Origin of the sequence: Winogradskyella bathintestinalis (assembly GCF_030407435.1) — a bacterium.
In the GTDB taxonomy this organism is placed as follows: domain Bacteria; phylum Bacteroidota; class Bacteroidia; order Flavobacteriales; family Flavobacteriaceae; genus Winogradskyella; species Winogradskyella bathintestinalis.
The window spans coordinates 57,672-115,342 of the sequence record NZ_JASDDK010000005.1; the positions used below are offsets into that span (position 1 = coordinate 57,672).

Sequence of the window (57,671 nt, forward strand, 5' to 3'; positions counted from 1 at the left end):
TACCAATTCTAATACAACAGGGCTCTATTTATCCTGAAGGTCGAATGGTTTCTGTGCTTTTAAAAGGTATAGAAACGGACCAAAATGTGCTCAAAATTCCTACAGAAAAATTTAAACATTCAACAGCTAATATTCCAGCAATTATAGGAAAACAAATGGCTGATGCGACTAAATTGGCCATTGGAGATGAAGTAATTTTACGCTGGAGAGATAAAAATGGGGCGTATGATGCGTCAAACATTACCATCATCGACATATTTAACACTACAGTAACATCTGTTGATGCTGGTCAAATCTGGTTGCCGTTAGAAAAACTTTGGAATATGACGAATTTGCATAATCATGCCACCATGTTTGTCAGCAATAATGAATATCAAGTAAAACCTTTGGTTAACTGGGAATTTGTGACCCAAAAAGCATTGCTAAAAGATATAGAAGATATTATTGCTACAGAAAGCATTGGTTCTGCCGTTATGTATTTAGTGTTTCTACTGATAGCATTATTGGCCATATTCGATACCCAAGTTCTTTCTATTTTCAAACGACAAAAAGCAATCGGCACTTATGTCGCCTTGGGTATGACACCATCTAAAGTGGTCTCATTATTTACTATAGAAGGCACCATGCATAGCATTTTCTCTATAGTTGTAGGTTGTATTTATGGAATGCCTATTTTTCTATATCTCAACCAATCTGGAATAAAAATGCCTGAATTTGCAGGAGATATGGCCATTGGATTAGACAAAGCTATTTTTCCAGTTTACGACCCGCTCATAATAGGATTAACTATAATATTTCTCATCTTGGCCTCTGCGATTGTAAGTTATTTACCAGCCCGTAAGATTGCAAAAATGAATCCAGTATTAGCTTTAAAAGGAAAATTACAATGATAAAATTTTTATTAAAAGGTATTTTACGCGATAGGAGCAGAAGTATACTGCCTATTATCATAACAGCTTTAGGTGTTGGACTAACGGTATTGCTAAGCGGTTACTTAAAAGGGGCTTTTGGCGATATCATCGATCAAAACGCACGTTTTGAAACAGGTCATGTTAAAGTGATGACACAGGCTTATGCCGAAAATAAAGACCAGGTTCCAAACGATTTGGCGCTGCTCAACGTTTCGGAATGGATGGATACCTTACGAGCCGATTATCCACAAATGCAATGGATTCAGCGTATTAAATTTGGTGGGCTGATTGATGTGCCAAACGCCGAAGGAAACACAAGGGCACAAGGGCCAGCAACAGGTATGGCCCTCGATTTATTTTCAGGTAAAAGTGGCGAAAATAAACGTATGAATCTTGAAGCGTCTCTAGTCACAGGAACAATTCCAAAAGATTCTGGAAATGCTATAATTGGGCACGATTTTTCAGAGAAATTAAATTTGAATCTTGGAGATGAAATTACACTTTTTGGTTCAACAATGAATGGAAGTATGACCTTTAAGACCTTTATAATTAGCGGCACTATTAGATTTGGAACATCGGCAATGGATAAAGGCGCATTAATAATCGATATATCCGATGCACAGCTCATGTTGGATATGGACAATGCGACAGGAGAAATTTTGGGGTATTTAAAATCTGGTGTTTACGAGGAATCCGAAACCAGTAGCGTAGCAGCTTCATTTAATGATTCCTATAAACAATTTACAGATGAATTTTCACCTGAAATGCTGACGCTTAGAGAGCAAAATAATTTGGCGAGTTTATTGGATTATGCCGATGTGATGTCAGCCCTATTTATTTTTATATTTGTTTTAGCCATGTCAATAGTGCTCTGGAACACGGGTTTATTGGGAGGATTAAGACGTTATCAAGAATTTGGTATTCGGTTGGCATTAGGAGAATCGAAAGCAAACATCTATTGGTCCATGGTGATGGAAGCAGTTCTAATTGGTGTGATTGGTTCAATTTTAGGTACCATTATTGGGTTAGGAATAACCTATTACATGCAGGTAGTCGGCATAGATATTAGCAGTTATTTGGATAATTCGTCTATGATAATGCCTTCGGTTTTACGTGCCAAAATAACACCAAGTCTATTTTATATTGGATTTATTCCCGGTGTTTTAGCGATGGTTTTTGGTACCATGTTGGCAGGAATCGGAATTTATAAAAGAGAAACCGCTAATTTATTTAGCGAGCTTGAAGTGTGATTCATAAGAAGCTAGAACATAGAGATCTAGACAAAAAATTAACTATAATAACCAGATTATAAAAATATAAAACTATTCGAACGTTCAAATTGTCCACTTCACATAAGAATTAGTGAGAAACAAAGAATATTTTGTTTTGAAACTACCGAACGAAGCTCATTAGGGGTGTTTTTAATTTCAAAAGGAAGAACAATGATAAAATTCACACACATTTTTACACTATTACTATGCACCAGTTTTGTGGTACAATTAACTAAAATTAGTCAAAAGCTTACTGCTAAGGAAATCATAGAAAAAGTTGATGACAATATGAGTTCAGATACCCAAATAACAGAATCTGATATGGTCATCCATGGCAAGCGGAATAGTAGAACCATAACCTCAAAAACTTATATTAGAGGAAAGCATGATTCGTATACGGAATATTTAGCACCAGCACGAGAAGAAGGTACTAAAATGTTAAAATTAGATGATAGATTATGGATTTATTCACCATCAACGGATAGAAGTATTCAATTATCAGGACACATGTTGCGGCAATCTGTAATGGGTTCAGATTTGTCTTATGAAGATATGATGGAAGATAGGGAGCTGACCGATATTTATAATGCAGAAATTGTTTCGGAAGAAGAAATTGATGGTCGTAATACCTGGAAATTAGAGCTCATTGCTAAGGTAAATGACGCGTCTTACCACAAGCGTATGATTTGGGTGGATACAGAACGGTTTGTGCCACTAAAGGAAGAGTTATTTGCTAAGAGTGGTCAGTTGCTAAAGGAAACCATTATGAGCAATATCACTAAAATCGATGGACGTTGGTATCCAAAAAAGATGAATTATAAAGACATGCTAAAATCAGGAAAAGGAACAGATTTTATTGTGAAATCCATAGAATTCAATGCTGAGATAGCAGCGCATATTTTTACAAAAGGATCTTTGCGAAAATCTTAAGTTAATTGCGTTCGTATTTATAGGTATTGGGTTAAACCATACTAAGAATTTAAGCTTACTTACGCATTCAATTAAAATCAACATATATGTCAGCTATTCAACAAACCGCAGCAGAAACTGTTACAGAATCTATTCATGATTATTACAACGCTTTTCTTGAAATTTTACCAAGAATAGCCCTTGGGATTCTAGTGATAATTGTCGGAGTGTTGATTGCAACATTGCTTACTAATATTTACAAAAAACGTATTTTAAAGAAAGCTGAAGATCCGTTAATGGCGAAATTTTTAGCGCAATCTATTAAATTGGTATTAACAGTAATTGCTATTTTAATAGCACTACAGGTTGCTGGATTGAGCGGAGTTGCCACGGGTATTTTAACGGCAGCTGGAGGCGCAGCCATCGTATTGGGTTTTGCATTTCAAGATATTGGAAAGAACTTTTTAGCAGGTATTATTTTGGCTTTTAATAGACCATTTAGCATCGATGACACCATTAAAGTATCAGATTTGTTTGGAAAGGTTAAAGCTCTGAATTTTAGATACATGCACTTAAAAACTTTCGATGGAAGGGATATTTATGTTCCCAATAGTGATGTGCTTACTAAGCCTGTTGAAAATTACACTGCCGATGGATTTTTTAGAAATGATTTCGTAGTTGGTATTGGATATGAAGACGATATTGATAGGGCGAAACACATTATTCAAAGTATTCTAAATGAGAATGAATACATCGTACATGACAAAGATCATGAAAATTTTGTCTTTGAAGATGAATTGGCCACAAGTACTGTCAACTTAAAAGTTTATTTTTGGGTCAACACTTTAGACTATAAAAAATCTGCCATTGTTGTAAGAGGTAATTTAATCCGGGAAGTGAAGCAACAGCTTGAAGACGAAGGTATTAATCTGCCTGCTGACATCCAAGAACTCAAATTGTATGGCAATGAAAAAGATATTCCTTTACGTATGATTCAGGATCCTGGTAATATTGATAGAATCGAAAAAGAGGGGTAATGTTTTGTTGCCTTTTGGTTCTATTACAAATCTATTATAAATTGGGCGAGTATACGAATTAATTTATAGTCTCATTCTGCAGAAACTAGATTGTTAACTTCCAAATTGACTAATGTTTTATGAGTTATCGAAACTATTACCGTTGGGAGAAATTGCTTTCCATATCATTGATAAACTTTGAGTTAAACCTTGCAATTGTTTAGTTTAAAGGATTGCTTTAAAAATAATTAATCGCATAACGAGCTTACTCAAAATCCATGAGTTTTTATTTTTTCACCCTTATTGGCTTTAACTTAATAATGCCAAACGTATCTAAAACCTTAATAATAACGTAAGTAACATCAATTTCATACCACTTAACTCCAAAATTTGCTCTGCTGGCGTGTTTATGATGATTATTGTGATAGCCTTCGCCCATCATTAAAAAGTCGAAACGAAATAAATTCTTACTCGTATTTTTCATCTTAAAATTCACATACCCATAAATATGACCAAACCAATTAATAATAACACCGTGAATCGGGGCCATTAAAAAAGTTATAGGTAATAATAGCCATTGCCACCAAGCTGTAGCGAAAAACGCAAAGAATAAAACATATAACGAAATCCATAGCACTCTTGAAAAACGGGAACTTGCAAAACGATCAAAACTTTTCCATTGCGGCACATTTTTAGTAAAACGTTGATCGACTTCAATACGTTGTAGATTAATGTCTTGATAAATAGTTTTTGTTTTCCACATCATAGCAAAAACATTATCATCGTAAGAAGGAGAGTGCGGATCTTTTTCGGTATCTGTGTAAGCATGGTGCATACGATGCATAATTCCGTAGCCATAGGCACTCAAATAACTAGATCCTTGAAAAATCCATGTTAACACAAAAGTAATACGTTCCATTGTCTTAGACATGGTGAAAACTTGATGTGCCGCATAGCGATGCAAAAAAAATGATTGAAAAAATAAGCCTCCATACCAAAGTATCAAGACAAAAATAATTATGGCCATAACTTTTTGTTTGCAAAGTTAAGTGCATAATACGTGCCAAACAATGAACCTAAATCAATTAAATCCGTTTTCTAATTCGGCTTAATGCTTGCGCGGTTACACCAATATAAGAACCAATGTATTTTAAAGGAATATCCTTTAGAACTTCAGGACGATCTTTAAAGAGCTTAATATACCGTTCTTCCGCTGTGAGATTTAATAAATTTTGTTCGCGTTTAGATTTTAAAATAAAAAGGCGTTCTGCAGTTAATCTACCAATAAGATTTCCAATATGAGTATGGTTATAAACCAGTTGCAAATCGTTATATGTGATACTTAAAAGCGTTGTATCGGTGAGCGCTTGTAATTGATAGGCTGATGGTTGCTGTGTTAAGAAGGAATCATAAGCACTTATAAATTCATTTTTAAAACTAAAACCAAATGTAATTTCCTTATCAGGATTGTCTTTAGGTATAAACAAGCGTACTGCGCCAGATTCTATGAAGGAGATATGGTTTTCTATGGCATTGAGCTCTAAAAAAATAGCTTTCTTTTTAATTTCACGCCGCTGCAATTTGGACGTAAAATAATCCCAGTCTTCTTGCGAAATGGTTGCTATCTGATCTAAATAGGCTTTTATTTGTTCCACGAGTTAAGTCTTAAATTTATAGTGAAATCAGTGATTCCAAAGTTTTCCAAACGGTATTAGCCACAATTTTGTGACCTTCAACTGTGGGATGAATTCCATCACCTTGATTCAGTTCGGCAATACCTCCAACATCTTTTAATATAAAGGGTATAAATTCGACGTCATTCTTTTCTGCTAGTTGGGAGTACATGGCTCTGAATTCCGACGTATAATCTTGGCCCATATTGGGAGGTAATTCCATTCCGGCCAGTATAATGGTGGTTTCTGGGCTTTTTCGTTGCACTTTATCAATAATGGCCTGCAAATTATCTCGTGTTTCAGATAAAGGCACTCCTCGCAAACCGTCATTTGCACCAAGTTCTAATAAGAAAATTGAAATTGGTTGGTTTAAAACCCAAGCAATTCGGCTTTTACCCCCAGCTGTGGTTTCACCACTTACGCCCGAGTTGACTACAGTATAATTTAGATCGAGTGAATCAATTTTTTGTTGTATTAGACCTGGAAAAGCATCTTCACTATCGTCCAACCCATAGCCAGCAGTGATACTGTCCCCAAAACATAAAATAGTTTTACTGTCATTGGCTTCATCTACAGACATTTCATTTTGATCCGTAATTGATGTTTCTTGAGTCGATTTTTCAGATGTATTATTGCCACAAGCGCAAAGTAAAACGGCCATAATAAAATAACAAAACTTTAGGAGTTTATGCGTTGATGAGATTGGTAGATTTAACTTGATTTGTTTATTTTGAGCCTTCGACATAAGTTGTATCTAAATTAGAAATTTATATGCCAAAGATATTAAAGATAACTGGGTTGGAAAAGACATATTCCAGCGGTAACAAACAATTAACGGTTTTAGAAAACATTACATTTGATGTAGATAAAGGGCAGACGTTTTCTATCATTGGCCCATCAGGAAGTGGCAAAACAACTTTATTAGGATTGTGCGCTGGACTGGACGAGCCTAATTCAGGAACGATAGAATTATGTGGACAGGACTTATGCAAGTTAAATGAAGATCAACGCGCCCAGTTGCGAAATAAAGAAGTGGGTTTTATTTTTCAGAATTTCCAATTATTACCAACACTTACAGCACTTGAAAATGTTAGTGTCCCTTTGGAATTACAAGCAAATAAGAACGCGGTTAAAACAAGTATGGACTTATTGGAAAAAGTGGGCCTAGCGGATCGTTTTCATCATTATCCGTCGCAGCTTTCAGGTGGAGAACAGCAACGTGTGGCCTTAGCAAGAGCCTTTGCTAATGCGCCTTCTATTTTGTTTGCCGATGAACCAACAGGAAACTTGGATGAGGAAACTGGTGAAAAAGTGATTAAATTATTATTTGACTTAAACAAAGAGGCCGGAACGACTTTGGTTATAATTTCCCACGATCTGGATTTGGCCAATCGCACACAGCAAATTCTTCGACTAAAAGGCGGTAAAATTCTAACCAACGAACGTACGGCAGTACTATAAATTCCATTTAGCTTACCAATATGAATCTAAATACAATCTGGCTATTTAAAATGGCATGGAGAGATGCCAAAGCGAGTAAAGTACGACTATTGTTATTTATGGCTTCAATCATTTTAGGGATTGCGGCCGTGGTTTCCATTCAATTGTTTAGTACCAACCTTAAAGATAACATACAACTGCAATCCAAAGCCCTAATGGGTGCAGATTATATCATTGACTCCAGAAAAGTTCCGACCGAACGCGCCCAAGCAATAATAGATTCTTTAAAACCAGATGCTTCTGAGGTCAATTTTGTATCTATGATTGCGTTTCCTAAAAACGGAGGTACTAAATTAGTTAAGGTGCGTGGTATGGAAGGTGGTTTTCCTTTTTACGGCACTATTGATACCCAACCGGAATCAGCTGCAACGACTTACCAAGAGTTAGGTGGAGCATTGGTTGATGCTACACTTTTACTGCAGTTTAATATAGAGCCCGGCGATTCCATTAAAGTTGGGGAGTTAACCTTGCCAATTGCAGGAGCACTAAAAGCCATTCCTGGAAGTACAGCTATTTCAACTTCTGTGGTACCTACGGTTTTAATTCCCCATGAATTTATTGATGCTACTGAATTGTTACAATTTGGAAGTCGAAAAGAATATCAATATTTTTATAAGGCTCCAGATACCTTAGATTTGGAACGTTTTGAAGCCAAAATGAATCCTATTTTAGAGGCTGAAAGTGCAGACTTAGATACCCACACCAGCACGAGTAGCCGTTTAGGAAGACGTTATGATAATGTTGGAAAGTTCTTAAATTTAGCCGCTTTTATCGCTTTATTGCTGGGTTGTATTGGGATTGCGAGTTCTGTTCATATATATATTAAGGAAAAGTTGAAGGCCATCGCTGTTTTAAAATGCATGGGTGCCTCCAGAATGCAAAGTTTTCTAATTTTTCTGATTCAAATTGCGGGAATTGGAATTGTGGGAGGCTTGATAGGTGCGCTGATAGGTATTGGCGTTCAAGAGTTATTTCCTTATCTGCTGCAAGACTTTTTACCATTTAATGTTATTGTTAGTATCTCAATACAGCCAATTTTAATAGGGGTTTTTCTTGGATTGTTTATGTCGGTATTGTTTGCACTTTTACCGTTACTTAGAACTTGGTATGTCTCTCCTCTGGAAGTCCTTCGGGTCGATGAAAAAGCAGCACAAGAGCCAAGAAAAATACGGTTGATGGTATTCTCGGCTATTTTAGTTTTTCTATTGTTGTTTTCATTTTGGTTGCTTAAAGATATTTTTTATGCCTTCTATTTCGTGGGAGCCACATTTATAACCTTTAGTATTTTAGCAGGTATTGCTTTACTATGTATAAAAGGTATACGGAAATTTTACCCCACAGGCTGGAGTTTTACGTTGCGTCAGAGTTTGTTGAATTTATTCCGTCCAAACAACCAGACCGTAGTATTGATTGTTGCCATTGGTTTAGGAACATTTTTAATCAGTACTTTATATTTTACCAAAGATATTTTATTGTCAAAAACCGAAGTCGGACAAATGACGGGGAATGCCAATATGATTATTTTAGATGTACAAAGCGAGCAACGTCAAGCCCTTAAAGAAACTATTGAAGCTAAAGGCTTGAGCGTTCTCGATAATATTCCGCTGGTGACCATGCGAATGCATCGCTTAAATGATCAGTTGGTAAATGATTTGCGTCAAGATTCTACAAGTCAAGTGCGTCGATGGGTTCTCAATCATGAATTTAGAACCACTTATCGTGATTCATTGATTGGATCAGAAGAGATACAAGATGGCGAATGGGTGCCGCAATTACAGCCAGGTGATCCTGTCGTCATTTCTATTTCAGACAATCTTGCTGATTCTGCTAAATTAGGAGTTGGTGATACAGTGGTTTTTAATGTGCAAGGTGTTCTTATGGAAACTACGGTTGGTAGTATTCGAAAAGTGGATTGGGGAAGGGTTCAACTAAACTTTACAGTAGTCTTTCCTAAAGGGGTTTTAGAAGATGCACCTCAGTTTAGTGTGTTTTCTACTGCGGTTCCAAATGCTCAAAGTTCTGCGGATTTGCAACAAGAATTGGTTGCGAAGTTTCCTAATGTTTCTATTCTCGACTTACGACAAGTTTACACCATTATAGAAGATATTTTAGATAAGGTCTCATGGGTGATTAATTTTATGGCGTTCTTTAGTATTCTCACAGGTATTATAGTGTTAATTGGTTCAGTAAGAACTAGCAAATACCAACGGATTAAAGAAAGTGTTTTACTCAGAACGCTAGGGGCAAAGAACAAACAGATTTTACAGATTACAGCTTTTGAGTATGTGTTATTAGGTTTAATTGGTAGTTTGGTCGGTATTTTACTTGCTTTAGTCAGTAGTTTTTGTTTAGCGCTATTTGTATTTCAAGAGCCATTTGTACCGTCTTTAATTCCGTTTATAATATTTTTACCTGGTATTACATTGCTAGTTTTAGGAATTGGCTTAAGCAACATTCAAAGCGTTCTTCGAAGTTCGCCATTAGAGGTTCTAAGACGAGAAGGCTAATGTATTAGTCAAAAATATTAAGATTCGCCTATTGATTTTATTATATTTGCACAGCAATTAAAAATTTTGACCAAAGTCATTAATACAAAACCAATGTTTAAAAATTTATTAAATAAATTATTCAAGTCCGATAAAGCTAACGGAACTAAAGAAGGAACCGTGAAATTTTTTAATTTCAAAAAAGGATTTGGATTTATAACTCTTAAAGATTCAGACGAAGAAATCTTTGTACATAAATCAAATCTAGTAGATAAAATTAGAGATAAAAATCGTGTTTCATTCAACATAGAGCAAAGTGATAAAGGTCCGATTGCTACCAATGTGCGCGTAATTAAAAAATAGAGCTTTTAAAAAAATTATTGAATTTAAACCATCAGAATTGATGGTTTTTTTGTGGCTTATATTTATGTTATTAAGTATCCTTATGAAGGTTACCTAATTGGAATTAAGTTTATTAGATTCAAGTAATCTAAAACAAAGAATAAAAAAATGGATTAACAACATCAACAATATCTTTAAAAAAAAATAAGTACTTTTAATGATATCTTAAATTTTTTTATATTGGTATTGAAGCACTATTTAGTTATATTTTTTATAAGCATAATAGTTACCAGATTATGTGCTCAAAATAATGCGCATACTAGTGAGGGAGCTTTTACGCAATTTATGCGATTAAGTGACTCTATTTCGGCTTCATTTCCGGAAGATGATATAAAAACCTTTAGACGAGCTTCCTTTTCAGAATCTCAATTACAAACTTATTTATCCCTACATTTTCAGCGTCTAGACTTATTAAAATCATTTAAAGGTCATCATAGTTTTATCTTGGACAGCTACTTACATTCAGGCAACTGGTTTAGGGAAGTAGGGTTTCCGAAAGAATCCATAAATTCTTACCGGGATTTTTTTAATTATTATCAAAAAAACGAAAGCCGTCTTGCACCTGCGGAAATAAAAGGCTATATAGAAATGCAAACCTATGCACGTAGTATGCTAGCAGAAAGTTATGCAAAACTTGGTATTCTAGATAGTGCTGCTAAAGAGCATAAGGAAAACATCAAGTTTACAAAAAATAGAGGCTATATCTATTATCCATCGGCTATTAATAATTATGGTTTGTTCTTATACTGGCACAAAAAAGAGTTAGATTCTGCTTTATATGTTTTCAATAAAGCTTATGCTATTGTTCAGGAACAATTTAGTAAACATACTTTGATAGGTAGTATTAGAGATAATATAGCTGATATAAAGTTTGATCAGCAGAATTATTCAGAGGCACATTTTTTATATAGTGCTAATTTTGAATTCTTTAAGATTGCTGTAAATGAAATATCCTTGGTAAAAGATATTCCACGTTTAATAAGTGCAGGTACACAATTGGTGACTACAAATATAAATTTAAATGATTTAGAGGAAGCACAACGGGTATTCAATGACTTAGAAAAAATTGTCCATTTTCAAAGTCAAATTAATGATTTAGAAACTGGTTCTAAATTAGAGTTTTTAAATGTTAAAGAATCATTATACAAAAAATTAGACCGTATAGAAGAAGCCTACCATACATCTGAAGAAATTAGACACTTATCAGATAGTCTTCAGCAAATAGCCAATAATATCGATAAAAAATGGCAAGAAGAACTTAATGACGTTACTATAGATAGAATTGCACTTAATTTTAAATTAGAGCGTATTCAAAAAGAGAATAAGATTAGAAGTCAGAGAAACAAATTGTGGTTTAGTGGCTTGTTATCTTCAATTTTTATCATTTTATTAGTTGCTCTAATTATTAATCGTCGTCAGCATTTAATTAATGCCAAAAACAAGCAGTTGTTGGCAGAACAAAGGTTGGAGAATTCGGCACTCAAGGTTGAGCAACTTAATTCAGAAATTAAATCTAAAGAGCGAGATTTGTCTGATTTTGCTATAAAATTGACACAAGATCAGGATTGGGCAATGGAATTAGCGGATAAATTAGAGGCTATAAAACAAGCATCGCCTAAAGATCGCGAATCTTTACTACAAGAATTAGATTTGGCTATTGCTAACAAGGTCAACGTAGATAGTGATACGCAAGATTTTTTTAATCGCTTAGATAAACTAAGTGATGCGTTTTATAGTAAGCTTACTAATAGCTATCCTAATTTGAGTAAAAATGAGATTAGACTTTGCTCATTAATTCGTTTAAAAATTGAAAGTCGAAGTATTGCTACTCTTCAAAATATCACTTTAGCTTCACTTAATACGAGTCGATATCGTTTGAGAAAAAAACTAAACTTATCAGAAGATATAGATTTAGATTTTTTTATATACAACATGTAACTAGTTGCAATACAATTAGTTGTATTGTGTTTTAATTGTTTGTCTATCAATTGTCTATGGCTTGTTCATTGACAGTCTATTCCAATTTCATGGTAATAAGAGGCATGTCTTGTACCTTAGTCATGTCCTAATATCCTATTAATTACAACCTGTAAAAATCATAATAAGTATAACTCATAAAATTGTATCACTCATGAAAAAATGTATTCTTGGTTTATGTATATTAGGACTAACCAACCTTATCTGCGCACAAAATGATTTAGCCATGGTAACTGCCAACGTTGACAACTTAACTGCCAAATCGGTAAAAACTTCTGAAATCAATAATGCTAAGTATTTATACAGTAGTAACCTAGACGCTCAGAATTTAGCTTTAAATATTAAGAAATTACAAAAAATTGCAGCGGATTACGACATTAAAAATGATGTTGTGTATAGTAAAAACAAAACGATTACTTATGATGTTGTATTTAAAGATAACGCAAATATCATTAATGCAGTTTACGATTATAATGGAATAATTATTAGTTCTGAGGAATATTATGAGAACGTGAGACTTCCTTATAGTCTTACAAAAGCATTGGCTAACGAATATCCGGGATGGTCCTTTGCCAAGAGTAATTGTACCATTATGTACTCGAAGAATGGTGAAGTAAAATCTACATATAATATAAAACTGAAAAAAGGAAATAAAATGAAGCTGATTACACGTTAATCCTAACATTTAAATTAACCAACATTAAAGCAACATCTATTACAGATGTTGCTTTTATTTTGAGATATGCATTAATACATGTCGTTGTTTTTTTTGAATTGCTAAGAATGGTATTCCTACATTTGCAATAAGTTGAAAAAGAAAAGAAATTGTAATGGCAAATAATATTAAGGAACAACAAGAAATTCTCGAAAAATTAAATATTTATGCTCTCAATGCTATGCAAGTTCAGGCATTGGAGGTGATTGATAATAATGAAAAAACAATTCTTTTATCTCCAACAGGAACAGGAAAAACGTTAGCGTTTCTATTGCCATTACTAGAAAGATTAGATCCAGAATGTGAAGAGGTTCAGGCTTTAATAATTGTACCATCAAGAGAATTAGCGATTCAAATAGAAACTGTGGTTAGGGAAATGGGGTCTGGTTATAAAGCTAATGCTATTTATGGAGGCAGAGCTATTTCTAAAGATAAAATAGAATTGAAACACACTCCAGCTATTTTAATCGGAACCCCGGGACGATTAGCAGATCATTTTGAACAAGCGCGTTTTACTACTAAATTTATAAAAACCTTAGTAATTGATGAGTTCGATATTTCGATTGAAGTTGGTGCCAGTGGTGAAATGAAATTTATAATGAGCTATTTAGCTAACGTAAACAAACGAATTTTAACATCAGCTACGGAAGGTACATCGATTCCTGCCTATTTAAAAATGAATGGTGCTAAAACCTTAAATTTTCTAAACGATAAGAATAGTACGAAATTGGCGATTAAAACGGTAATATCTCCATCGGCAAAAAAGCATAATACCTTAGTGGATTTGTTATATTATTTAGGTAATGAGTCTGGTATAATATTTTGTAATAAAAAGGAGCGTTTAGAAGATTTAAGTCGGTTTTTGGACAAACGAAAAATTGCACATGCTTGTTTTCATGGAGACATGGAACAACGAGATCGAGAACGTGCATTAATAAAATTAAGAAATGGCAGCGTTTCATTTTTAGTGGCAAGTGATTTAGCGGCTCGAGGTATAGATATTCCAGAGATGAGTTACATTATTCATTACGACATCCCAATAGCCAATCAAGAATACACTCACAGAAATGGTAGAACTGCGAGAGTTGATGCCAAAGGTACCGCCTATCTAATTAAAGATGATAAAGAAATACTTCCTGAGTTTATAGAAAATTCTAAAATCCTAACAGTATCTAAATCTGGTGAAATTAAACCACCATTTTGGACCACAATATTTATATCTGGAGGTCGAAAAGATAAAATTTCTAAAGGTGATATCGCAGGACTATTTTTTAAACAGGGAAAATTAAACAGAGATCAATTGGGAGTAATTGAATTGAAACAAGATTGTGCTTTCGTTGCAGTACCACAGAGTATTGCCGATGGTTTAGCTGACGCGCTGAATAATGTGAGATTGAAAAAGAAGAAAGTCAGAATATTTACGATATAATTTATCATGTTGCTAATTCCTTTTTAATTAATAAAGTACATTTAAATAAACATTATATTTACTAAAGGCTATTTTTATTTAGTTATGAAATCATTTCAAAACGTATTAGATTATGTAATTTTTACAATGGGTGATTATGCGTTTAGAGTCAGTATGATTGTAAAAATTTCGTTGATTATTATTATCGCCATAATATTATTGTGGATTATTAAAAGAATGCTTTTTAGACACTCTGAAGTAAATGAACATCAAAGAGGCAATATTCAGGCCGTGTTCCAGATGTTACGTTATCTTGTATGGGTAATTACTTTTGGATTAGTACTAGAAACCATTGGAATTAAAGTTACACTTTTGCTCGCTGGTTCGGCAGCACTTTTAGTTGGGATTGGTTTAGGTTTACAACAAACGTTTAATGATGTAATTTCGGGTATAATTTTGCTCACCGAACGGTCTATTAAAATCAATGATGTATTAGAAATCGACGGTAATGTCGTTAAAATACAATCCATTGGTATCAGAACTTCCAAAGGACTTAACACCGATGATATTTCAATTATTATCCCGAATTCTTTAATAACAACAAGTAAAGTAATCAACTGGAGCCATCAGAATGATAAAACCCGTTTTAGAATCGATGTTGGTGTTGCTTATGGTAGCGACGTAGATAAGGTAATTCGTGTTTTAGAAGAAAGCGCCTTTGAGCATCCAGATGTTTATGATCGAGAATTAACGCAAGGTAGACTCATGGGATTTGGGGCATCTTCATTAGATTTTCAATTATTATTTTTTAGTAAAAACACATTCGGAATCGGTTCTATAAAAAGTGATATTAGACGTAATATTGTAAAGAAATTTGATGAAAATAATATTATTATTGCTTTTCCACAATTGGATGTCCATGTGAACGCAATAAACAAAACTTCTAAGAAAACATAGATTTTAAAATTTAAAATCTTTAGGTATTATATACGTCTTAGACTTTTTTTCCATAGATGAGAAAATTAAAGCTTACCTATACAGAAATAAAAAAGATGGCGACCTTTTTTTGTCTTGAGATATCTTTTCAAAATAGGTTATGGAATAGGAAAGAATGCCGGAGTGGGAGCGTAGCCATTTTATTAAAACAAAAAAGCCATATCACTCAGAAAAATCTGTGCTGACATGGCTTTCATTGAAACAGTACTAGCGTGATCTACATAGCTTAAACTAACTCGACTGATTGACGTAAGTCAACAGTATTTCGATTCAAGCGTTTCTATTTCAAAATCGAAACATTTCATATCTTTCAAAATGTATTGACCTGATATTACTTTGCTTCTTAGGTCTATTTTTCTTGATGTTTTGTCTATTAATTTCCGAATTAACGAAAAAATAGGTTTAAAACATTGCTTGTACTTATTCATGTTCACTTTCGATTCCACTACTTCTTCGAAGCTTTCCACTTTATTAATGTAACCTACAAAAGCATGCTACAGAATTAAAGCTTCATGACTGTTTCACAAACACTTGCTTTCACAAGCTGCTATACAATCTCAAAAAACAACCTCAATATATAAAGAACGAATCTTTAATAACAATTTAACACTAATTTGAAACAAATTTCAAAACCAAACAAAGTTTGTTGTTAATTGTCTAGCTAAATTACATAATTATTTTAAGTATATCTATAGATTTAACATTTTAGATATCAACAAATTATAAACGGTAGTTATTAACAATTGTTTACAACCAAAAAAGCCTTCTTATTAAGAAGGCTTTTAAAGGTATTATATAAGTTGGAATTATCTTCTAACTTCTTTAATTCTTGCTTTTTTACCAGTAAGACCTCTAAAGTAGAAAATTCTAGCTCTACGTACTTTACCACGTTTGTTAACTTCTACTTTTTGTAAAGCAGGTAAGTTAACTGGGAAGATACGTTCTACACCAATTGTTCCTGACATTTTACGGATAGTAAAGGTTTCAGAAGATCCACTTCCTTTACGTTGTAATACAACCCCTCTAAAAAACTGGGTACGTACTTTTTCACCTTCTCTAATTTCATAGTAAACTGTGATAGTATCACCAGCACCAAATTCAGGAAAGTCTTTACGGGTTACAAATTCGTCTTGTACAAATTTTACTAAAGAATTCATTTTCTTTTATTTATAATAGTTGATTCAAAGCAACATTCACGATTCTCGCCAGAGGTTGGTCTAAATTGGTTTGCAAAAGTAGTGCTTTTTTGCTTATACGCAATGTATTGACAAAAAAAATTAACCTTTTGTCTCACTCACAGTATCTGGTTGGAGCTAATGTTTTATATGTCATTTTATACGAAATAGAAAGATTAAGCTTCAATGGTCTTGACTATAGAAACTTCCACTTTATGGAATTCGGAATATAACCACTAGAACTGTATATCGATTTAATCCTCTAAAAGATCGGGTCGTCTCGCCTTAGTCCTTTTGTAGGCTTCATCTTCTCTCCATTTTTCAATCTTAGCAAAGTTACCGCTGAATAGTACTTCTGGAACCTTCATGCCGTCGTACTCTCTGGGTTTGGTATAAATCGGTGGTGCTAATAATCCGTCTTGAAAAGAATCGGTTAGGGCAGAGGTTTCATTGCCTAGTACACCAGGTATTAAGCGAATCACAGCATCGCACAAAACGGCAGCTCCTAATTCGCCTCCCGATAGTACGTAATCTCCAATCGATATTTCTCTAGTTATGAATTTATCACGAACTCGTTGATCGACCCCTTTATAATGTCCACAAAGAATAATGATATTTTCTTTTAAAGAAGTTTGATTAGCAATACTTTGGTTGAGTTGCTCTCCATCTGGTGTCATATAAATAATCTCGTCGTAGTTGCGCTCGTTTTGTAATTTAGAAATACATTTATCAATGGGGGCAATACTCATTACCATGCCTGCGCCTCCACCAAATTGTGTGTCATCAACAGATTTGTAGCCTCCTGTTGCAAAGTCCCTTAAATTATGAAAGTGAACTTCTACTAAATTAGCTTCTATAGCACGTTTTAGAATTGAGGCTTCAAACGGACTTTTTAAAAGTTCAGGTAGTACGGTAATGATATCTATGCGCATGATGTCTTAAAAATTGGTTGCAAAGATAGGATTTATTGTGCTGATTTTGGAACTGGAATTTAATGGTAGTTTTTAATGCAATATGAATTAAACATTGCTGAATCTTTTATAAATTCCACGAGAATATTTTTTCAAATACCTCTGCTACAAGCAATGGATTTTAAATCTACTATAATATAAATAAGGAATCCCTATTTACTTCCATTTAATACCACAACCAACACTGGGCTTTTGGTTTGGATTAACGGACTTATTATTAATTAAAGCATCCATCGCAGTTCTGATATCTTTTCCTGTTACAGGGATGTCGTTTCCTGGTCTGGAATCGTCTAATTGTCCGGTGTAGACTAATTCTAAATTTTTATCGAATAAAAAGAAATCTGGAGTGCACGCTGCATCGTACGCTTTGGCGACTTCTTGAGTTTGATCATATAAATATGGAAAAATATATTCGTTATCAATGGCAGTTTTCTTCATTAATTCTGGACGATCTTGTGGATAATTGTCAACATCGTTGCTTGAAATAGCAATACAATTAATACCTTTTGAGACATAATCTTTTGCTAATTGGGATAATTCTGAACTAACATGAATTACAAATGGACAATGATTACATATAAACATTACTAAAGTTGCAGTAGTACCTTTTAGTTCTTTCAGAGTTTTTTTTCTATTATCTACGGTATCGATTAGCTTAAAGTCAGGAGCTTGTGTGCCGAGAGGTAACATATTAGATTCTTTACGAGCCATTGGAGTTAAATTTATTAATTTTAGAATTTTACTAATCAATTATAAGATTCCCACTGTCGTGAGAAAAAAATATGGAAAAGATAATAACATTTGAAGACTTTACCAAGGTAGATTTACGAATTGGAACCATTATTGACATTAAGGATTTTCCTAAAGCGCATCGGCCAGCATATCAACTGACCATTGATTTTGGTGATTTAGGTATTAGAAAATCATCCGCACAAATTACAACGCTGTATCAAAAGAACGATCTGTTACACCGTCAAATTGTAGCTGTGATAAACTTTCCAAAAAAGCAAATAGCTAATTTTATGAGCGAATGTTTGGTTGTTGGTGCTGTAAAAGCAAATGATGTAGTTTTATTGCATCCTGAAACTAAAGTTAAAAATGGAACTATAGTTTCCTAAACAGAATCTTTGAAACTTTTATATAAAATGATGTGTCATATACCAGCTTAATGACCAACCTATTACATTTCTTCTCTAAAGAAAATAGCATTCATTAAAAGTTTATTTGTACCATACCAGAACGCTCTAAAATTAGTGTTGTCGGTAAAACCTATAATAGTTCCTCTATTAACTTTAGCGATTTTTAATGGGACCGTTCTACTAATGCTGTCTAAATTTTGCTCAGAGATATAGCCACTTAACAAAGGGTTCTCGGTATACTGAATAGGGTTATTAAAACTGTTTTTATCTGCATTAACGAAAATTGTAGAATTTCGAAATAGTGCTAATTTATCATTTTTATATCCAAAATTAATAGGATGTGAACGATCTAATTCGGCTTCAAATATAGCTCCACCTATAACTTGTGCTCCTCTATAATCGCTACGTTGTTCATAACTGATATTTTTAGCATCTCTTTTACTCTTTTTCATATTAATCTTCATTAATTTTTTAGAGTTCAGCCATTTTAAAGCATTTTTATAAGCGATTAAAGTACCACCTTCCTTTATCCAAGATTGAACTTTTTTAGTGTTATTAGCATCCAAGCCAGAAGAGTTCACCATAATTATGGTATTATAACGACTTAAATCGGCTCTCCTTAATCTTTTGGTGTCGAGCTTAGTTGCTGTAATATTGTAACGTGTATCAAATAAATGCCAAATCTCACCAGCATCGTAAGACGTAATACCATCACCAACTAAAAGAGCGATTTTCGGTAGCTCTAAAGCTTTAAAATTGCGACTACCTAAATCAATACCATCGTTTAAGCCGGTTGAAACCGCATCTACATTTATATGGCTCTCTTGTGCTTTTGAATTAAGAAATGTATATAACTCCGAAGTGGATATATCTTGATTTTTCGCAGGAATCATAATTGTACCATAATCGTAAGATTTTCCGTTAGATTTAAAACGTTTCATGGCAACTTTCGCTCTTAATCCTTTCTTTAATATTTCATTTAAAAATTTTGGAGTGTAATACTCGTTCCATTCAAATAAATAAGCATACTCGCTTTGTGAACTAACACCACCTTTTTTCTGTTTGAGATTAGTTACCTCATTTCCTGCATTTGCAGTCGTTGTTTCAGCATAATCCAAATTAAAAGCCAACGGAAATGTCCATGCCGAAATATCATAAAATAAACTGTCTTGAAACGTAGTTCGTTTTTCGAACATGGCATTTATTAATCTTGTATTTTTCTGGTTTTTAGGGACTAGATAACTATATTCTTTCTTGTAATTTTTACCATCTTTAGTGAAATCGGATTTTAAATCGTAGAACTTTATTTTATGTCGTTTCAATATTTCTGCTAAATGAAAGGTTTTAGAGCCATCTTTTTCATCACCAAAAACAATAGCATTTTTGCCTTCTTTAGCAGCTTCCGCTCGTGCATTTTTATAGAAATTATGCTGATAATCTAAAATTTCCTTTCGCATGCCATTAGCTGCAGCAAGTGTAGATAAAGATGCGGTAAATTGATTTTTTATTGTGAAAGGAAAGGTTAAAATACCATTTTCACTCTCTTGAGCATGACCACGTGAACTTGCTTGTTCAAACAAAATACCAATACCACCATTAATATCTGGAAATGTAGATCCTTTACCATAGTAAAAATCGTCAAAACTTTCTTCTGAATAATATAAGGATCCAATTTTATCAAAGGCTTTAGCATGATATGTTGCAATCTCTTTGGTTAATTCTTGGTTTAATTGTGGTGTTAATGGATGCGTACGAGATGGTATACCAGGTTGAAAAAAGAAACTTGCATTGGTACCCATTTCATGGTGATCGGTTAAAATATTTGGTAACCAATTGTGAAAGGTGGTAATACGCGCTCTCGATTCTGGTAATTGCACTGGAAGCCAATCTCTATTCATATCAAACCAATAATGATTGGTACGACCTCCTGGCCAAACTTCGCTATATTCTCTATCGTTCGGATCTGGATTTATATTGATGTTTTTATTAGTGTTTGCCCAATATGCGAAGCGTTGTAAGCCATCTGGATTTAAAGATGGATCAAATAAAATTACAGAATTAGCTAATAAATTCTGAATCTCAGAACCTTCTGCAGCTGCTAAATAATAAGCTGTAAGTAACGCCGCATTAGAGCCACTTGGTTCATTGCCGTGAATAGAATAGCCTTGATAAACCACAATAGGTCTGTTGTCAGAGTTTGCCGTATTGGTTTCTGTAGCGTCAATGTGCGCCGTTTGAATAGCTTTTATGTTTTTATGATTATCCGGTGACGTAATTGTCAATAAGAGAAGTGGTCTGTCTTCGAAAGTCTTTCCTCTGTTTTCAATAGTAATACGATCTGAAGCCTTAGCCAATGCTTTCATATATTCAACCAGCTTATCGTGTGTAATATGCCAATCTCCGACGTTATGACCAATGATGCTTTGTGGAGTTGGAATATTTGAATTATACTCAATATTTTGAGGTAAATAATAGGATAAGTCAGTTTTTGTTTGTGACCATAAAGTACTGGTCGCTAATAAGAAGAAAATAAAGAAGCGCTGCATATTTGGTGATGTTATTGGTGGTTAGTTTAATTTAAATGAACAAAACAATAATATTATTTTAAAAATAAAAAAACCGTTACTAATGTAACGGTTTTAAGTATAATTTAACAGAAAACGATTCTAGATATCATCGAAACTTATATCTGTAAAACTTTCTGTACTTTTAGTGTCTTCTGGAGTTTTTGCTTCTTGTGCTACAAAATCATCTTCACGTTTAAAGTCTCTTTGATGGCGCTCACTAATAACTTCTGTACCTTTTTCATTAATGATGTAGTCTGTCATTTCGGCTAAAATTTCTCTAAACTCATTAAAATCTTCTTTATATAGATAGATTTTATGTTTTTTATAATGGAACGAACCGTCGTCATTGGTGAATTTTTTACTTTCCGTAATCGTTAAATAATAATCACCAGCTTTGGTAGCTCTAACATCAAAGAAATAGGTTCTTCGTCCAGCACGTAATACTTTAGAATAAATTTCTTCTTTGTCCATCGTTTCATAGTCACTCATAACTCAATCTTGTTTTAATTTCAATCCAAAAATCTAAAAAAAAAGTAAGCTAAGCAACAAATAATTACATTTCTTTTTCTGAGAGTTGTTTAGTGTATAATTCTTTATAATAGCCGTCTCTATTAATGAGACTATCGTGATTGCCAGACTCTATAATCTTACCATCATCTAAAACAATAATCTGATCTGCATTTTTAGCTGAAGATACACGATGGCTAACGATTATGGTAGTTTTGTTCTTAGTTAGCTTTTCTAGATTTTTTAATATTTTTTCTTCCGTTTCGGTATCTACCGCAGATAAACAGTCGTCAAATAATAAAATATTTGGTTTTTTAATAATGGCCCTTGCTATAGACACTCGTTGTTTCTGTCCTCCGGATAGTGTAATACCTCGTTCACCTAAGACAGTATCGTAGCCTTTGCTAAAGTCCATAATATTTTTATGGACTTTGGCATTTTTTGCCGCTTCAATAACATCTTCATCGGTAGCATCTTCTTTTCCGAATTTGATATTGTTCTTTATGGAGTCTGAAAACAAAAATGCATCTTGTGGCACATAGCCAATACTTTCTCTTAAGCTAAACAGATTTAAATCTGAAATAGTAGTACCATCTATTAAAATAGAGCCTTTTTTAACATCATATAATCGGCCAATTAAATCTAAAATTGTAGATTTTCCAGAGCCTGTTTTTCCTAATATCGCTAAGGTTTGTCCTGATTGTATGCTGAAGCTTACATCATTTAATGCTCTAATATTAGTATCTGGATATACAAAAGATACATTTTTAAACTCAACATATCCCTCAACAGGAGTAAGTTGATTTGCTGTATTTTTAATGTCTGGTTCGGTATTTAAAAATTCATTGATTCGATGTTGCGAAGCTTCGGCTTGCTGTACTAATGAAGTTACCCAACCTACAGTTGCTACGGGCCAGGTTAACATATTTACATAAATAATAAACTCTGCGATTGTACCAATATTATCAATCTTCCCGCTCATATATTGCATACCTCCAACATAGATTACAATAAGATTACTGACACCAATCAATAATATCATGAGTGGAAAAAATAAAGCTTGCACTTTGGTTAGGTTAATTTGTTTCTGACGGTTTTCTGCTGATAACTGTTCAAATTCAATAGTTGTACTCGGTTCTATGCCATAAGATTTAATGACAGAAATACCACTAAACGTTTCTTGTGAAAAAGTAGAAAGTGTAGAAAGTGATTGTTGCACAATGGTACTTCGCTTATTAATCAGTCGGCTTAATTTATAAATGGCAACCGAAAGAAAGGGTAGAGGTAGTAACGTATATAGCGTGAGTGAAGGAGATCTATCAATCATATAAATAATGGCGACAGCAAACAGTGTAATTGTGTTTATGGTATACATTAATGCTGGTCCAACGTACATTCTAACTTTACCAACGTCTTCACTAATACGATTCATAAGATCGCCAGTTCTATTAGATTTATAGAAATTTAAAGACAATATTTGGTAGTGTTGATATATTTCATTTTTAAGATCGAATTCCACAAAACGAGAAACGTTTATGATCGTTTGCCGCATTAAAAATGTAAAAACCCCAGCAACAACTGCGGCACCGATTAGATACAAAATATTAATGGTTAAATCGTTTTTAAAAACCGCCTCTGTAATTTTACCATCTAATCGGTCTGAAACTATATTGATGGAAGCTCCTACTAATCGAGGAGTAAAAAGGGCAAATATTTTTGCTATGATTGTAATTATGATACCCACTATTAAGCGAGATCTATATTTATAAAAGTATTTATTGAGGTGTTTTAGTGCTTTCATATTGTGTTTGGTATTGAAAAGATTTAAAGTTTTACTGATCAAAATAACAGGACAAATGTTAGTTAGAATAGAAATAGTTTAAATCAATTCAGCTCAAAAGTATTGCGATAATCGTATTTTATAGTTAATATTTTGCTAATGCTCCAATTATAATATATTTTTGCATGCTGTTTTTAGAATATCTTTAAACACCCAAAAAAATAATTAAAATGACTTCAGAAATTATATCACCAAAAGAATTGAAAAATATGGATCCTGTATTCGGACAACATTCTTTTGACGATCATGAACAAATCGTTTTTTGCAACGACAAAGATACTGGATTAAAAGCTATAATTGGTATTCATAATACAGTTTTAGGACCAGCTTTAGGTGGTACCAGAATGTGGAACTATGCTAACGAATGGGAGGCACTCAACGATGTGTTGCGTTTATCTCGTGGTATGACTTTTAAGTCTGCCATCACCGGATTAAATTTAGGTGGAGGTAAAGCTGTAATTATTGGTGATGCCAAAACTCAAAAAACCCCAGAATTAATGAAGCGTTTTGGTGAATTTGTACATTCGCTGAGCGGTCGTTATATTACCGCTGAAGATGTTGGGATGACTACCGAAGATATGGATACGGTAAGAGAAGTTACGCCATACGTTACAGGTATTTCAGAAAGTAAAGGCGGAGCTGGGAATCCATCACCTATTACCGCTTATGGTGTGTTTATGGGAATGAAAGCCGCAGCGAAATTTCAATATGGTTCCGATATTTTAGAAGATAAGAATATTTTCGTTCAAGGTATTGGTAATGTAGGTGAAGCATTGGTAGAACATTTAGTTAATGAAGGTGCAAATGTTACTATTGCAGACATAAGTCAAGACCGATTAGAAAAAGTACGTGCTAAATATGGTGCTACAATTTATGGTGGTAATGATATATATAGTGAAAAAATGGATATTTATGCTCCATGTGCTTTGGGCGCGACAATTAATGACGACACTATCTATAAATTAAATGCTAAAATTGTAGCTGGTGCTGCAAATAATCAATTGGCTGAAGAGAAAAAACATGGTCAAATTTTACAAGAACGAGGTATTGTATATGCACCAGATTTTTTAATCAATGCAGGTGGTATCATTAATGTTTACGCAGAGTTAGAGAATTATGACAGACAAGAAATAATGCGTAAAACGGAAAATATATATAATACGACACTCGAAATTTTAGATAATGCTAAAGTGAATAATTTAACCACACACAATGCGGCATTAAACATTGCTAGAGAGCGAATTGAAACTCGTAAAAGAGAAAATTTGAAATAGAAGAAAATAAATTTTTATTTCAGAAGTAATTAATAGTATTTTTGCAAGGTGAATTTTTAGGAAATTCACCTTTTTTATAACCAAAATCTAAATGCGTTCTTATACATGCTAAACCGAAGACATATCAGAATTAAAGTTATGCAATCCATGTATGCTTTTAAAGGTACAGAAAGTGATAATATAATTAAAGAACAAAAGTTTTTGCTTCACAGTTTAGATAGCATGTTCGACTTATACCTTTCACAATTAGCCTTGCTTACAGAACTTCTCAAAAAAAGTCAAGACTACAACCAAAAAATTCAAAATAAACGGATAAAATCTGATGCGGATCGAAACCTTAGTTTAAGGTTTCAAGAAAATCAGCTATTACATCTTATCAGTGGTAATAATTTACTTCAAGAAGCTATATCTAATAGAAAACTGAATTTTTGGGATTTAGATTTTGAGTATGTCGATATTATTTTTAAAGCGATCTTAAATAGTGAGTTGTATAAGACCTATATAGAAGACGCTGACACCAATTTTAAAAAGGATAAACAATTTGTTATTTCTATTTTTACGGAAATTATCGCTCCAAACGATAAGCTTTACGATTATTTTGAAGATAAAAAACTTACTTGGGTAGATGATATCCCTGTAGTGAATACTGCCATTCTAAAAGTGCTACGAAAGCTAAAATTAACATCACCTGAAACAGCATTATTGCCAGAATTGTATAAAGATGATGAAGATAGAGAATTTGCTATCGATTTATTTAAAAAAACCTTTCTGAATAGTTCTAAACTTGGTGAAGAGATCAGCAAAAAAACCACAAATTGGGATGCCGAGCGCTTGGCTAGTTTAGATGGGGTTTTACTAAAAATGGCCCTTTGTGAATTTCAAAAATTTTCATCAATTCCATACAAAGTAACTATTAACGAATATCTCGAAGTGGCAAAAGAATATTCTACCCCTAAGAGTAGTTTGTTTATCAACGGAATTTTAGATAAAATAGTGAAGGAATATCAGTCTGAAAACATTTACCTTAAAGCCGGAAGAGGATTAATGTAATTATGTAAACATGTTGAATGGTTTTATTATTGTGCAATACAACCGCATTGAAACTTGGACTCGCTTAAAAAATTAGTAATTCTTACAATTATAAAAGAAAGTTGTTTCTTACGTAAATCTGTTAAGAAAGGGCTAAAAGTTTTAATTCAACGAAATAAATACTAACTTTGCGAGCTGAAAATAATTTTTAAACTTTAAAATTAAAATAATGAAAAAAGTAATTTTAGGACTTAGTGCGTTATGTATGGTCGCTTTTACATCTTGTAAAGACGATGCTTCGAGTAAAATTAAATCTGAAAATGTTGCCGTTGCTGCAGAGAGAGATGCAAATGCTGGCGATTTTCCTGTAGTATCTTTTGACAAAAAAGAACACGATTTCGGAACTATAGAAAATGGAACTCCAGTAGAAACTACATTTCAATATACTAATACTGGTAATTCAATGTTAGTGGTAAGTAATATTAAAAGTACATGTGGTTGTACAGTGCCATCTAATTGGACAAAAGAAGTTGCTCCAGGAGAAACTGGTGAATTTGTTGTAAAGTTTAATGGAAAAGGAAACGGAAATAAGGTAAGTAAGTCTGTAACAATGACTACTAATACAGAAAAAGGAACTGAAGTTGTTAAAATTTCTGCTTTTGTAGAAAAAGATCCTAATGCACCAGTAAAAGGTACGACTAAACAAGCAGGACAGACCTCAATTAATCCTTTAGCAACGCAAGAGGCTGCACCAAGAAAGTACTCTACGCAACCAGGACACGAAGGACATAACCACGATTAATTTTTACTGATAATTACAGAATGGAAGGAATAGGATCATTTTTACCGTTTATTGCCATTTTTGCTGTGATGTATTTTTTTATGATAGCACCGCAAATGAAACGTTCTAAACAAGAGAAAAAATTTGCTGCAGAATTAAAACGTGGCGATCGAGTGATAACTAAAAGTGGTATGCATGGAAAAGTTGTAGACCTTAATGATAAGGATAATAGCTGTGTTATTGAAACATTAGCAGGAAAAATTAAGTTTGACCGTTCTGCAATTTCTATGGAAATGAGTACAAAGTTAAATACACCTGCAACTGTAAAGTAATCAAAATTAGTTCTAATTGCTTATCCTAAACTAATTTAGGATTTGTTAATTATAAAATAAAAAAAGACTATTCATTTATTTGACTAGTCTTTTTTACGTTTATACTATTAAATTATAATCTCAAGATTGAAATATTTTTAGAATTATAAGTATGGTCAATTGAGCAAATATATTTGTTGTGAGAAAGTTTCACCAATTATATTGGGGTCTATTTCAAGAGAAAAGTTCAGTTATCTGTGGTTGCTGCCGTAGCTATAGAAGTGATGATTACCAGATAATAAATATCGAGAGTTACGTACAATACTGAAAATTGAGGTTTTCAGATAATCATGCCGTTGGTAGATATAATTTACAATTCATAAACCTAAATCAAAATAAAAGGTCGTTATAACGATAATTTTAGGTGGAAGTTAAGTACGGCTCTATATTTACATCAACAAAATAATGTGCTATTAATCAAATTTTTATTTTCCCTCATAATAATAGATTTGTAATTACAATTTTTGATTTAAATTAAATTAGTTTAAGTAAGTTGTTAAATTTAAAAAGTCCTTTCACTGGTTATGAAAGGACTTTTTTTATACATGTAAACTAAGTAATATTAATCTAGAAATTTTGCTTTTAACTCTGGTGTTGGAATCATGCAAGATTCTTTTTTTCCGTACCATTGGTACCGATTTTTTGCAATATAATTGTAAACCCAGTTTCTAAGAAATGTAGGTACAATAAAAAAAACGACTAACAAATTTACAGGAAAACCTAAATGCTTTGCAATGTGAATTGCCGCTGATGACTTTGATGTTATAGTTTCGTTCTTAGCATTGTAAAGTAATATGGAATCTGTTTTATTTGTATCTATATTAAATTGTTTTATAATTTCTTCACCTATTTCACTTTGTAAAGGAGCAAATAGAAATTTATTTTTTTTATCTCGTTTTATAACATATAATACACTGCTGTTACAGAGATTGCAAACTCCGTCAAAAAGAATAAGTTGTTTATTTTTGGGTATTTCGGTCATGTTTAATATACTATGCTATTGTAAAGTTATTCGGTTCGTTGTGCAGATAATAAATATAGACTATTACCTTGTTAACTGTTTATTTCTTTTTAGCTTCAACCAATTCCAATTGATCAATACTTACATTGGTAGTAAACATGCCGTAATTTACATTAGCTTTACCTTTTTCAATGCTATCAATAGTACCAACAGCTCTACCATCTTGCATTCTAACACGATCATTGATTCTTAAGATAGGTTTCGGTTTTTCAACTTTAGTTTCCTTTTTCTTGGCGGCTTTTTTCTTTTTACGGATGACTTCCACCTTCTTTTCAGCTTCTTGTTTAACTTGTTTTTCTTTGTGCTTTTCAGCGCGTTTTTGTTTTGCTGAGAGCTTTTTGCGTTTAGAGTTTTCTATTTGTACCAATCTAAATAGTTCAGCCATTAACTCTCGCTTTTTTTTGTCTTCAAAATATTTCTCTGAAATATCGTTAACTTTTTGACCTAAATAGATTAAACGTTGATTAGAATCATATAACTCTTGAAAACTTTCTAATTTCTTCTGTACTTTAGCATTAACTTCTTCAAGTTTATCGGCTTCAGATAGTTTCTTTTTTTCATTTTCTTTTAGTGAACGTTCAGTACGTTCTAATTTGCTTCGTTCTTTTTGAAGTTTAGCAATCGTCGCATCGAACCGTACTTTACCGCGCTCAATTTTCTTTTTAGATTTGTTAATTAGACTATACGGAATGCCGTTCTTTTGTGCTACTTCAAACGTGAATGAACTGCCTGCTTGCCCAACCACCAGTTTATACATTGGTTCTAAAGTTTTCTCATTAAACAACATATTAGCATTTTCAATGTGAGGCAATTCATTGGCTAAAAGTTTTAAATTAGAATAGTGTGTTGTTATAATACCAAAGGCACCGCGCTCATAAAAAACTTCTAAAAATGTTTCTGCTAGTGCACCACCAAGTTCTGGGTCACTTCCAGTTCCGAATTCATCAATTAAAAACAAGGTTCTATTATTACACTTTTTCAAGAAATAATTCATTTGTTTTAATCGATAACTGTATGTGCTTAAGTGATTTTCTATGGATTGATTATCACCTATATCACTTAAAATTCGATCGAATAAACAAACATAACTTCTTTCATGAACCGGTATCAACATTCCACTTTGTAGCATCACCTGTAGTAAACCTACCGTCTTTAAAGTAATACTTTTTCCACCTGCATTAGGTCCAGAAATTACAATAATTCGACTATTGCTATTTAAACCCAAGGACTGTGGAAACGTTTTTTTGCCATTTTCTTTATTGGTTAAATAAAGGAGTGGGTGGTAAGCATCGCGCAACAGCATACTGCGATCTTTAGAAAAATCAGGTAAAATACCATTCATGCTTTGTGCATATTTTGCTTTGGCCGAAATAACATCTATATGTGTTAAAAATTCTTGATATTGATGGAGAAGCGGCAAAAACATGCGAACGTAATCGGTAAGTTCTTTCAAAATTTTTATAACCTCTTCCTTTTCTTCGTATTCTAAATTATTTAGTTCTCTTGTATACTGTAGCGTGGTTTCTGGCTCAATATAAACAATGCTCCCTGTTTTACTACCACCCATAATAGCACCTCTAACTTTTCTACGATACATGGCTTTGACAGCAAGTACACGTTTATTTTCTACCACAGATTCCCTAATATCATCTAGATAATCTAAATTGTGATAGGTGTTTAATGCAGAAGAAAAACTACTGTTGATTTTGCCTTTGAGTTGAGAAATAGATCTACGTAAACTAGAGAGTAAAGGTGAAGCATCATCTTTTATATCGCCAAAGCGATCGACGACCGCATCAACTTGGTCTATCATTGAGGTATTTATTTCTATAGGTTCACTAAATACCTGTAAGTTTGGATAATAGGTTTTAAACTTTTTTAAAAATTTTAAAATTGAATTTACCGTTATTGATAAACTTACTATTTTCTGAAGGCTAGATATCTCTAAATACGTGTTTTCAATTTTTAATAATCTTAATTCTTTGGTAATTGAATCGAATCCGTGATTAGGAATTCTATTACCATTTTCAAATGAAGATAAATATTCATTTACGTAGCTAAGTTGCTCCATAAGTTGTTCTTCCTTTTGAAATGGTAAAATAGATAAGACAGCTTCCTTACCTAGAGCTGTGATTGCAAGTGTACTAATTTGATCTAAAACCGTAAAAAATTCGAGATCTTTTAAGGTTTTTTCATGAATGTTTATCATGTACTTTTATTCTTTATGAGCCTCACAAATTTAGGGTAATTGTGCTGATATGCCTAATGCTACATATGGCTTTTATATTTGATGACTTTAAATTAATAATATTCGATTAGCGATATAAAAAATCTAATAAATATTTCCATTATAATTTAAAACCGAATAACGAATGTTTGGTTATTTTTGAATCTAAAAATATTTTATACATGAATCTTGACATCCATGAAAGTTGGAAAAAGCATCTTAATAGCGAGTTTGAAAAACCTTATTTTAAAGCGTTAATTGATTTTGTAAATTTTGAATATCAAGCTCATGAATGTTTTCCCAAAGTATCCGAAATTTTTAATGCATTTAATCAATGTACGTTTAATAATGTTAAAGTCGTAATTATTGGTCAAGATCCATATCATGGCATCGGGCAGGCCAATGGTTTGGCTTTTTCTGTTAATGACGGTATAAAACATCCACCCTCTTTAGTTAATATTTTTAAAGAAATTGAACAAGATTTAGGACTACCTTATCCAAAAAATGGAAATTTAATGCCGTGGGCAAATCAAGGAGTATTGTTATTAAATGCGACTTTAACGGTTAGGGCACATAATGCGGCAAGTCACCAAAACAAAGGTTGGGAACAATTTACAGATGCTGTAATAAAAACAGTTAGTACTGAGAAAACAAATATTATATTTCTACTTTGGGGAGGATTTGCAAAAAAGAAAAGAAAACTAATTGATACTGCCAAACACATTGTATTAGATAGCGGACATCCATCACCGTTAAGTGCCAATAGAGGATATTGGTTTGGTAATAAACATTTTAGTGAAACTAACTCCCGGTTGGAGCAAGTTGGCGATTCTTTAATTGATTGGAGACTAGAGTAGGTGACTTTTCAATCGTTGAATTCTCGGTTTTTAAAGAGCGAGGCAATCTTTGATCAACTTTTTTAGTGGTTTTATTACAACTAAAAATTAACAGTAAGAAGTTTAGCGCAACTAAGAAAGATAAAATCAAAGAAATGGTAAGCATCATAAACGTTCTGTTGTTTGTTAAACAAATGTTAATCAAATATACTTAAATTATTTGAAATTTTATAGTTATCAACCAATTAAGGCTTTTTATTAGGCCAAAAATCGATGAACTGCACACTTACAAACAGTTTATAATAAACTTATATTTTATGAATTAATTCTGAATACTTTACTTTTTCAGGAATAATATTTAAGTCAAAAAGTTGCTCTTGAACATTTTCAACGGTCTCTTTATCCAAAATTGTTTGCGACCATTCTGTCAGTGATAACCATTCTTGTACATCTTCCAATTCTTGTTCATACCTATTTGCAATAGTTTTATCTATATTAGGGATGGATTTGAAATCGGCTGTAGTTTTATTAATAATATCTAAAATAATTTTAAGTTCGTCTTCATGGTTCGCAATGAATTCATCTCTTACAGCAATTACAAAACATGGCCACGGAGTCGGTAAATTAGCAATTCGTCTAAAAACGCCGTTATCAACAATCGGTTTTGTGGTAAATTTTTCCCACATAAAATAATCCGCTTTGCCTTCAGTTAATCCTCTGATGGCTCCATCTAAATTTTTTATCACTTCAAAATTAAGATCTTTATCTAAATTCCAATTATTGTGTTTTGCATTAATATAAGCCATAAGATGTGAGCCAGAACCATATCTACTGATTGCGGCTTTTTTTCCTTTTATGTCTTCGATAGTTTTAAATGATGAACCATTTGCAACATGAATTCCCCAATTTAAAGGAGTTTCTACAAAAGTTTGTACAATTTTTGACGGATTTCCGTCAATAATGTCTTTAATAATGCCTTCCGTTAATATCACAGCCATATCGATTTCACCCGATCGCAATGCTTTGTTCATTTCGCCAGTTCCACCATGATAGTCGTGCCATCTTAAGTTGATGTTTTTGTCCTTATACTCACCATTTTTTAGCGTTAAGTACCAGGCTAAATTGAAGTGTTCTGGTACTCCTCCTATATTAACTTTTTTCATTATATATTATACTTATTTCAATATTCCTGCCCATTAAATTGGGCAAATTATTAAATTAATCGTTTAGATGTTTACAATACGTTCTAAAGCAAATACGATTAATTTTTCTACAATTTTTTTCGGATCTTCACTAAATTCACCGTTCGCTCTATTTGCAATAATTGCATTTAATGACAGCGCTTCGTGACCTAGTAATTTTGAAAGCCCATAAATTACAGAGGTTTCCATTTCGAGATTAGTAATTCTAAAATCTTTATAACTAAAATTATCTAATTGAGAATTAAGACTTGCATCTTGCAATGGTAATCGCAACACGCGACCTTGTGGACCATAAAAGCCACCAGCGGTTGCTGTCATTCCTTTAAAGATGTTTTTATCTTCAAAATATTGTTCTAAATATTGACTATTGTTAATGATTATTGGTCTCGATTTGTTTTTATCCCAATTGGTATGTTCTATAAATTTATTTTCCACTTCAGGGTTGCTAATTCCTTCAACCTGGTAAAAATGTAACATTCCGTTAATATCTAGTGCGTGTGAACTAATTAAGAAAGCATCTACGGGAATATCTGCTTGTAAGGAACCAGAAGTACCAATTCTTATAATATTTAAACTAGATAATTCTGGTTTAATTTTTCGAGTTTTTAAGTCTATATTAACTAAAGCGTCTAATTCGTTTAATACAATATCTATGTTATCTGGTCCAATTCCGGTAGAAATTACTGTAATTCTTTTATCTTTATAATAACCTGTTTGGGTTTTAAATTCACGTTTTTGTGTCGTAAATTCAATACTGTCAAAATGTTTGGTTATTTTCTCAACACGGTCTTGGTCACCAACAAAAATTATGGTGTCTGAGATATTTTCTGGTTTTAGGTTTAAATGATAAACACTACCATCTGGGTTTAATATAAGTTCTGAATTTTTAATTGCCATTAGTTACGGTTTTTACAAGTTTGTTTTGTTTTTCGTTAAATTGATAGGCCAAGCGATTTAGACCTCCATAAACCATATCATTATTTACCTCTAAAGCAAAATTGTGTTGTTTTAATAACGCCTCATGTCCTTTTCTATTAAGCGTAATGCTATTTTCTGATTTATTAAAAAACATAGCCAATTCCTTAATTTTACGTTTAAGTTGCATATCACCATAACCATAATACCCCTGATAGTTTAAGCAATATCCAAGCAAATGATTTTCCGATTTAACGTTATTTTGTTTGACCAAATTTAAGATATGTGCTTCAAGTGTTCCTAAACCACTTTGGTGATGTGGGAAACGTTTTAAATGCGCTTTGAGGCAATTACTCATATATTTAAAATTTGATTTGGTGACAATATAAGGTTTCAGAATGTTATGATCTTTGCCGCAATAAGTTCTCCACAGTGCAATGGTCATATCAATATCTTCTTTAGTGAGCAAAATCTTATTTTTATAATGAGATTTAATTTGTTCGGGACTTAATTCACCTAGAGTCTTTAAGTTTTTTTCACCTTTAACACGTCCACTACATATAAGATATAAAGGTTTGTCTATCTCCTTTTGATGTAATAAATTAATAACACCTATTAAGTTTATATGACAGAATAAATCATACTCAAACCATAAGTTGATTTCGGTATATTGATCGATATGATTTAATATTGATAATTCGGCCTGAAGTTCATTAGAATTAACCTCAATGTCATAATGAGAATTGAGAAACTCGCTACGTAAATCGAAAAATTCTTTTGAATCGATTTTCGTGATGGTTGGACCTTCACACAGCATTTCTTGCCATGTAAGTATATCTTCCTCAAAATTTAACTCTCTTAAATAGTTAGTAAGACTATTGCCGTTAGTAATATGTAAACAATTTTCAGCCATATAATTAACCGCCAACTCGTTTCACATTAAAACCTTTTTCTTTGAGCAACGTCATAATTTTATCTCTATAATCTCCTTGAATTATAATTTTGTCATCCTTAAAACTTCCTCCGACACTAAGCTTAGTTTTTAATTCTTTAGCTAATTTTTTAAAATCTTCTGTAGCCCCTGTGTAACCTTCGAGAATAGTGATGGGCTTTCCTTTTCGCTTTTCATACTTGCAAATAATAGGATCATCTTGCAGCCATAGATTATCTTTAGAATCTTCAGAATTGTCTGATAGTTCTGGTGCATGGTCCGGAAAAAGGTTTTTTAATTGATCTTGTAAATCCATGTTTTTAGTCTTCAGTATTTAGTTGGCAGTATTCAGTATTTAGCACGTATTATTATTATTATTATTATTAACTTTTTACTGAAGACAGCCGACTGCTCACTATTTTTTAATAAGTCCAAGCTCAATTAAACGTTCGTTTAAAAACTCACCTGCTGTTATATCATCAAATTGCTTTGGGTGGTTTTCATCAATACAACTTTCTAAAACATCTAATTTCATTTCACTAATGGGATGCATAAAAAACGGCATAGAGTAACGAGATGTTCCCCAAAGTTCTCTAGGTGGATTTATAACGCGATGTATGGTCGATTTTAATTTATTATTAGAATGTCGAGATAACATATCTCCAACATTGATCATTAGTTCATCTGGTTCTGCAATGGCATCAATCCATTCTCCATCATGTCGTTGTACTTGTAGTCCACGACCCTGTGCGCCCATTAATAATGTTATTAAATTAATATCTCCATGCGCTGCAGCTCTTACCGCGTTTTTAGGTTCTTGCGTTATAGGTGGATAATGAATTGGACGTAGAATGGAATTACCGTTGTGAATGTACTTATCGAAATAGGTTTCTTCTAAATCTAAATAAAGTGCTAAAGCTCGTAATACGTATTTAGCTGTTTTTTCTAGCATTTGGTAGGTTTGTTTTCCTACTTTGTTAAAGTCATCCAATTCTTTTACTTCAACATTTTCGGGGTACTCTTTTCGTCGCTCTTCATCATCTTCTACGTACTGTCCAAAATGCCAAAATTCTTTTAAATCACCTTCTTTTTTACCTTTTGCGCTTTCTTTTCCAAAAGATACATATCCACGTTGGCCACCGATTCCAGGTATTTCGTAGCTCTCTTTTGTTTCTATCGGTAAATCGAAAAATTTCTTAACTTCACCATATAAATTATCGACTAAAGTGTCATCTAAGAAATGGCCTTTTAAAGCCACAAAACCTATGTCTTCATAAGCTTTTCCTATTTCGTCTATAAACTTTTGTTTACGTTTCGGATCATCTGAAATGAAATCCTTTAAATCTACGCTAGGTATTCTATCCATTGGATTGTTGTTTAAATATTTGTCAATATACAAATGTAACAATAATAGTGCGAAAAAAATAGGTCGTATTTAGAGACAAATTAAAGTCTATAATGGTTTATTGGAGCAATTTTATTTAAATTTGATTCATAATTTAATTATCTATTTTAACTTTTTATAAATGAAGAAATGGATTAAAATATCGATTTAATGGATTTATCCGTAAGGATACATCTACCCTTTGGTTTTAGGGATTATTGGAAATGTAAAGCCATTTAATGCTATAAAAAAAATAATAGATTAGACCCACACTATATGCCAACAATTACAAAAAGCAACATTGCCTACGATAAAAGAAGTTTAAGTGATAAAGCGTTATTAAAACTTTATTATAACATGCTAAAACCACGCTTAATTGAAGAGAAAATGCTCATTCTTTTACGGCAAGGTAAAGTTTCAAAATGGTTTTCTGGAATCGGACAAGAGGCCATTTCAGTTGGTGTTACCATGGCGCTTAAGTCCACAGAATATATTTTACCTATGCATAGAAATCTCGGTGTTTTTACTACGCGAGAAATTCCTTTACATCGTTTATTCTGTCAATGGCAAGGAAAAGCGAGCGGATTTACCAAAGGTAGAGACCGCTCTTTTCATTTTGGAACACAAGATTATAATATTGTTGGAATGATTTCGCATTTGGGACCGCAATTAGGGGTGGCAGACGGAATTGCCTTAGCAAATTTATTAAAGAAAAACGGAAATGTTACTGCAGTATTTACTGGTGAAGGAGGTACGAGTGAAGGTGATTTTCATGAGGCTTTAAACGTCGCTTCAGTTTGGCAATTGCCTGTTATATTCTGTATTGAGAATAATGGTTATGGGCTTTCTACACCAACTAATGAGCAATATCACTGTAAACATTTAGCAGATAGAGGAAAAGGTTATGGCATTGAATCGTTTATTTTAGATGGCAATAATGTAATAGAGACGTACACTAAGGTTCAAAAATTGGCTGAAAGTATTAGAAAGCGACCACGACCGATTTTAATAGAATTCAAAACCTTTAGACGCCGAGGGCATGAAGAGGCAAGTGGCACGAAATATGTACCTCAAGAGTTAATGGAAGAATGGGAAGCGAAAGATCCCATAGAAAATTTTAGAAGTTTTTTATATAGTAAAAAAATATTAAGTCCAGCAACGGATGAAGCTTATAAGGCTGAAATTAAATCTGAAATTGATGTCGCATTAGAATCTGCTTATGCAGAACCTGAAATTATTCCGAATGAAGACACAGAACTTAATGATGTCTATAAACCATTTGATTATAAGGAACATTCACCCAATAATGAAACCAATGAGTTGCGTTTTATTGATGCTATTTCAGAAGGATTAAAACAATCTATGCAAAAGCACAATGATCTTGTAATTATGGGACAGGATATTGCGGAATACGGAGGGGTTTTTAAAATTACTGAAAGTTTTGTAGAAGCATTTGGAAAAGACCGTGTAAGAAATACGCCTATTTGTGAATCTGCAATTGTAGAAACAGCTATGGGTTTATCGATCTCAGGAATAAAATCAGTTGTTGAGATGCAATTTGCAGATTTTGTGTCCTCAGGTTTTAATCCCGTAGTTAATTATTTAGCAAAATCCTATTACAGATGGCAACAAGAAGCCGATGTTGTGGTGAGAATGCCTTGCGGTGGAGGCGTCGCTGCTGGTCCTTTTCATTCGCAAACTAACGAAGCTTGGTTTACTAAAACCCCAGGTTTAAAAGTAGTATATCCAGCATTTCCATTTGACGCTAAGGGTTTGTTGGCAACAGCTATTAATGACCCAAATCCAGTATTGTTTTTTGAGCATAAAGCTTTATATAGAAGTATCCGTCAAGAGGTGCCAACGGATTATTATACTATTCCATTTGGTAAAGCTGCTGTCTTAAAGGAGGGAGAAGCTGTTACTATCATTACTTATGGAGCAGGGGTGCATTGGGCTTTAGAAACCTTAGAAAACAATTCTGATATTTCAGCAGATGTAATTGACTTAAGAACGTTACAACCCTTAGATAAGGAGGCTATTTTAAATTCTGTTAAAAAGACAGGAAAAGCAATTATTTTACAGGAAGATTCATTATTCGGCGGAATTGCTAGTGATCTCTCAGCTTTATTAATGGAAGAATGTTTTGAATATTTAGATGCACCCGTAAAACGTGTGGCTAGCATGGAAACTCCAATACCATTTATTGGTCAGTTAGAAACTCAGTATTTGGCAAAAGGGAAGTTCGAAGAATCTTTGCGAAATTTGTTAGACTATTAGATAAACAAGAGTAGAATGTAAAAATTAAAAAAAGTCAGTTTCTCATTTACGAAACTGACTTTTTTAAATTAGATTAATTCTAGAAGGTGATTAAACTTCAGTCTTAAATTCTAATGGTTGCTAAGTCATCATCTAAACTATTAGATGTATTGACAATTTTTGATAAAACTCTCATAATTGTTGATGTATTTGATTGATGATTTTTTTTTGCGATATTATCTATATCGTCTCTTACTGTTCCAAGCGAAACTTTTAGTTTCTATTGATGTACTCGATAATTGATTGTTGTTTAATGTTCTCATGATTATTGATTTTTATTGATTGATGATAATTTCTAATTAGGATCTAAAGCGTCTTCTACTGTTCCAAGTGAAACTTTTAGTTTCTACTGATGTGCTCGATAATTGATTGTTGTTTAATGTTCTCATGATGTACGTTTTTTAATTGGTTATATTTAATAGACGATAAACAGTTAAATTTGTTACAGTACTTTGTATAACATAGTACTTTTTTAACAAATTTTAACTATAATCAATGTATCTTTATTGATATGAAAATTACATTATATACTATAATACTATGCTCCATTTTTATTTATAGTTGTAAAACTAGGGAAGATGTTAAGTGTGAAAATAAGACTCTAGAAGTTATTGCTACAGCATATAATTCACTCGCTTATCAAACTAGCTCTAATCCCTCTATTACTGCTTTTGGTGATAGCTTAACACCAGGGTTACGCTATATAGCTGTCTCAAGAGATTTATTGGATTCTGGTTTAGTCCATAATACTAAAGTAAAAATTCAAGGTTTCGATAGTTTGTTTATTGTTAAGGACAAAATGAACCGTCGCTATCGTAAGCGCATTGATATTTATATGGGTAATGATGTGAAAAAAGCAAAAATTTGGGGCAAAAGAAAGGTGAATATTGACTATTGTTTACCGCGTAATGATTCAATTATCCTAAAATAATTTCAAAATTAGAATGAATTCAATAATATCATCTTAAAATGTTGTCTCGTTCACAATAAAAGAGGTAAAAAAAAATTAAATTTGGTTTTGGATTTACTCATACGAGCGTTTCACCATTATTTCAGAAACCTTAAATGGATATGCTTTCTGTACCAATTTTAATTCTTTATTTGTCAGTTCAACAGGACTTTTATTAAACTTTTGCTCTGCATATCGCGTTCTTAAATCGTAGTAGGCTTTAGTAATTTCGTCTTGTACAGAAATAAAAGCATCATATTTAGTGAATGCATCATGACTCAAAGAAATCACAGCTTTTTCCGGATGATCTGAAGATTCCACCGCTTGCGCACCGGTACAATAGTCGCATGCATTAAGTCCGTTATTATCAATAAATCTTTCAACAATTTCCTTAACTTTTGTGAGTTCTACCAGTTCGTTGTCAATCATAATTTCTTGCTTTTCATTCATGGCAATATGTAATAAATTACGCTCATGAATATCTGTAGTGCAATTTGCTGTTTCACATACTGGCGGTAATTGTCGTAAAATACCCTTGTCTGCAGAAATAGTTGTAGTTACTAAAAAAAAGATTAGTAATAAAAAAGCAATGTCTGCCATGGATCCTGCATTGACCGCTGCAGAATGTCTTCTAAATAATTTCATGATATTAGATTCAAATGTTAATACTTTCTTAACAACAAGAACAGTACCAATCTAAAATTCATTAATACGGAATAAATGGTTTCAAAAATTATTGTAACGCCAATTAAAGCCGTTTTTAATTAACTTCATCTACAAATGAAATTTAATCACTGGTAAAAAAAGGTTTTTAAAAGATTGATTTGTTTAGTGAATTGATGGTGCCAAATTGACTTCATTGTAAAATCTTGTTAACAATCCATTCTAAAACCCTTTCTAAGTGCTATTTTTGCAAAATTAACTAAGAATTAAATGTAATTTATGTCGTCAGAAACTGAAACCATACAAGAAAATGCAACGGAAAAGAGTCTTTATGATTATCAAATAAAGGACTTAAATCGCATTTTTGATGTTATGCAAAATGAATCTGATGATTTTAATTTGCTTTATCAATTACCGACAGGAGGTGGTAAGACTGTTATTTTTTCTGAAATCGTAAGACGTTACGCTGAACAGCACAATAAAAAGGTGGTGATTTTAACGCATAGAATTGAGCTTTGTAAACAAACCTCTAATGTGTTGTCTGGGTTTAATGTAAAGAACAAAGTCATAAACAGTAAGGTAAAAACGCTTCCAGACCAAGACGATTATCAGTGTTTTGTGGCAATGGTAGAAACCTTGAATAATCGTTTGTCTGACAACGATTTTGAATTAAAAAATATAGGTCTAGTTATTATTGATGAGGCCCATTATAATTCTTTTAGAAAATTATTTAAGTTTTTTGAACAGTGTTTTATTCTTGGAGTTACAGCAACGCCATTGAGTAGTAATATTAAACTACCAATGAAAGATAATTATAACAAACTTATTGTTGGGGATGATATATCAACACTGATTAAAAATGGTTTCCTAGCCAAAGCCGAAGTTTCTAATTACGATGTTGGTTTAACCTCATTAAAAATTGGTATAAATGGAGATTATACGGTAAAATCGTCAGAAGCCTTATATACCAATTCCTTAATGCAATCCAAGCTATTAATGGCTTATGAGGAAATGGCGAAAGGTAAAAAAACTCTGATTTTTAATAATGGAATTTATACCTCAAAAGAAGTCTACTATACTTTTAAAAAAGCAGGTTATAACGTTCAACATTTAGATAATACGGCAAACAAACAAGAACGAAAAGATATCTTAAAATGGTTTAAAAACACACCAGACGCAGTGTTGTCGTCAGTTAGTATTTTAACTACCGGTTTTGATGAACCTTCTGTGGAATCCATTATATTAAACAGAGCTACCCGTTCTTTAACCTTATATTTCCAAATGATTGGTCGTGGTAGTCGAATTTATAAAGATCGAAAATCATTCCAGGTCATTGATTTAGGTAATAATGAAGCAAGATTTGGTCCTTGGGATCAACCTGTTGATTGGCAACATATCTTTAAACATCCAGATTATTACTTAGAGAATATTCTTGATGATGAATTATTAGAACGCGATTTTGTTTATACCATGCCAGATTCGCTAAAAGTAAAATTCAAAAAATCGTTTACTCTAAATTTCGACGTCAAAGCAGAATATAAAGATGTGATTAATTCTGGTAAAAAATCCTTTACAGTTATCGAACGTTCTATTGCTCAGCATTCTCAAATTTGTATTGATAATAGCGAAGATGTTTATGATGCGAGAGAGTTAATAAAGGACCTGCAAGATGAAATTGCTTACAGAATTAAACAGTACTGTTATTGCATAATGAATAGTACCCAGAATTATAAAGATTGGCTTTTTGAAGAATACAATAGAAAATTAAGAATTAGTTTTAACGGTAAGTTTTAACTTTTTTTTGTAAGGATTTCTATTTTTATGCGTTTATTTTGAAATAGGAACAGTTTTTGTATTCATACAATACATTAATAATATAACATGAAAACCATTAAATATATCGCATTTATGTTTTGCTTAATTTGCAGTACATTGGTTTTTGCACAAATTAAAGATAAAGAGAATAAATCTATTCGTATTCCTGCAGAAAAATCTGAAACAAAAAAAGACTCAGCTTTAGTTAAAGTTAAAATTGCGCCTATTTTAAAAAAGGACGACGATAAGGCAAGTGGCAAGTCTAATGAAGAAGAAAAATTTGTTATTAGAGAAACAGAAAAGCCATTTTCTATGACAGAAAACGACGGTCTAAAAAGTCCGAGTGAGATTTATGAACAGCGTTGGAAGAAAGAGGCTGTAAAAGGTGGATACGTAAAAACAATGTCCGATCAATTTTTAGGTGAACATAATGTAGATACCAAATTTGTAAATATTGTTTGTAGAGATCATCAATTCCCTGATGGTGACCGTGTTAAGATTTTAATTAACGGAGATGTTGTTAAGCACAGTTTAACACTGACTAGTAGTTATAGACGTGTAGAAGTGAATTTGGCAGATGGTAAAAACACGGTAGATATCGTTGCTCTAAATCAAGGCGAATCCGGACCAAATACAGCTGAATTTGTAGTTTACGATGATAAAGGTAATTTAATTTCTTCTAAAGAATGGAACCTCTTAACTGGTGTAAAAGCGACTATTATTTTTAATAATGAAAAGGTAGTTATTAAAGAAAAGCCTTCTGAGGAAGAAAAAGCGCAAACAGCTTCTAATAACTAACACAACTCTCAATTCCAAATATTTAACAAGTCCTATACTTATCGTTTAAGCCAACGCCATTTAGTACCAATGGAATAATTTTTTCTAGACGTTTTTGCTTTGTGACATCGCGCTTGGCTTCAGAAATATAATCAGAATAGTCTCGCTGTTTTGATGGGGTAAGTGTATTAAATGCGGTTTTAAAGTCAGTATTGGTATCTAAAATTTCTTTAAGCTCCTTTGGAATTGCCACAGTTTTATTGGTTCGTTGAGGCTGTAATTCTTTTCCTAGATGCTGATTTTCTATAGCTTCTTTTACGTACGTTAAAACTGCAGCTTCATTAATATCATTTTTAGTTTCAAATCGCATCTGTCTCATAGCTTTTGTTTTTTGCTCCTGTGCGTTTTTTAGTAAGCGCAGTTCATCTTTTAAAAAAACTCCTTGATGAAACCAAATACAAAAATGATTCTTAAACGCCGCAAGACCTAAAACATTCTTACCTTTAATACAATAAGTTGGCATATTCCATTTTATGGTTTCTTCTAATGCTGTTGAATTGATGATGTTTCGTAAAATGGTAATCTCTTCTGAGAAATGTGGATTGATTTCTATGTATTCCTCTACTGAGGTTGGTTTTTTCATGTTTAAAACGGTTATATTAGGAATGTTGATTTAAGTTTATTTTTAAAACTATTATTAAAAAACAGAGATAACATCAAGAGAAACTTCTACTTAAGTCGTTCGTAAAATTTTGTCCATTTTTCGTCCTTTAGCTATTTCATCGACCAACTTATCTAAATATCTTACTTCTCGAGTTAGTTTAGTATCTATATCTTCTATTCTATATCCACAAATGACACCTTTAATTAATTCAGCATTTGGGTTTAATTTTGCTCTTTCAAAGAATATTTTAAAAGTGACTTTCTCTTTAATAAGCTCCTCTATTTTATTATCATCAAAACCAGTTAACCATTCAATCACTTGGTGTAGTTCTGATTTTGTTCGGCCTTTCTTTTCAACTTTAGTAATATAGTGCGGATAAACGGATGCGAAGGTTAGTTTTGCAACGCGCTCATCGTGTTCTGGTGTTGTTGTGCTCATAATTTTGTTTAAGAAATTGTAAAATAAAGATTTTAAATTTAAGCAAAAAAAATAAGCAGTCAACTAAATATAATGGCGTACTGCTTACTTAATAATAAATACTATTATTGAAAATTGAGACTATTCTCACATTAACTTTCCAGTTTTATGATCTTTAATATATTTAAAAGTTTAACATTTAATCTTTAACAAATTTAAAAGTATTGTAAGATGTGATGTTTAGAAAATATGTTCCTTTTACCAAGTTTTGAATATTTATCCTGTTTTGATTGGTAGCTTTCCCTTTCATAACTATTTTGCCATTGATATCGAAAACTAGGTATTCAACTTCTTCCGAAATTCCTTCAATATGAATAAAGGCAGATGCTGGGATTGGATATACTTTAATAATTTGTGAAGGTCTATCTACATCAACGATACTCAAATTTTCATCTCTTGCCTGAATATTATCAATATCTAATATGGCTTCAATAGCGTCTGCTTCCCAACTTGGTGTATCATTGTGAAGAATACGTATTTCGGTAATAGCGCCAAAACTACCATTGTAAGAACCAGTATGTCCAAGTCGCGTCAATGAATTCTCGTCAATCGGAAATACAATGGTTTGCCAGCCTTGACCAGGAACAACGGCAATTGGGTCTATAGAACTCCATTTAGGATCATTGGTCCAATTATCATTTTCAAACGCTAATCTTAATATGATAACGTTTGAACCAGAATTTCTTACGTCCATGGAAATATAGGTAACTCCAGCATCGACATAATCGCCCAACCATTGCGCATTATTGAATGTTACTAATTTAGAGTCAGATCCACTCCCTCCATTAGATTGTACTCTCAAAAAGTTATCATCAGTTCCAGTAGGACCGTCTGTGCTAATATTTTGATTCAGTAATGATGAAGAAGTCCCTTTTGTCCAATTCTCAACAGTCACTCCTTCAAAATCATCTATTAGATTTAATGATATTTTAGATTTTCCTGAATCTGCTAAACCCATATCGCTATTTCGTGCTTGAATATTATCAATGTCTAATGTAGCTTCAATAGAATCTCCTTCCCAGCTTGGTGCATCATTATGAATAATTCGTACTTCGGTAATATCACCAAAATCTCCGTTATATGAATTATTATGTCCAAGTCTCGTTAATGAATTCTCATCTATAGGAAATATAATGGTTTGCCAGCCTTCACCGGGAACTACTGCAATTCCATTAGTAGAACTCCATTTTGGATCATTGGTCCAATTATCATTTTCAAATGCCAACCTTAGTGTGATTAAATTTGAACCTGTATTTCTAACGTCCATAGATATATAAGTGACTCCAGCATCGACATAATCGCCCAACCATTGCGCATTATTGAATGTTACTAATTTAGAGTCAGATCCACTCCCTCCATTAGATTGTACTCTCAAAAAGTTATCATCAGTTCCAGTAGGACCGTCGGTAATAATATTTTGATTCAGTAACGATGACGATGTCCCTTTAGTCCAATTTTCAACAGTCACTCCTTCAAAATCATCTATAAGATTTAAAGATATTTTAGGTTCTCCCGTATCTACCGTTCCCATATCATTATCTCTAGCTTGAATATTATCAATGTCTAATATAGCCTCAATAGAATCGCCGCCCCAACTTGGCGCGTCGTTATGAATGATACGTACTTCGGAAATATCACCAAAATCACCATTATATGAATTATTATGTCCAAGTCTAGTCAATGAATTCTCATCAATAGGAAATACAATGGTTTGCCAGCCTTCACCGGGAACTACTGCAATTCCATTAGTAGAACTCCATTTTGGATCATTGGTCCAATTATCATTTTTAAACGCTAATCTTAATATGATAACGTTTGAACCAGAATTTCTAACATCCATAGATATATAAGTGACTCCAGCATCAACATAATCACCCTGCCATTGAGAGTTATTGAATGTCGTTAAGTTAGAATCAGATCCGCTGCCACCATTAGATTGGACTCTTAAATAATTATCATCAGTTCCGGAGGGACCATCAGTAAGAATATTTTCATTAGGTAATGAAGAAGAGTTCCCTTTGGTCCAATTCTCAGTAGTAAACCCTTCGAAATCATCTATTTGGTTTAAATTTATTTGAGAAGAAGAAAGTATGGGTAAAAGTAATAGGCAAATAAATGTAGATTTTTTCATTTTTAAAATCTCTAATTGTCTCATGTTAATAATGCGTAATTTAAGTAAATGACCTGGGGATATATAAGCGTTTCAATTTTCAATATGTTATATGTAAAAAGAGAGCGAAGGTAACAAAATTTTCTATTAAGTCAAGTTGATCTTTTTAGCTTTGACTGGTCGTCTGAGCTTAAGTTTTATGGGGGCTCATGCCATCCGTGGAATCTTGCCTATTAAACGTCCTTTAACCTATTTAATCATTAATTTAACCAAACATCTGGCTTTCCATTTTAAATGGGTTTCAGCATCTTCAAAAAAAATAAACAGTGGACTAATCGTTGCGTCCACAATCTATAATAAACAGTTCTTAAACTTAAGTTATCAGTCATTTAGTTGATAAAAAATATTACGACAAGAGTATCAGCTAAAATTCAAATTTAACTTTGCTCACTGCTCACTGCTCACTGCTCACTGCTCACTGCTCACTGCTCACTGCTCACTGCTCACTGCCGTCAACTCAGCAATCTTAACAATAACTTCAACTGCTTTCTGCATACTTTCCACTGGGACATACTCATAGCGTCCATGAAAATTGTGACCTCCTGCAAAAATATTTGGGCAAGGTAAACCCATATAAGATAATTGAGAACCATCAGTACCACCTCTTATGGCTTTAATTAATGGTGCAATTCCAACTGCTTTCATAGCTGCTTCAGCAATATCTACAATTTGCATCACAGGCTCAACTTTTTCTTTCATGTTGAAATACTGATCTTTCAATTCAAGTTTAAAAACTTCGCTTTCGTACTTAGTATTTAAATCGTCCACAATCTTCTGCATTAAAGCTTTTCGAGCTTCAAATTTGTCCTTGTCATGATCGCGAATAATATATTGTAGCATCGTTTTTTCAACGTCTCCTTCTATATTATGTAAGTGAAAAAATCCTTCATAACCTTCCGTATGTTCTGGTGTTTCCGTTCTAGGCAGACTATTTATAAATTCAGAAGCATAATACATGGAGTTGATCATTTTACCCTTGGCATAACCCGGATGTACAATTTTTCCTTTTACGGTAATTTTAGCACCTGCCGCATTAAAATTTTCATATTCCAGTTCGCCAACTTGGCTACCATCCATGGTATATGCCCAATCGGCACCAAATTTTTCAACATCGAATTTATGAGCGCCTCTACCAATTTCTTCGTCGGGTGTAAAGCCCACTTTTATGGTTCCATGTTTAATTTCAGGATGATTAATAAGGTGTTCCATGGCCGTAACAATCTCCGTAATACCAGCTTTGTCATCAGCACCTAGAAGCGTAGTTCCATCTGTTGTAATCAAAGTTTGACCTTTGTACATTAGCAAATCCTCAAAATAGTCTGGGGATAAAACTATGTTCTCAGTTGCATTGAGTATAATATCTTTTCCATCATAATCTTTAACAATTTGAGGTTTTATATTCGCTCCTGTAAAATCTGGTGAGGTATCAAAATGTGAAATAAATCCAATAGTAGGTACAGCGTGATCAACATTGCTTGGCAAAGTCGCCATGATATAAGCGTTTTCATCAATGCTAACGTCGCTTAAGCCAATAGCTTTTAATTCATCGACTAACTTATTGGCTAAATCCCATTGTTTTTTAGTACTTGGAGTGGTTTCTGAATTCGGATCAGATTCTGTATCTATAGTAACGTAACTGATAAAACGATCTATAATATGCTGCATACGAGTGTGTTTTTAACTTTTTAAATTATTATCGAAATTATTAAAATTTCTTTAAAGTTTAAAGGTAATAACCGGAAGTTTACTATGGTTCACCACATCTTCAGAAATACTGCCTCCAAAAAAATGACTTAAGCCTTTTCTACCATGTGTAATCATCGCAACAGCGTCTGCCTGTTGTCTTTTTGCAAAACTTAATACACCATCTTCTACATTATGATCTGAAATACGAGCAATTGAAACATCAGAATCTGATAACTTTGCGGTTTTTAGAAAGATTGAAATTTTTTCATCAATTTCGTCTGTACTTAAAAAGCCTAAATTTGGTGCATTGATATGTAATAAGGTTGTTTTTACACTCAATTCGTTGAGCAATTCCAGCGCATTGTTAACTGCAGAGACACTTTCTTCAGAAAAATCGCAAGCTAGAACAATGTGTTCAAAATCGACAGCTTTGAGTCCAGATTTTATAACTAAAACGGGAGTATTACTGTAACGGACAACTTTTTCAGTATTAGAGCCTGTAAAGACACCATCGTAATCGTTGTGGCCTCTAGAACCCATAACAATTAAATCAGCTCTCTCTTCGCTGGCCACCTTTGCTACTTCTTTTAAAACTTTATGATATTTTATTAGAGGTGTTACTGTAATATCGTCTAGATACGGTTGATCTAAAAAGGTTTCAAATTTCTTGTTAGCAACCATCATCATAAATGCATTTTCTTCGCTACGTTGTGCCGTGCTAGCAGATATAATAGATTCAGACATTTCTAACATATGCATTACAATCAATTCGGCATGATGTTTTTTGGCTAATGCTGCAGCTGTTTCTAAAGCATATTCTGAGTGTTTCGAAAAATCGACAGGAACAATAATTTTTTTCATGATATTATAATTTTGATTAGGACTCCAAAATTAAACAAATAAGATTCTATGAATTATGACAAATGACAGTTTATGAAAAAATTAATACTTCTTAATTTAATATGAGATGCTTACTTTTGTAATGCTAAAATCTTTATATGTATAAAGCGATAATCCGACCGATATTATTCAGTTTTGATCCTGAGAAAATTCATTATTTCACATTTTCTTTGATTCGTAATTTATCGAAAATACCTGGTGTAAAACGTTTATTTAATTCTCAATATGTTGTTAATGATAAACGATTAGAGCGCCATTTGTTCGGTTTAAAATTCAGAAACCCGGTAGGTTTAGCGGCTGGTTTTGATAAAAATGCGGTATTGTATAATGAATTGGCGAACTTTGGATTTGGGTTTATTGAAATAGGCACGGTAACACCTAAAGCTCAAGAAGGCAATCCTATACGGCGTTTGTTCAGATTGAAAGATGATAAAGGTATTATAAATCGTATGGGTTTTAATAATGAAGGATTAAAGGCTGCGATAACCCAACTCAAAAAAAATAAAGGACAACTGATCATTGGCGGTAACATCGGGAAAAATACCAAAACGCTTCCTGAAAACTATACCCAAGATTATCTCGAATGTTTTAACGCTTTGCATCCGTATGTAGATTACTTTGTATTGAATGTAAGTTGTCCTAATGTTGGAAGCCATGCGAAGCTTAATGATAAAGCGTTTTTATTAGAGTTAATTTATAGTGTTCAAAGAGCAAATTCCATTTTTAAGAAACAAAAACCAATTTTGCTAAAAATCGCTCCAGATTTAAATGACCAGCAATTAGACGAAATAATAGAAATAATTGCCGAAACACATCTCGATGGGGTCATTGCTAGTAATACTTCAGTTGACAGAACAGGCTTAAAAGCAACAGAAAAAAGACTCTCAGAAATTGGTAATGGTGGTCTCAGCGGGCAGCCCATTAAGGAAAAATCGACGAAAGTAATAAAATACTTAGCTGATAAAAGTAATAAGGCATTTCCAATCATTGGAGTAGGAGGTATTCATTCCGCGGAGGATGCTTTAGAAAAATTGGACGCAGGAGCAGATTTGGTTCAGATTTATACTGGGTTTATTTATGAAGGCCCAAAATTGATAAAACGGATTAATGAAGCGTTGTTAAAAGAGAAATAAAATTAATTCGAAAAAAAAATTAACCAAGAATTTCACTAGTTTTTAAAAATATATTGAGTTGTTTGTACATGAATGTAAAGTGTTATTCATTGTATTTACACATTAATTAACTTGTATCTATTAGTGTCTAAAATATTTTAATCTGAATTTCGAGATCCTTATATCATTCGCATTAGCAACATCAGCTTTGGCAATTTCGCCAGGGCCAGATAATATTTACGTTTTAGTGCAAAGTATAAGTAACGGCAAATCTCACGGAATGGCAACTGTTTGCGGATTAATTTCAGGTTGTATTATGCATACCACATTATTAGCTTTTGGAGTGTCTGCAATTATTAAAGCCAACGACAATTTATTTTTTGGAATAAAACTTCTAGGTGCCATTTATCTACTATACCTAGCGTATATAGTCTTTAAATCTGATGCAAAAATTACCTTCGATTCAGAAAACGTTCCTAATAAAAGTTTAAAAAAATTATTCGTCCAAGGGTTTTTTATGAACGTTCTCAATCCAAAAGTCACCATATTCTTTTTAGCTTTTTTTCCAGGGTTTTTATTTAGCCATTCTATGAGTACTGTGATTCAGTTTTATATTTTAGGAGGAATTTTTATGCTGGTTTCGTTCATCATTTTTACTACCATTGCTCTATTAGCAGGACAAATAAAAACCTATACTTTAAATCATAAAAATTCAGGATTTGTTTTAAAATGGCTACAGATTGTTGTTTTTATAGGAATTGCCGTTTTCATATTAATTTAAAAAAGCGTTACTTCCATTGACAAGTGTTTTGCGTATAATCTGTGAGAATCTGTCCATTATATAAGAGAAATATATATGACGATTATAATTCTGTCAGTTTGATAAATATCGTTTTCAAATCCTCAACCTAAACCGTATATTTGAACCAATGAACAAAGACGTTAAAATAATAGAATGTCCCAGAGATGCCATGCAAGGCATTAAGGATTTTATTCCAACAGACCTAAAGGTACAATATATACAATCCTTATTACGAGTAGGGTTTGATACTATAGATTTTGGGAGTTTTGTGTCTCCAAAAGCGATTCCGCAAATGGTAGATACAGCCGAAGTTTTAGCGCAATTAGATTTAAGTAAAACCCATAGTAAACTATTGGCTATCATTGCTAACACTAGAGGAGCATCGGATGCCTCTGTTCATAAAGAAATTGATTATTTAGGTTTTCCTTTTTCAATTTCAGAAAACTTCCAAATGCGAAATACGCATAAAACCATTGCTCAGTCCGTAGTTATATTATCTGAGATATTAGAAATCGCAGACAAAAATAATAAAGAGGTAGTGGTTTATATCTCCATGGGGTTTGGAAATCCGTATGGTGATCCGTGGAATGTAGACATTGTAGGGGAGTGGACGGAACGATTATCTAACATGGGAGTTAAAATTTTATCATTGAGCGATACTGTCGGTAGTTCTAATGCTGAGAACATTAATTATTTGTTTTCAAATTTAATCCCGAAGTATTCAAATATAGAATTCGGCGCTCATTTACACACTACACCAACTACGTGGTTCGAAAAAATTGATGCAGCCTATAAAGCGGGATGCAGACGTTTTGATGGTGCTATACAGGGTTTTGGTGGTTGCCCAATGGCAAAGGATGATCTTACCGGAAATATGCCAACAGAAAAAATGTTATCCTACTTCACTCAAAAAAGAGCACATAATCTTAGTGCTATGAGTTTTGAAAGTTCTTACAATGAGGCGACTAAAATATTTGGCGCCTATCATTAATAATACATCTTCATTTTATACATGGTTGGCATTACATAATTCATTTTTAGAGAAGGCCACTTTGGCGTAAGTCGAGAATCTGAATCTTGGTTTTAAAACGTAATTCATTTATATAATTCTTCTGATGATAAATAACGAATGTCATCATTTCATTGTCAAAATTTTATTAGAGATTTAAGATTATGTTATTTATATTAATCATTAATGTTTATTTAAATTAAATCTAAATAAACTTTGTGTAATTCTATTTCTATTTTAAATTTGCAACTTCAAATGAGAAATTATTTATAACAAGTCTTAATAAGAATAATAAATTATCTAAAATAAAGATGAAGAAAGTAGCCTTAAGTTTATTTGTAATCGGGAGTTTAGTTACCTCATGCTCTAGTGATGATGACAATACAACAAGTGAAACACAAATAGCAGCTCCAGCAACCTACCAATTTGAAAGAAACGGAACTTCAACCGTAAGTTATGGTGGACAAACTACACGAATATTAATGGCAGGGGAATTAGTTTCAGGTTTTAGTGATACTTCAAAATCAGAAACAGATATCAGTGCTATGTTTGCACATGTAGAAGGAAATAATGACTTTTCTGATGTCGATTTAAATGCTTCCAATAAAAGTGTACGTAGTAAAACTGCGGCTTCTACAGACTACTATTCTGCAAACACTACGGCTGCGGCTGCGATAAAGGCAGATTTTGATGCTTTCATTACGGATCAAGTCAATAACGTATTCCCAAACTGGTCAATTGATGCAACTGCTGGAAATGCAGGACAGATTCAGCAAGCAGGTGGTGGTTCCATTCGTTATGTAAATGCTAAAGGTTTGGAAAACAATCAAGCTTTTGCAAAGGGATTGATTGGCGCATTGATGGCGGATCAAATACTTAATAACTATTTAAGTGTAGCTGTGTTAGATGCTGGCGATAATAGAGCAAACAATGACGCAGATGTTTTGGATGGTTCTAATAATTACACAACCATGGAACACAAATGGGACGAAGCTTTCGGTTATTTATATGGAACTGACGATGCTTTGGCACCACAGTTAGGCGCAGATAATTTTTTAAATAAATATTTGGCACGTGTGGAAAGCGATGAAGATTTTACTGGTATTGCTCAAGATGTTTACAATGCTTTTCAGTTAGGTAGAGCAGCAATCGTTGCTAAAAACTATACCGTTAGAGACACACAAGCAGATATTATTAGAGAAAAAATTTCAGAAGTTATTGCAATAAGAGCAGTTTATTATTTGCAAGCTGGTAAAGTTGATTTAGGTACGGATTACGCTTCTGCTTTTCATTCTTTATCTGAAGGTTTCGGGTTTATCTACAGCTTACAGTTTACACGTCAGCCAGGAACTGATAGTCCATATTTTTCAAAATCAGAAGTTGATGCTTTTACAACAGAATTAATGGAAGGTAACGGATTTTGGGATGTTACCTCTGAAACTTTAGACAATATGTCTGAAAGTATTGCTGCACGATTCAACTTTACAGTTGCACAAGCAGGAAGCTAAGCATTAAACAAAATTTCAAAGCATAAGCTGTCATTAGGTTGATAGCTTATGCTTATTTATATTTGCAAACTGAAAAATTTATTGAATATGTTTAAAAAAGCACTATTTCTAATGGCTATTATTTCTGTAGTGGCAGCCTGTAGTTCTTCGGATGAAGGTTCTGGAAATAACAATGATGATTTTGATAGAACAGCGTTATTGACGAATCTGTCCAACAATATTATTGTGCCTGTTTATCAGGATTTGAATACAAAGCTTGCAGATTTGGTAACTCAGAAAAATGTTTTTATCGCTGAACCAAATCAGGTTAATTTAGAGGCGTTTAGAACGTCTTGGTATAATGCATACAAAGTTTGGCAATCTGCTGAAATGATTAATATTGGTAGAGCAGCGGAAATCAACTATGTTTTTCAGATGAATATTTACCCAACAAATGTTTCTGATATTCAAAATAATATTCAATCACAGAATTACGATTTGGCTCATGTAAATAATAACGATGCGGTTGGTTTTCCAGCTTTGGATTATATGTTATATGGTTTGGCTGAAAATGATGCTGATTTGTTAGGTTTTTATACAACAAATTCGGAGGCTCCAAAATATTTGGCTTATACGTCAGATTTAACGGACCAAATGAACGCTTTAACACAAGATGTGACTTCAAGTTGGTCTAGTTATGCACAAACATTCATTAATAATTCGAATAATACAGCAACGGGCTCCATCAATAAGTTGGTCAATGATTTCATTTATTATTACGAAAAAGGATTAAGAGCGAATAAAATCGGAATTCCGGCTGGTAATTTTTCCGCAACACCTTTACCAGATAGAGTTGAAGCGCATTACAGAAGTGATGTCTCTAAAGCCTTAACTACCGAAGCGGTAACAGCAGTTAAAGACTTTTTTAACGGAAATTCTTATAATGGAAGTGCTTCTGGCGAAAGTCTAGCTTCTTATTTAGATTATTTGAATACTATTAAAAATGGCGAGGATTTAAGTACGCTCATCAATAATCAGTTCGATACTGCTCAATCAAAAATAGATATCTTAGATAGCAATTATATCCTTCAAATTAATACAGATAATACGAAAATGACTGAAGCTTACGATGCTTTGCAAATGGCAGTTGTGTTATTAAAGGTAGATATGTTGCAGGCATTGAATATTAGTGTTGATTATGTCGATGCTGATGGCGATTAAAATCAATTAAAATTTCAAAAGGGTTCTCAAAAATGAGAATCCTTTTTTTTGCTTTATGCTAAATAAACTTACTTCATATTTTAATACAGAAACTAGCGCAGCACCACTAGCTGTATTTAGGATTGGTTTTGGTATCATGATGTTGGCAAGTATCATTAGGTTTTGGTCTTACGGTTGGATTGAAAAATTATATATCGAACCAAAATTTCACTTCTCTTATTATGGGTTCGAATGGATAAAACCGGTTGGGAATTACACTTATTTTATTTTTATCATCTGTGGCTTATCAGCTCTTTTTGTGGCTTTAGGTTTTAAATACCGATTGGCAATTATAACCTTCTTCTTAAGCTTCACATATATTGAATTGATGGATAAAACCACCTATCTCAACCATTATTATTTTATAAGTGTGTTGAGCTTGTTATTGTGTTTTCTACCAGCAAATGCCTACTTTTCTTTAGATGCTATTAGAAGAAAGAAACAATACACCCAAATTCCAAAATGGACCATTGACAGTATAAAATTGTTATTAGGCTTAGTTTACGTTTACGCAGGATTAGCAAAAATAAACAGCGATTGGTTATTGAAAGCCATGCCCTTAAAAATCTGGTTACCTTCTAAATACGATTTACCATTTATTGGCGACAGCATTTTACAACAAGAATGGTTTCATATTGCTATGAGTTGGTCTGGAATGTTGTATGATTTAAGCATCCCATTTTTATTGCTTTATAAACGAACACGAATTTTTGCGTTCGTACTCGTTGTATTTTTTCACATATTTACGCGAGTTTTATTTCCAATCGGCATGTTTCCGTACGTTATGATTGTGGGAACATTGATCTTCTTCGATGCGAAAGTGCATGAACGTATTTTGAATATTTTCCGAAAACTTTTTCAATTTTTTAATTTGAAAGCTGTAAAACTTAAAGCTTCAAGCTATAGTTTTTCAAACCAAAAGATTATTCTACCAATTTTAGCTTTGTTTTTCGCTATTCAATTACTTTTGCCATTTCGTTATGTTTTGTATCCAAATGAATTGTTTTGGACAGAGGAAGGTTATCGTTTTTCATGGCGTGTGATGTTGATGGAAAAAGCCGGTTATACCGAATTTAAAGTTGTGGATGCTGAAGCAGGTCATTCGTTTTCGGTTAATAATTCGGGTTTTTTGACAACTTTTCAAGAAAAGCAAATGAGTACACAACCCGATTTTATCCTAGAATATGCTCAGTTTTTAGAGCATCATTTTAAATCGCAAGGACATCAAAATATTGAAATATATGTGGACAGTTATGTGGCACTCAATGGTCGCTCTAGTCAGCGATACATTGACCCAAAAGTAGATTTACTCAAACAAAACGAATCATTTAAACCCAAAAATTGGATTTTACCATTTAAGGATGAAATTAAAGGCTTATAGATTATTAATTGTATTTGTAATGTTATCTATTGTTGCAGTAGCGCAACAAAAAGTTTCAGGTGTCATTAAAAATAAACAAACGCAGCAACTACTAACAAATGTTGAAGTATATAGTAAAGTTTCAGGATTATTAGCAAGAACAAATGCTGAAGGTTATTATGAATTCACGACCAAGAAAGAGACACTTACTTTAATATTCTTTTCTTATGATTTTCAAATTTCTGAAGTTGAAATCATAATTAATGAAGATATTTCTTTAAATCAACAATTAGAACCAATTGGCGAAGCATTAACAGCTGTAGAAATCACATCAAGAAAAGCGAAAGTCTTTGAATTATCTCGATTACAAGACGTTGAGGAAACCGCCATTTATGCCGGGAAGAAAACGGAAGTCGTTTTGGTGGAGCAATCCATGGCAAACTTAGCAACGAATAATGCCAGGCAAATTTACAGTCAGGTGGCTGGATTGAATATTTACCAAAATGACGATGCAGGTTTACAGCTTAATATTGGAGGCAGGGGATTGGATCCAAACCGAACGGCAAATTTTAACACCAGACAAAACGGTTACGATATTAGTGCCGATGTTTTGGGCTATCCAGAAAGTTACTATTCTCCAGCGTCAGAAGGATTGAGTCAGATTCAAGTTATTCGTGGTGCGGCATCATTACAATATGGAACACAGTTTGGAGGCCTCATAAATTTTGTGATGAAAAAACCAAATCCCAACAAACCATTTGAGTTAATCACAAGAAATACCTTGGGAAGTTTCGGCTTATATACCAATTTTACAAGTATAAGTGGCACTAAAAATAAGTGGAGTTATTATACGTTTTTCAATTATAAAAAAGGGGATGGATTTCGACCAAATTCAGAATTTGAATCGAAAAATATTTACGCTCATATTGGTTATCAATTTAATAATAACACATCGGTAACAGGCGAATTAACTTACTTGAATTATTTGGCACAACAAGCAGGTGGCTTAACTGATGCGATGTATAACGATGATCCCTACCAAAGTAACAGAGCAAGAAATTGGTTTGAAGTAGATTGGTTATTGTACAATTTTAAGTTTGCCCATCAATTTTCTGAAGCGACCAATTTTACATTTAATTTTTTCGGTTTGAATGCTTCAAGAGACGCCTTAGGTTTTAGAACCAATAGAGTAGACCAACAAGATCCTGACAATGAACGCGATTTAATAAAAGGTGATTTTAATAACTTCGGGTTTGAAACACGATTATTAAGCCAATATCAAATTTGGGATAAAGACGCGACATTTTTAATAGGTGCAAAATACTACAATGCGGACAATAGCCAACAACAAGGACCAGGTTCTGATGGAAGTGGAGCAGATTTCAATATCAGGACGGATGTATTTCCAAACTACCCAAGCCAATCGGAATTTGACTTTCCTAATTTAAATGTAGCCGTTTTTGGGGAAAATATTTTTTATTTAAACGATAAATTCTCGGTCACGCCAGGCTTTAGATTCGAATATATTAAAACCCAAAGTGAAGGTTTTTACCAACGCATCAATACGGATGCAGCAGGCAATGTCATTTTTGAAGAAACCGTAGAAGACAATCGCAATTTCGAAAGAAACTTCGTGTTATTAGGTTTGGGCTTAAGTTATAAGCCAACTACAAGTTTAGAAGCTTACGGAAATATTTCCCAGAATTATCGTTCAGTCACATTTTCGGATATAAACATCAATAATCCTGCTTATGTTATTAATCCTAATATTACAGATGAAGATGGATTTACTATCGATTTAGGTTTAAGAGGGAATTACAATTCTTTTATGTCTTACGATGTTGGAGCATTTGCTTTGTTTTATAATGGCAGAATTGGTTTTGTTCAACAAGGTTTATCGGATGGTAGAGTAGTGAGTGAGCGCGGTAATATTGGTGATGCTGTAATGTATGGGGTAGAATCACTATTCGATTTTAATCTGAAGAAAGTGCTCAAAATGAATAATGATTTTAGTCTCAACTATTTTATAAACACTTCTTTTATAAATTCAGAATACACAAATTCTGACCAACCAGGAATTGAGGGCAACAATGTAGAATTTGTACCGGATTTAAATTTAAAAACAGGAATACGATTTGGTTATAAAAACCTCATGGCAAATGTGCAATACACCTATTTAGGTCGTCAATTTACCGACGCCACTAATTCTGTAGAATCCAATCTAAGTGGTGTTATTGGGGAAATACCTGAATACGATATTTTAGATGTATCACTTTCCTACACTTATAAAAGGTTTAAATTTGAAACAGGACTTAATAATGTATTAGACAATGCTTATTTTACGAGAAGAGCTACAGGTTACCCAGGTCCGGGAATTATTCCATCTGCACCACGAAATTGGTTTACGACTTTAGAAGTAACGTTTTAATGAAATAAAACCTTAGCATTCTTGTAATATAATTAACGACTGTCGGTGAATGTCAATTAAAAAAAGTCCTTATTTCTCAATAAGAACTTTTACTTTAATGCTTAAAGTTAGTGTAATAGGCTGTATACAAATTCGAATTCCACGTTCGCCACCCGCTTTAATCAGTGCTATGGATTACCGTTACTAGATTTCCATCTGTATCATTAATATTATAGAACAAATTATTTTAAATGAAGATAATGCGTTCAGACCTTAACCGTGTTTAAAACTGTCAGTGAAATATCAGGATCCTTAGAATAAAATAGTTGAGCGACCCATTTTGGCAATGGCACGATGATATGATTCAAATTTGACCAATAGGC

50 protein-coding genes (1 of these 50 only partly in view) are annotated in these 57,671 nt (G+C 33.0%); 28 read left to right on the forward strand and 22 right to left on the reverse strand.

What is annotated here, in order from left to right; all coding sequences use genetic code 11:
* The 4 genes from QMA06_RS12875 to QMA06_RS12890 form a co-directional block, all read left to right on the forward strand.
* Positions 1-890: the 3' portion of an ABC transporter permease gene (locus QMA06_RS12875; RefSeq protein WP_290207278.1), read on the forward strand. Its footprint begins 265 nt before the window's first position; the window shows 890 of its 1,155 coding nt (coding positions 266-1,155); its start codon lies beyond the left edge, outside the window; its stop codon occupies positions 888-890.
* Positions 887-2,161, forward strand: a complete 1,275-nt coding sequence (locus tag QMA06_RS12880) for an ABC transporter permease (protein ID WP_290207279.1) — start codon at positions 887-889, stop codon at positions 2,159-2,161. Before QMA06_RS12875 ends, QMA06_RS12880 begins: the two co-directional genes overlap by 4 nt.
* A 192-nt stretch (positions 2,162-2,353) precedes the next feature.
* A complete protein-coding gene (locus QMA06_RS12885) occupies positions 2,354-3,112 on the forward strand; it encodes an outer membrane lipoprotein-sorting protein (RefSeq protein WP_290207280.1) in 759 nt (252 codons plus the stop codon).
* Positions 3,113-3,198: 86 nt separating this feature from the next.
* A complete protein-coding gene (locus QMA06_RS12890; protein WP_290207281.1) occupies positions 3,199-4,128 on the forward strand; it encodes a mechanosensitive ion channel family protein in 930 nt (309 codons plus the stop codon).
* 265 nt (positions 4,129-4,393) lie between these two features.
* Here QMA06_RS12890 and QMA06_RS12895 read toward each other — a convergent pair whose 3' ends face one another.
* From QMA06_RS12895 to QMA06_RS12905, 3 genes are read right to left on the reverse strand one after another with little or no spacing between them, the layout of a single operon-like run.
* The gene (locus QMA06_RS12895) at positions 4,394-5,134 is read right to left on the reverse strand and encodes an acyl-CoA desaturase (protein WP_290207282.1); all 741 of its coding nucleotides are present in this window, start codon (positions 5,132-5,134) and stop codon (positions 4,394-4,396) included.
* A 58-nt stretch (positions 5,135-5,192) separates the two neighbouring features.
* Positions 5,193-5,762 (reverse strand): Crp/Fnr family transcriptional regulator, encoded by a 570-nt coding sequence (locus QMA06_RS12900; protein WP_290207283.1) that lies wholly within the window; start codon positions 5,760-5,762, stop codon positions 5,193-5,195.
* Positions 5,763-5,778: 16 nt separating this feature from the next.
* Positions 5,779-6,525: an arylesterase gene (locus QMA06_RS12905; protein WP_290207284.1), complete on the reverse strand. Its 747-nt coding sequence runs from the start codon at positions 6,523-6,525 to the stop codon at positions 5,779-5,781.
* Positions 6,526-6,551: 26 nt separating this feature from the next.
* Here QMA06_RS12905 and QMA06_RS12910 point away from each other — a divergent pair, with 26 nt between their 5' ends.
* From QMA06_RS12910 to QMA06_RS12940, 7 genes are all read left to right on the forward strand, one after another.
* A complete protein-coding gene (locus tag QMA06_RS12910; protein WP_290207285.1) occupies positions 6,552-7,241 on the forward strand; it encodes an ABC transporter ATP-binding protein in 690 nt (229 codons plus the stop codon).
* A 50-nt stretch (positions 7,242-7,291) separates the two neighbouring features.
* Positions 7,292-9,787 carry an ABC transporter permease gene (locus QMA06_RS12915; protein ID WP_290207474.1) on the forward strand — a complete coding sequence of 832 codons (2,496 nt, stop codon included), beginning with the start codon at positions 7,292-7,294 and terminating at the stop codon, positions 9,785-9,787.
* A gap of 66 nt (positions 9,788-9,853) precedes the next feature.
* Positions 9,854-10,129, forward strand: coding sequence for a cold-shock protein (locus QMA06_RS12920; RefSeq protein ID WP_318036605.1), 276 nt, complete (start codon positions 9,854-9,856; stop codon positions 10,127-10,129).
* 225 nt (positions 10,130-10,354) lie between these two features.
* A complete protein-coding gene (locus QMA06_RS12925; RefSeq protein ID WP_290207286.1) occupies positions 10,355-12,106 on the forward strand; it encodes a hypothetical protein in 1,752 nt (583 codons plus the stop codon).
* Positions 12,107-12,299: 193 nt separating this feature from the next.
* Positions 12,300-12,821 carry a hypothetical protein gene (locus QMA06_RS12930; protein ID WP_290207287.1) on the forward strand — a complete coding sequence of 174 codons (522 nt, stop codon included), beginning with the start codon at positions 12,300-12,302 and terminating at the stop codon, positions 12,819-12,821.
* A gap of 154 nt (positions 12,822-12,975) precedes the next feature.
* Positions 12,976-14,289, forward strand: a complete 1,314-nt coding sequence (locus tag QMA06_RS12935) for a DEAD/DEAH box helicase (RefSeq protein WP_290207288.1) — start codon at positions 12,976-12,978, stop codon at positions 14,287-14,289.
* 84 nt (positions 14,290-14,373) lie between these two features.
* Positions 14,374-15,225 carry a mechanosensitive ion channel family protein gene (locus QMA06_RS12940; RefSeq protein WP_290207289.1) on the forward strand — a complete coding sequence of 284 codons (852 nt, stop codon included), beginning with the start codon at positions 14,374-14,376 and terminating at the stop codon, positions 15,223-15,225.
* 845 nt (positions 15,226-16,070) lie between these two features.
* Here QMA06_RS12940 and rplS read toward each other — a convergent pair.
* The 3 genes from rplS to QMA06_RS12955 form a co-directional block, all read right to left on the reverse strand.
* Positions 16,071-16,421: a 50S ribosomal protein L19 gene (gene rplS / locus QMA06_RS12945; protein WP_290207290.1), complete on the reverse strand. Its 351-nt coding sequence runs from the start codon at positions 16,419-16,421 to the stop codon at positions 16,071-16,073.
* 272 nt (positions 16,422-16,693) lie between these two features.
* Positions 16,694-17,371 (reverse strand): tRNA (guanosine(37)-N1)-methyltransferase TrmD, encoded by a 678-nt coding sequence (trmD, locus tag QMA06_RS12950; protein WP_290207291.1) that lies wholly within the window; start codon positions 17,369-17,371, stop codon positions 16,694-16,696.
* Positions 17,372-17,566: 195 nt separating this feature from the next.
* The gene (locus QMA06_RS12955) at positions 17,567-18,121 is read right to left on the reverse strand and encodes a thioredoxin family protein (RefSeq protein WP_290207292.1); all 555 of its coding nucleotides are present in this window, start codon (positions 18,119-18,121) and stop codon (positions 17,567-17,569) included.
* Between the two features lie 71 nt (positions 18,122-18,192).
* Here QMA06_RS12955 and QMA06_RS12960 point away from each other — a divergent pair, with 71 nt between their 5' ends.
* On the forward strand, positions 18,193-18,528 hold the full coding sequence (locus tag QMA06_RS12960; RefSeq protein ID WP_290207293.1) for a tRNA-binding protein: 336 nt from the start codon (positions 18,193-18,195) through the stop codon (positions 18,526-18,528).
* Positions 18,529-18,590: 62 nt separating this feature from the next.
* Here QMA06_RS12960 and QMA06_RS12965 read toward each other — a convergent pair whose 3' ends face one another.
* The 3 genes from QMA06_RS12965 to QMA06_RS12975 all read right to left on the reverse strand — a co-directional run bounded on the left by QMA06_RS12965 (position 18,591) and on the right by QMA06_RS12975 (position 23,424).
* Positions 18,591-21,095 carry a M14 metallopeptidase family protein gene (locus QMA06_RS12965; RefSeq protein ID WP_290207294.1) on the reverse strand — a complete coding sequence of 835 codons (2,505 nt, stop codon included), beginning with the start codon at positions 21,093-21,095 and terminating at the stop codon, positions 18,591-18,593.
* 120 nt (positions 21,096-21,215) lie between these two features.
* Complete coding sequence (locus QMA06_RS12970) at positions 21,216-21,605, reverse strand: PUR family DNA/RNA-binding protein (RefSeq protein ID WP_290207295.1); 390 nt, start codon at positions 21,603-21,605, stop codon at positions 21,216-21,218.
* A gap of 64 nt (positions 21,606-21,669) precedes the next feature.
* Positions 21,670-23,424, reverse strand: coding sequence for an ABC transporter ATP-binding protein (locus QMA06_RS12975; RefSeq protein WP_290207296.1), 1,755 nt, complete (start codon positions 23,422-23,424; stop codon positions 21,670-21,672).
* Between the two features lie 209 nt (positions 23,425-23,633).
* Between QMA06_RS12975 and QMA06_RS12980 the strand changes: the two genes are divergently transcribed.
* The 4 genes from QMA06_RS12980 to yajC all read left to right on the forward strand — a co-directional run bounded on the left by QMA06_RS12980 (position 23,634) and on the right by yajC (position 26,879).
* Positions 23,634-24,737 carry a Glu/Leu/Phe/Val family dehydrogenase gene (locus QMA06_RS12980; protein WP_290207297.1) on the forward strand — a complete coding sequence of 368 codons (1,104 nt, stop codon included), beginning with the start codon at positions 23,634-23,636 and terminating at the stop codon, positions 24,735-24,737.
* 105 nt (positions 24,738-24,842) lie between these two features.
* Positions 24,843-25,787, forward strand: coding sequence for a transcription antitermination factor NusB (gene nusB / locus QMA06_RS12985; RefSeq protein WP_290207298.1), 945 nt, complete (start codon positions 24,843-24,845; stop codon positions 25,785-25,787).
* 208 nt (positions 25,788-25,995) lie between these two features.
* Positions 25,996-26,568 carry a DUF1573 domain-containing protein gene (locus QMA06_RS12990; RefSeq protein WP_290207299.1) on the forward strand — a complete coding sequence of 191 codons (573 nt, stop codon included), beginning with the start codon at positions 25,996-25,998 and terminating at the stop codon, positions 26,566-26,568.
* A 20-nt stretch (positions 26,569-26,588) separates the two neighbouring features.
* On the forward strand, positions 26,589-26,879 hold the full coding sequence (gene yajC / locus QMA06_RS12995; protein WP_290207300.1) for a preprotein translocase subunit YajC: 291 nt from the start codon (positions 26,589-26,591) through the stop codon (positions 26,877-26,879).
* Positions 26,880-27,480: 601 nt separating this feature from the next.
* Here the strand turns inward: yajC and QMA06_RS13000 are convergent.
* On the reverse strand, positions 27,481-27,900 hold the full coding sequence (locus QMA06_RS13000; RefSeq protein WP_290207302.1) for a thiol-disulfide oxidoreductase DCC family protein: 420 nt from the start codon (positions 27,898-27,900) through the stop codon (positions 27,481-27,483).
* A 79-nt stretch (positions 27,901-27,979) separates the two neighbouring features.
* Positions 27,980-30,148 carry an endonuclease MutS2 gene (locus tag QMA06_RS13005; RefSeq protein ID WP_290207303.1) on the reverse strand — a complete coding sequence of 723 codons (2,169 nt, stop codon included), beginning with the start codon at positions 30,146-30,148 and terminating at the stop codon, positions 27,980-27,982.
* Positions 30,149-30,348: 200 nt separating this feature from the next.
* Here QMA06_RS13005 and QMA06_RS13010 point away from each other — a divergent pair, with 200 nt between their 5' ends.
* A complete protein-coding gene (locus QMA06_RS13010) occupies positions 30,349-31,023 on the forward strand; it encodes a uracil-DNA glycosylase (protein ID WP_290207304.1) in 675 nt (224 codons plus the stop codon).
* A gap of 287 nt (positions 31,024-31,310) precedes the next feature.
* Here the strand turns inward: QMA06_RS13010 and QMA06_RS13015 are convergent, their stop codons facing one another.
* The 5 genes from QMA06_RS13015 to QMA06_RS13035 form a co-directional block, all read right to left on the reverse strand.
* Complete coding sequence (locus tag QMA06_RS13015; protein ID WP_290207305.1) at positions 31,311-32,165, reverse strand: substrate-binding domain-containing protein; 855 nt, start codon at positions 32,163-32,165, stop codon at positions 31,311-31,313.
* A gap of 63 nt (positions 32,166-32,228) precedes the next feature.
* Complete coding sequence (locus tag QMA06_RS13020; protein ID WP_290207306.1) at positions 32,229-33,101, reverse strand: nucleoside phosphorylase; 873 nt, start codon at positions 33,099-33,101, stop codon at positions 32,229-32,231.
* Positions 33,091-34,032: a DUF1835 domain-containing protein gene (locus tag QMA06_RS13025; RefSeq protein ID WP_290207307.1), complete on the reverse strand. Its 942-nt coding sequence runs from the start codon at positions 34,030-34,032 to the stop codon at positions 33,091-33,093. The genes QMA06_RS13020 and QMA06_RS13025 overlap by 11 nt, the downstream gene beginning before the upstream one ends.
* 4 nt (positions 34,033-34,036) lie before the next feature.
* Positions 34,037-34,366 carry a translation initiation factor gene (locus QMA06_RS13030; RefSeq protein ID WP_290207308.1) on the reverse strand — a complete coding sequence of 110 codons (330 nt, stop codon included), beginning with the start codon at positions 34,364-34,366 and terminating at the stop codon, positions 34,037-34,039.
* Positions 34,367-34,465: 99 nt separating this feature from the next.
* Positions 34,466-35,416: an isopenicillin N synthase family dioxygenase gene (locus tag QMA06_RS13035; protein ID WP_290207309.1), complete on the reverse strand. Its 951-nt coding sequence runs from the start codon at positions 35,414-35,416 to the stop codon at positions 34,466-34,468.
* Positions 35,417-35,710: 294 nt separating this feature from the next.
* Here QMA06_RS13035 and QMA06_RS13040 point away from each other — a divergent pair, with 294 nt between their 5' ends.
* Together QMA06_RS13040 and QMA06_RS13045 are read left to right on the forward strand one after the other, a co-directional pair.
* Positions 35,711-37,711: an alpha-ketoacid dehydrogenase subunit alpha/beta gene (locus tag QMA06_RS13040; protein WP_290207310.1), complete on the forward strand. Its 2,001-nt coding sequence runs from the start codon at positions 35,711-35,713 to the stop codon at positions 37,709-37,711.
* 550 nt (positions 37,712-38,261) lie between these two features.
* On the forward strand, positions 38,262-38,681 hold the full coding sequence (locus tag QMA06_RS13045) for a 3D domain-containing protein (RefSeq protein ID WP_290207311.1): 420 nt from the start codon (positions 38,262-38,264) through the stop codon (positions 38,679-38,681).
* Between the two features lie 93 nt (positions 38,682-38,774).
* On the opposite strand, the gene QMA06_RS13050 is transcribed toward QMA06_RS13045, so the two are convergent.
* The gene (locus QMA06_RS13050) at positions 38,775-39,344 is read right to left on the reverse strand and encodes an ExbD/TolR family protein (protein WP_290207312.1); all 570 of its coding nucleotides are present in this window, start codon (positions 39,342-39,344) and stop codon (positions 38,775-38,777) included.
* A 297-nt stretch (positions 39,345-39,641) separates the two neighbouring features.
* Between QMA06_RS13050 and QMA06_RS13055 the strand changes: the two genes are divergently transcribed.
* Both QMA06_RS13055 and QMA06_RS13060 read left to right on the forward strand, forming a co-directional pair.
* Positions 39,642-41,156, forward strand: a complete 1,515-nt coding sequence (locus QMA06_RS13055; RefSeq protein ID WP_290207313.1) for a DEAD/DEAH box helicase — start codon at positions 39,642-39,644, stop codon at positions 41,154-41,156.
* An 87-nt stretch (positions 41,157-41,243) separates the two neighbouring features.
* A complete protein-coding gene (locus tag QMA06_RS13060) occupies positions 41,244-41,975 on the forward strand; it encodes a hypothetical protein (protein ID WP_290207315.1) in 732 nt (243 codons plus the stop codon).
* A 22-nt stretch (positions 41,976-41,997) separates the two neighbouring features.
* Here QMA06_RS13060 and QMA06_RS13065 read toward each other — a convergent pair whose 3' ends face one another.
* The 5 genes from QMA06_RS13065 to QMA06_RS13085 all read right to left on the reverse strand — a co-directional run bounded on the left by QMA06_RS13065 (position 41,998) and on the right by QMA06_RS13085 (position 47,812).
* On the reverse strand, positions 41,998-42,597 hold the full coding sequence (locus QMA06_RS13065; protein ID WP_290207316.1) for a YdeI/OmpD-associated family protein: 600 nt from the start codon (positions 42,595-42,597) through the stop codon (positions 41,998-42,000).
* Positions 42,598-42,687: 90 nt separating this feature from the next.
* A complete protein-coding gene (locus tag QMA06_RS13070; protein WP_290207317.1) occupies positions 42,688-43,056 on the reverse strand; it encodes a DUF2200 domain-containing protein in 369 nt (122 codons plus the stop codon).
* 178 nt (positions 43,057-43,234) lie between these two features.
* The gene (locus tag QMA06_RS13075) at positions 43,235-45,226 is read right to left on the reverse strand and encodes a T9SS type A sorting domain-containing protein (protein ID WP_290207318.1); all 1,992 of its coding nucleotides are present in this window, start codon (positions 45,224-45,226) and stop codon (positions 43,235-43,237) included.
* Positions 45,227-45,694: 468 nt separating this feature from the next.
* Positions 45,695-46,930 (reverse strand): peptidase T, encoded by a 1,236-nt coding sequence (pepT, locus tag QMA06_RS13080; protein ID WP_290207319.1) that lies wholly within the window; start codon positions 46,928-46,930, stop codon positions 45,695-45,697.
* A 51-nt stretch (positions 46,931-46,981) separates the two neighbouring features.
* Positions 46,982-47,812: a universal stress protein gene (locus QMA06_RS13085; protein WP_290207320.1), complete on the reverse strand. Its 831-nt coding sequence runs from the start codon at positions 47,810-47,812 to the stop codon at positions 46,982-46,984.
* A 137-nt stretch (positions 47,813-47,949) separates the two neighbouring features.
* Between QMA06_RS13085 and QMA06_RS13090 the strand changes: the two genes are divergently transcribed.
* The 7 genes from QMA06_RS13090 to QMA06_RS13120 all read left to right on the forward strand — a co-directional run bounded on the left by QMA06_RS13090 (position 47,950) and on the right by QMA06_RS13120 (position 57,309).
* Positions 47,950-48,984 carry a quinone-dependent dihydroorotate dehydrogenase gene (locus QMA06_RS13090; protein WP_290207321.1) on the forward strand — a complete coding sequence of 345 codons (1,035 nt, stop codon included), beginning with the start codon at positions 47,950-47,952 and terminating at the stop codon, positions 48,982-48,984.
* A 142-nt stretch (positions 48,985-49,126) separates the two neighbouring features.
* Positions 49,127-49,744, forward strand: a complete 618-nt coding sequence (locus QMA06_RS13095; RefSeq protein WP_290207476.1) for a LysE family translocator — start codon at positions 49,127-49,129, stop codon at positions 49,742-49,744.
* Positions 49,745-49,892: 148 nt separating this feature from the next.
* Entirely contained in the window at positions 49,893-50,756 is an 864-nt protein-coding gene (locus QMA06_RS13100; RefSeq protein ID WP_290207322.1) for a hydroxymethylglutaryl-CoA lyase, read from the forward strand.
* A gap of 329 nt (positions 50,757-51,085) precedes the next feature.
* Positions 51,086-52,282: a DUF4856 domain-containing protein gene (locus tag QMA06_RS13105; protein ID WP_290207323.1), complete on the forward strand. Its 1,197-nt coding sequence runs from the start codon at positions 51,086-51,088 to the stop codon at positions 52,280-52,282.
* Positions 52,283-52,369: 87 nt separating this feature from the next.
* Positions 52,370-53,482 (forward strand): imelysin family protein, encoded by a 1,113-nt coding sequence (locus QMA06_RS13110; RefSeq protein WP_290207324.1) that lies wholly within the window; start codon positions 52,370-52,372, stop codon positions 53,480-53,482.
* Positions 53,483-53,537: 55 nt separating this feature from the next.
* Positions 53,538-54,902: an HTTM domain-containing protein gene (locus QMA06_RS13115; RefSeq protein ID WP_290207325.1), complete on the forward strand. Its 1,365-nt coding sequence runs from the start codon at positions 53,538-53,540 to the stop codon at positions 54,900-54,902.
* The gene (locus tag QMA06_RS13120) at positions 54,883-57,309 is read left to right on the forward strand and encodes a TonB-dependent receptor domain-containing protein (RefSeq protein ID WP_290207326.1); all 2,427 of its coding nucleotides are present in this window, start codon (positions 54,883-54,885) and stop codon (positions 57,307-57,309) included. The genes QMA06_RS13115 and QMA06_RS13120 overlap by 20 nt, the downstream gene beginning before the upstream one ends.
* The last annotated feature ends 362 nt before the right edge of the window (positions 57,310-57,671 follow it).

Coding starts and splice junctions, on each gene's coding strand:
- QMA06_RS12880 (WP_290207279.1), top strand. CDS start 887: ATGATAAAATTTTTATTAAAAGGTATTTTACGCGATAGGAGCAGAAGT.
- QMA06_RS12885 (WP_290207280.1), top strand. CDS start 2,354: ATGATAAAATTCACACACATTTTTACACTATTACTATGCACCAGTTTT.
- QMA06_RS12890 (WP_290207281.1), top strand. CDS start 3,199: ATGTCAGCTATTCAACAAACCGCAGCAGAAACTGTTACAGAATCTATT.
- QMA06_RS12895 (WP_290207282.1), bottom strand. CDS start 5,134: ATGGCCATAATTATTTTTGTCTTGATACTTTGGTATGGAGGCTTATTT.
- QMA06_RS12905 (WP_290207284.1), bottom strand. CDS start 6,525: ATGTCGAAGGCTCAAAATAAACAAATCAAGTTAAATCTACCAATCTCA.
- QMA06_RS12910 (WP_290207285.1), top strand. CDS start 6,552: ATGCCAAAGATATTAAAGATAACTGGGTTGGAAAAGACATATTCCAGC.
- QMA06_RS12915 (WP_290207474.1), top strand. CDS start 7,292: ATGGCATGGAGAGATGCCAAAGCGAGTAAAGTACGACTATTGTTATTT.
- QMA06_RS12930 (WP_290207287.1), top strand. CDS start 12,300: ATGAAAAAATGTATTCTTGGTTTATGTATATTAGGACTAACCAACCTT.
- QMA06_RS12935 (WP_290207288.1), top strand. CDS start 12,976: ATGGCAAATAATATTAAGGAACAACAAGAAATTCTCGAAAAATTAAAT.
- QMA06_RS12940 (WP_290207289.1), top strand. CDS start 14,374: ATGAAATCATTTCAAAACGTATTAGATTATGTAATTTTTACAATGGGT.
- rplS (WP_290207290.1), bottom strand. CDS start 16,421: ATGAATTCTTTAGTAAAATTTGTACAAGACGAATTTGTAACCCGTAAA.
- trmD (WP_290207291.1), bottom strand. CDS start 17,371: ATGCGCATAGATATCATTACCGTACTACCTGAACTTTTAAAAAGTCCG.
- QMA06_RS12955 (WP_290207292.1), bottom strand. CDS start 18,121: ATGGCTCGTAAAGAATCTAATATGTTACCTCTCGGCACACAAGCTCCT.
- QMA06_RS12960 (WP_290207293.1), top strand. CDS start 18,193: ATGGAAAAGATAATAACATTTGAAGACTTTACCAAGGTAGATTTACGA.
- QMA06_RS12965 (WP_290207294.1), bottom strand. CDS start 21,095: ATGCAGCGCTTCTTTATTTTCTTCTTATTAGCGACCAGTACTTTATGG.
- QMA06_RS12970 (WP_290207295.1), bottom strand. CDS start 21,605: ATGAGTGACTATGAAACGATGGACAAAGAAGAAATTTATTCTAAAGTA.
- QMA06_RS12975 (WP_290207296.1), bottom strand. CDS start 23,424: ATGAAAGCACTAAAACACCTCAATAAATACTTTTATAAATATAGATCT.
- QMA06_RS12980 (WP_290207297.1), top strand. CDS start 23,634: ATGACTTCAGAAATTATATCACCAAAAGAATTGAAAAATATGGATCCT.
- nusB (WP_290207298.1), top strand. CDS start 24,843: ATGCTAAACCGAAGACATATCAGAATTAAAGTTATGCAATCCATGTAT.
- QMA06_RS12990 (WP_290207299.1), top strand. CDS start 25,996: ATGAAAAAAGTAATTTTAGGACTTAGTGCGTTATGTATGGTCGCTTTT.
- yajC (WP_290207300.1), top strand. CDS start 26,589: ATGGAAGGAATAGGATCATTTTTACCGTTTATTGCCATTTTTGCTGTG.
- QMA06_RS13000 (WP_290207302.1), bottom strand. CDS start 27,900: ATGACCGAAATACCCAAAAATAAACAACTTATTCTTTTTGACGGAGTT.
- QMA06_RS13005 (WP_290207303.1), bottom strand. CDS start 30,148: ATGATAAACATTCATGAAAAAACCTTAAAAGATCTCGAATTTTTTACG.
- QMA06_RS13010 (WP_290207304.1), top strand. CDS start 30,349: ATGAATCTTGACATCCATGAAAGTTGGAAAAAGCATCTTAATAGCGAG.
- QMA06_RS13015 (WP_290207305.1), bottom strand. CDS start 32,165: ATGAAAAAAGTTAATATAGGAGGAGTACCAGAACACTTCAATTTAGCC.
- QMA06_RS13020 (WP_290207306.1), bottom strand. CDS start 33,101: ATGGCAATTAAAAATTCAGAACTTATATTAAACCCAGATGGTAGTGTT.
- QMA06_RS13025 (WP_290207307.1), bottom strand. CDS start 34,032: ATGGCTGAAAATTGTTTACATATTACTAACGGCAATAGTCTTACTAAC.
- QMA06_RS13030 (WP_290207308.1), bottom strand. CDS start 34,366: ATGGATTTACAAGATCAATTAAAAAACCTTTTTCCGGACCATGCACCA.
- QMA06_RS13035 (WP_290207309.1), bottom strand. CDS start 35,416: ATGGATAGAATACCTAGCGTAGATTTAAAGGATTTCATTTCAGATGAT.
- QMA06_RS13040 (WP_290207310.1), top strand. CDS start 35,711: ATGCCAACAATTACAAAAAGCAACATTGCCTACGATAAAAGAAGTTTA.
- QMA06_RS13045 (WP_290207311.1), top strand. CDS start 38,262: ATGAAAATTACATTATATACTATAATACTATGCTCCATTTTTATTTAT.
- QMA06_RS13050 (WP_290207312.1), bottom strand. CDS start 39,344: ATGAAATTATTTAGAAGACATTCTGCAGCGGTCAATGCAGGATCCATG.
- QMA06_RS13055 (WP_290207313.1), top strand. CDS start 39,642: ATGTCGTCAGAAACTGAAACCATACAAGAAAATGCAACGGAAAAGAGT.
- QMA06_RS13060 (WP_290207315.1), top strand. CDS start 41,244: ATGAAAACCATTAAATATATCGCATTTATGTTTTGCTTAATTTGCAGT.
- QMA06_RS13065 (WP_290207316.1), bottom strand. CDS start 42,597: ATGAAAAAACCAACCTCAGTAGAGGAATACATAGAAATCAATCCACAT.
- QMA06_RS13070 (WP_290207317.1), bottom strand. CDS start 43,056: ATGAGCACAACAACACCAGAACACGATGAGCGCGTTGCAAAACTAACC.
- QMA06_RS13075 (WP_290207318.1), bottom strand. CDS start 45,226: ATGAAAAAATCTACATTTATTTGCCTATTACTTTTACCCATACTTTCT.
- pepT (WP_290207319.1), bottom strand. CDS start 46,930: ATGCAGCATATTATAGATCGTTTTATCAGTTACGTTACTATAGATACA.
- QMA06_RS13085 (WP_290207320.1), bottom strand. CDS start 47,812: ATGAAAAAAATTATTGTTCCTGTCGATTTTTCGAAACACTCAGAATAT.
- QMA06_RS13090 (WP_290207321.1), top strand. CDS start 47,950: ATGTATAAAGCGATAATCCGACCGATATTATTCAGTTTTGATCCTGAG.
- QMA06_RS13100 (WP_290207322.1), top strand. CDS start 49,893: ATGAACAAAGACGTTAAAATAATAGAATGTCCCAGAGATGCCATGCAA.
- QMA06_RS13105 (WP_290207323.1), top strand. CDS start 51,086: ATGAAGAAAGTAGCCTTAAGTTTATTTGTAATCGGGAGTTTAGTTACC.
- QMA06_RS13110 (WP_290207324.1), top strand. CDS start 52,370: ATGTTTAAAAAAGCACTATTTCTAATGGCTATTATTTCTGTAGTGGCA.
- QMA06_RS13115 (WP_290207325.1), top strand. CDS start 53,538: ATGCTAAATAAACTTACTTCATATTTTAATACAGAAACTAGCGCAGCA.
- QMA06_RS13120 (WP_290207326.1), top strand. CDS start 54,883: ATGAAATTAAAGGCTTATAGATTATTAATTGTATTTGTAATGTTATCT.